The sequence below is a fragment of the Wujia chipingensis genome (genome assembly GCF_014337155.1).
Taxonomy (GTDB): Bacteria; Bacillota; Clostridia; order Lachnospirales; family Lachnospiraceae; genus Coprococcus_C; species Coprococcus_C hominis.
In genome coordinates this window covers 173,015-230,685 of sequence record NZ_CP060632.1, presented here as the reverse complement: position 1 = coordinate 230,685, position 57,671 = coordinate 173,015, and the positions used below count along the sequence as shown (strand labels likewise).

52 protein-coding genes (2 of these 52 running past the window's edge) are annotated in these 57,671 nt (G+C 39.1%); 1 reads left to right on the top strand and 51 read right to left on the bottom strand.

Annotated elements, in window-relative coordinates:
* The 18 genes from H9Q76_RS01095 to rfbD form a co-directional block, all read right to left on the bottom strand.
* Positions 1-831, bottom strand: partial view of a flippase gene (locus H9Q76_RS01095; RefSeq protein ID WP_249321396.1) — the 5' portion only. It extends 636 nt beyond the left edge of the window; only the first 831 of its 1,467 coding nucleotides appear in the window; the start codon lies at positions 829-831; its stop codon lies off the left edge, out of view.
* Between the two features lie 5 nt (positions 832-836).
* Positions 837-2,234, bottom strand: coding sequence for a hypothetical protein (locus H9Q76_RS01090; RefSeq protein ID WP_249321395.1), 1,398 nt, complete (start codon positions 2,232-2,234; stop codon positions 837-839).
* A 45-nt stretch (positions 2,235-2,279) separates the two neighbouring features.
* The gene (locus tag H9Q76_RS01085) at positions 2,280-3,326 is read right to left on the bottom strand and encodes an acyltransferase (RefSeq protein WP_249321394.1); all 1,047 of its coding nucleotides are present in this window, start codon (positions 3,324-3,326) and stop codon (positions 2,280-2,282) included.
* Positions 3,301-4,527, bottom strand: coding sequence for a hypothetical protein (locus H9Q76_RS01080; protein WP_249321393.1), 1,227 nt, complete (start codon positions 4,525-4,527; stop codon positions 3,301-3,303). Before H9Q76_RS01080 ends, H9Q76_RS01085 begins: the two co-directional genes overlap by 26 nt.
* 10 nt (positions 4,528-4,537) lie before the next feature.
* Positions 4,538-5,620, bottom strand: a complete 1,083-nt coding sequence (locus H9Q76_RS01075) for a hypothetical protein (protein WP_249321392.1) — start codon at positions 5,618-5,620, stop codon at positions 4,538-4,540.
* 10 nt (positions 5,621-5,630) lie between these two features.
* The gene (locus H9Q76_RS01070) at positions 5,631-6,647 is read right to left on the bottom strand and encodes a stealth family protein (protein WP_249321391.1); all 1,017 of its coding nucleotides are present in this window, start codon (positions 6,645-6,647) and stop codon (positions 5,631-5,633) included.
* A gap of 3 nt (positions 6,648-6,650) precedes the next feature.
* Entirely contained in the window at positions 6,651-7,763 is a 1,113-nt protein-coding gene (locus tag H9Q76_RS01065) for a glycosyltransferase family 1 protein (protein ID WP_021984819.1), read from the bottom strand.
* The gene (locus tag H9Q76_RS01060) at positions 7,760-8,782 is read right to left on the bottom strand and encodes a glycosyltransferase family 2 protein (protein WP_021984820.1); all 1,023 of its coding nucleotides are present in this window, start codon (positions 8,780-8,782) and stop codon (positions 7,760-7,762) included. Before H9Q76_RS01060 ends, H9Q76_RS01065 begins: the two co-directional genes overlap by 4 nt.
* A gap of 13 nt (positions 8,783-8,795) precedes the next feature.
* Positions 8,796-10,376, bottom strand: coding sequence for an MBL fold metallo-hydrolase (locus H9Q76_RS01055; RefSeq protein WP_021984821.1), 1,581 nt, complete (start codon positions 10,374-10,376; stop codon positions 8,796-8,798).
* A gap of 20 nt (positions 10,377-10,396) precedes the next feature.
* A complete protein-coding gene (locus H9Q76_RS01050) occupies positions 10,397-11,227 on the bottom strand; it encodes a DUF4422 domain-containing protein (protein WP_330594697.1) in 831 nt (276 codons plus the stop codon).
* Between the two features lie 28 nt (positions 11,228-11,255).
* Positions 11,256-12,332 (bottom strand): DUF6077 domain-containing protein, encoded by a 1,077-nt coding sequence (locus H9Q76_RS01045; RefSeq protein ID WP_227573231.1) that lies wholly within the window; start codon positions 12,330-12,332, stop codon positions 11,256-11,258.
* Positions 12,333-12,339: 7 nt separating this feature from the next.
* Positions 12,340-13,743 (bottom strand): sugar transferase, encoded by a 1,404-nt coding sequence (locus tag H9Q76_RS01040; protein ID WP_021984824.1) that lies wholly within the window; start codon positions 13,741-13,743, stop codon positions 12,340-12,342.
* Positions 13,733-14,971, bottom strand: coding sequence for a hypothetical protein (locus H9Q76_RS01035; protein ID WP_249321390.1), 1,239 nt, complete (start codon positions 14,969-14,971; stop codon positions 13,733-13,735). The genes H9Q76_RS01040 and H9Q76_RS01035 overlap by 11 nt, the downstream gene beginning before the upstream one ends.
* A 1-nt stretch (position 14,972) precedes the next feature.
* Positions 14,973-15,890 carry a class I SAM-dependent methyltransferase gene (locus H9Q76_RS01030; protein WP_249321389.1) on the bottom strand — a complete coding sequence of 306 codons (918 nt, stop codon included), beginning with the start codon at positions 15,888-15,890 and terminating at the stop codon, positions 14,973-14,975.
* The gene (locus H9Q76_RS01025) at positions 15,878-17,191 is read right to left on the bottom strand and encodes an ABC transporter ATP-binding protein (protein ID WP_118671231.1); all 1,314 of its coding nucleotides are present in this window, start codon (positions 17,189-17,191) and stop codon (positions 15,878-15,880) included. Before H9Q76_RS01025 ends, H9Q76_RS01030 begins: the two co-directional genes overlap by 13 nt.
* An 18-nt stretch (positions 17,192-17,209) precedes the next feature.
* Positions 17,210-18,043 carry an ABC transporter permease gene (locus H9Q76_RS01020; RefSeq protein ID WP_021984828.1) on the bottom strand — a complete coding sequence of 278 codons (834 nt, stop codon included), beginning with the start codon at positions 18,041-18,043 and terminating at the stop codon, positions 17,210-17,212.
* Between the two features lie 2 nt (positions 18,044-18,045).
* The gene (gene rfbC, locus H9Q76_RS01015; protein WP_021984829.1) at positions 18,046-18,633 is read right to left on the bottom strand and encodes a dTDP-4-dehydrorhamnose 3,5-epimerase; all 588 of its coding nucleotides are present in this window, start codon (positions 18,631-18,633) and stop codon (positions 18,046-18,048) included.
* A gap of 247 nt (positions 18,634-18,880) precedes the next feature.
* The gene (gene rfbD, locus H9Q76_RS01010; RefSeq protein WP_195541535.1) at positions 18,881-19,831 is read right to left on the bottom strand and encodes a dTDP-4-dehydrorhamnose reductase; all 951 of its coding nucleotides are present in this window, start codon (positions 19,829-19,831) and stop codon (positions 18,881-18,883) included.
* A gap of 428 nt (positions 19,832-20,259) precedes the next feature.
* On the opposite strand from rfbD, the gene H9Q76_RS01005 reads away from it, so the two are divergent.
* A complete protein-coding gene (locus tag H9Q76_RS01005; protein ID WP_182428896.1) occupies positions 20,260-21,462 on the top strand; it encodes a CgeB family protein in 1,203 nt (400 codons plus the stop codon).
* Positions 21,463-21,519: 57 nt separating this feature from the next.
* Here H9Q76_RS01005 and H9Q76_RS13755 read toward each other — a convergent pair whose 3' ends face one another.
* The 33 genes from H9Q76_RS13755 to flgK form a co-directional block, all read right to left on the bottom strand.
* Positions 21,520-23,571, bottom strand: a complete 2,052-nt coding sequence (locus H9Q76_RS13755) for a GT-D fold domain-containing glycosyltransferase (RefSeq protein WP_283243524.1) — start codon at positions 23,569-23,571, stop codon at positions 21,520-21,522.
* A 27-nt stretch (positions 23,572-23,598) separates the two neighbouring features.
* The gene (locus tag H9Q76_RS00990; RefSeq protein ID WP_249321388.1) at positions 23,599-26,103 is read right to left on the bottom strand and encodes a LicD family protein; all 2,505 of its coding nucleotides are present in this window, start codon (positions 26,101-26,103) and stop codon (positions 23,599-23,601) included.
* 99 nt (positions 26,104-26,202) lie between these two features.
* Complete coding sequence (locus H9Q76_RS00985) at positions 26,203-27,264, bottom strand: galactitol-1-phosphate 5-dehydrogenase (protein ID WP_249321387.1); 1,062 nt, start codon at positions 27,262-27,264, stop codon at positions 26,203-26,205.
* Between the two features lie 19 nt (positions 27,265-27,283).
* On the bottom strand, positions 27,284-28,447 hold the full coding sequence (locus tag H9Q76_RS00980) for a DUF4422 domain-containing protein (protein WP_249321386.1): 1,164 nt from the start codon (positions 28,445-28,447) through the stop codon (positions 27,284-27,286).
* Positions 28,448-28,463: 16 nt separating this feature from the next.
* Positions 28,464-30,263, bottom strand: coding sequence for an aminotransferase class I/II-fold pyridoxal phosphate-dependent enzyme (locus H9Q76_RS00975; protein WP_249321385.1), 1,800 nt, complete (start codon positions 30,261-30,263; stop codon positions 28,464-28,466).
* A 5-nt stretch (positions 30,264-30,268) separates the two neighbouring features.
* Positions 30,269-31,489, bottom strand: a complete 1,221-nt coding sequence (locus tag H9Q76_RS00970; protein WP_249321384.1) for a LicD family protein — start codon at positions 31,487-31,489, stop codon at positions 30,269-30,271.
* A 13-nt stretch (positions 31,490-31,502) separates the two neighbouring features.
* Positions 31,503-31,940: a hypothetical protein gene (locus tag H9Q76_RS00965; protein WP_249321383.1), complete on the bottom strand. Its 438-nt coding sequence runs from the start codon at positions 31,938-31,940 to the stop codon at positions 31,503-31,505.
* Positions 31,941-32,080: 140 nt separating this feature from the next.
* A complete protein-coding gene (locus H9Q76_RS00960) occupies positions 32,081-32,710 on the bottom strand; it encodes a glycosyltransferase family 2 protein (RefSeq protein WP_249321382.1) in 630 nt (209 codons plus the stop codon).
* Positions 32,711-32,713: 3 nt separating this feature from the next.
* Positions 32,714-33,802 carry a glycosyltransferase WbsX family protein gene (locus H9Q76_RS00955; protein ID WP_249321381.1) on the bottom strand — a complete coding sequence of 363 codons (1,089 nt, stop codon included), beginning with the start codon at positions 33,800-33,802 and terminating at the stop codon, positions 32,714-32,716.
* Between the two features lie 3 nt (positions 33,803-33,805).
* Positions 33,806-34,219, bottom strand: coding sequence for a hypothetical protein (locus H9Q76_RS00950; protein WP_249321380.1), 414 nt, complete (start codon positions 34,217-34,219; stop codon positions 33,806-33,808).
* 24 nt (positions 34,220-34,243) lie between these two features.
* The gene (locus H9Q76_RS00945; protein WP_249321379.1) at positions 34,244-35,437 is read right to left on the bottom strand and encodes a glycosyltransferase; all 1,194 of its coding nucleotides are present in this window, start codon (positions 35,435-35,437) and stop codon (positions 34,244-34,246) included.
* A gap of 302 nt (positions 35,438-35,739) precedes the next feature.
* Complete coding sequence (locus H9Q76_RS00940) at positions 35,740-36,828, bottom strand: glycosyltransferase (protein ID WP_249321378.1); 1,089 nt, start codon at positions 36,826-36,828, stop codon at positions 35,740-35,742.
* Between the two features lie 2 nt (positions 36,829-36,830).
* Positions 36,831-37,934: a non-hydrolyzing UDP-N-acetylglucosamine 2-epimerase gene (gene wecB / locus H9Q76_RS00935; RefSeq protein ID WP_249321377.1), complete on the bottom strand. Its 1,104-nt coding sequence runs from the start codon at positions 37,932-37,934 to the stop codon at positions 36,831-36,833.
* A gap of 1 nt (position 37,935) precedes the next feature.
* On the bottom strand, positions 37,936-39,756 hold the full coding sequence (locus tag H9Q76_RS00930; protein WP_249321376.1) for a methyltransferase domain-containing protein: 1,821 nt from the start codon (positions 39,754-39,756) through the stop codon (positions 37,936-37,938).
* Positions 39,757-39,777: 21 nt separating this feature from the next.
* Positions 39,778-41,175 carry a Coenzyme F420 hydrogenase/dehydrogenase, beta subunit C-terminal domain gene (locus H9Q76_RS00925; protein WP_249321375.1) on the bottom strand — a complete coding sequence of 466 codons (1,398 nt, stop codon included), beginning with the start codon at positions 41,173-41,175 and terminating at the stop codon, positions 39,778-39,780.
* A 47-nt stretch (positions 41,176-41,222) separates the two neighbouring features.
* Entirely contained in the window at positions 41,223-42,221 is a 999-nt protein-coding gene (locus H9Q76_RS00920; RefSeq protein WP_249321374.1) for a polysaccharide pyruvyl transferase family protein, read from the bottom strand.
* 50 nt (positions 42,222-42,271) lie between these two features.
* Positions 42,272-42,820, bottom strand: coding sequence for a hypothetical protein (locus H9Q76_RS00915; RefSeq protein WP_249321373.1), 549 nt, complete (start codon positions 42,818-42,820; stop codon positions 42,272-42,274).
* A 130-nt stretch (positions 42,821-42,950) separates the two neighbouring features.
* Positions 42,951-43,640, bottom strand: a complete 690-nt coding sequence (locus H9Q76_RS00910) for an IS630 family transposase (protein WP_249321123.1) — start codon at positions 43,638-43,640, stop codon at positions 42,951-42,953.
* Positions 43,637-44,101 carry a helix-turn-helix domain-containing protein gene (locus H9Q76_RS00905; protein ID WP_006855331.1) on the bottom strand — a complete coding sequence of 155 codons (465 nt, stop codon included), beginning with the start codon at positions 44,099-44,101 and terminating at the stop codon, positions 43,637-43,639. The genes H9Q76_RS00910 and H9Q76_RS00905 overlap by 4 nt, the downstream gene beginning before the upstream one ends.
* A 62-nt stretch (positions 44,102-44,163) precedes the next feature.
* On the bottom strand, positions 44,164-44,367 hold the full coding sequence (locus H9Q76_RS00900; protein WP_249321372.1) for a hypothetical protein: 204 nt from the start codon (positions 44,365-44,367) through the stop codon (positions 44,164-44,166).
* A gap of 8 nt (positions 44,368-44,375) precedes the next feature.
* Entirely contained in the window at positions 44,376-45,419 is a 1,044-nt protein-coding gene (locus H9Q76_RS00895; RefSeq protein ID WP_249321371.1) for a hypothetical protein, read from the bottom strand.
* Positions 45,420-45,660: 241 nt separating this feature from the next.
* Complete coding sequence (locus H9Q76_RS00890) at positions 45,661-46,377, bottom strand: IspD/TarI family cytidylyltransferase (protein WP_249321370.1); 717 nt, start codon at positions 46,375-46,377, stop codon at positions 45,661-45,663.
* 3 nt (positions 46,378-46,380) lie between these two features.
* On the bottom strand, positions 46,381-47,040 hold the full coding sequence (locus H9Q76_RS00885) for a ribulose-phosphate 3-epimerase (RefSeq protein ID WP_178018333.1): 660 nt from the start codon (positions 47,038-47,040) through the stop codon (positions 46,381-46,383).
* Between the two features lie 158 nt (positions 47,041-47,198).
* Complete coding sequence (locus H9Q76_RS00880) at positions 47,199-49,520, bottom strand: LicD family protein (RefSeq protein ID WP_249321369.1); 2,322 nt, start codon at positions 49,518-49,520, stop codon at positions 47,199-47,201.
* Between the two features lie 69 nt (positions 49,521-49,589).
* Positions 49,590-50,402, bottom strand: coding sequence for a flagellin N-terminal helical domain-containing protein (locus H9Q76_RS00875; protein WP_249321368.1), 813 nt, complete (start codon positions 50,400-50,402; stop codon positions 49,590-49,592).
* A gap of 188 nt (positions 50,403-50,590) precedes the next feature.
* Positions 50,591-51,073 carry a hypothetical protein gene (locus H9Q76_RS00870; protein WP_249321367.1) on the bottom strand — a complete coding sequence of 161 codons (483 nt, stop codon included), beginning with the start codon at positions 51,071-51,073 and terminating at the stop codon, positions 50,591-50,593.
* Between the two features lie 9 nt (positions 51,074-51,082).
* Positions 51,083-51,475, bottom strand: a complete 393-nt coding sequence (fliS, locus tag H9Q76_RS00865) for a flagellar export chaperone FliS (RefSeq protein ID WP_249321366.1) — start codon at positions 51,473-51,475, stop codon at positions 51,083-51,085.
* Positions 51,476-51,515: 40 nt separating this feature from the next.
* A complete protein-coding gene (gene fliD, locus H9Q76_RS00860) occupies positions 51,516-53,417 on the bottom strand; it encodes a flagellar filament capping protein FliD (protein WP_249321365.1) in 1,902 nt (633 codons plus the stop codon).
* A gap of 48 nt (positions 53,418-53,465) precedes the next feature.
* On the bottom strand, positions 53,466-53,927 hold the full coding sequence (locus H9Q76_RS00855) for a flagellar protein FlaG (protein ID WP_243023051.1): 462 nt from the start codon (positions 53,925-53,927) through the stop codon (positions 53,466-53,468).
* 110 nt (positions 53,928-54,037) lie between these two features.
* Positions 54,038-54,253 (bottom strand): carbon storage regulator CsrA, encoded by a 216-nt coding sequence (csrA, locus tag H9Q76_RS00850; protein WP_249321364.1) that lies wholly within the window; start codon positions 54,251-54,253, stop codon positions 54,038-54,040.
* A gap of 1 nt (position 54,254) precedes the next feature.
* Positions 54,255-54,719 (bottom strand): flagellar assembly protein FliW, encoded by a 465-nt coding sequence (fliW, locus tag H9Q76_RS00845; RefSeq protein ID WP_021984863.1) that lies wholly within the window; start codon positions 54,717-54,719, stop codon positions 54,255-54,257.
* A 56-nt stretch (positions 54,720-54,775) separates the two neighbouring features.
* Positions 54,776-56,305, bottom strand: a complete 1,530-nt coding sequence (locus tag H9Q76_RS00840; RefSeq protein WP_249321363.1) for a flagellin N-terminal helical domain-containing protein — start codon at positions 56,303-56,305, stop codon at positions 54,776-54,778.
* Positions 56,306-56,356: 51 nt separating this feature from the next.
* On the bottom strand, positions 56,357-57,671 hold the 3' portion of the coding sequence (flgK, locus tag H9Q76_RS00835; protein ID WP_249321362.1) for a flagellar hook-associated protein FlgK. The gene runs 554 nt beyond the window's last position; only the last 1,315 of its 1,869 coding nucleotides appear in the window; its start codon lies off the right edge, out of view; it ends in the stop codon at positions 56,357-56,359.

Here is a 57,671-nt window from a genome sequence, read left to right as displayed (position 1 = left end):
ATAATAAGACGCTCTTGGTAATAATACCGTGCTAGCAGAAGTCACTACACTAACCATGATTGATTTGATCTTTACTGCGGCTGAATAGTATCCAACCTCCACCTTGTCTTTCATGAACCCAAGCATGACGTTATCCAGATTTGTATATATCGTTGTCGCCACAGACATTGAGAAAAAGACCAGTATCATCTTAATATGACGTTTGATATGATAACCTCCGATTGGTTTTAAATAAATATATTTACGAAGATTTATAAAATTTAAAACATTCGAAGCAGATGTAGCAAGAATTGTCAAAAAACCATACTGCAAACAATCCCCTGGATCACGAACAAGCATAAATGTACTGATCAATGCCACAACCTTAAATATCAAAGAACGTACCGTAATATACGTATATTGCTCTAATGCTTTGTATAACCATTCTACGCCAAGTGCATTCAGCAATATCGTCGCACCAATAATCAAAAGTAATGTATGTTCTTCCCGAAACTTTGGAACGACCGCAAGCGAAATAAAGAACACAGCATATACAATTGCAGACATGAACAGATTGATAAACAACAATTCATGAACCGCACGGGTTAACTCTTCTTTATTGTCTCTCACTTTTGCACATAGCCGGATACCATAGGTCGGAATTCCAAGCTGCGCAAACATTGCAAAATACGTCACAACGGCCGTCGCAAAAGCGACTCTTCCTGTTCCTACCGGAAGCAGGATTCTTGACACATACGGGAATGTAATCAAGGGAAAAATAAAGGATGACATAGAAAGCAATGCATTCATCACCATATTTAATTTTACAGACTTTGTCTTTATCTCAGCCATTACAGTTATTTCCGGGTATCAATCACACCAAGTATTGATACTTCATTCTCCACACATAAATCAACCATATCATACACTCGCTGATAAAGCGATACACCCTTCTTCTCAATCATAACTGCCGCTCCTTCTGCAAAAAGCTTGGACATTGCCTCGCTATTAGTAACAATCTCTGCTAATACATCCAGCTGAATGCCTTGTTTTTCAAGTTTCTTTACGAGATCTTCCTGCATATTTTCACTAATATTCCTCATATCACTGGATATCAGCGCTAACTTTGTAATCTCCTTTTTCTTACATGCTGCCAAAATTTTTGCTACCACAAATCCTAGTTGCTCCTGCATTTCAGATTCTGATATGTTTCCCAGTAATTTCATCCCCATAGTAAGTGTGTAATCCGTGTCTGCAACAATAACTTTGCTATACATAAAACATAATAACAGGATCACAATGGAACCTGCCGCGCCCAATGCACCTCCTACCAGTCCATATTTTATGAGTTTTTTCTTATCCACATGTGGCGCTGGCACCGCATCTGCAGTTGTTCCCGTCTCCTCCAGCTTTTCTTCTTTTAACGCCTGTTCTTTCTCGTCCTCGACAATGCCATTATAATAAGTTAATGTATTCCCAGATAGTGCATCCACCGCATTTTTCAACCGATCCTTTGTATTCACACGTTCTGTATATATCGTCCTTTGCACATTATAAATTGTATCAGAACGAACGACCGCAGTCTGAGTATCTGTCATCGCAAGGGTATGTTTTTGCACATTTTTTAGTTCACCGGCATATTGAATCAAAGTCTCTTTTGCTAGTTCGTCCAATCCCGGAACCAAATTTGTCCCATATACATACAGACATAATCCTCCGTTTGTTTGCATAGCGGAGTCATAAGATACATCCAGCAGCTCTTTAATCTGTGCAGCTGTATAATCCCCTTTCAGGTCCTTCGATTCAGCCACCGAATCAGCCAGTCCACCATTTCGAATATAAGCAATATATGCTGATAAAATCTGATTCTGAGCCTCTGTCCGTTCTTCTACAGTATCCAGTGCCACATCCAGTTTTATTTGGAACTGATATGTCTTTTGCTGCATATGATATGGCTCAATCTGCATATAAAGCGACTCATCCAAATATTGCTCCATCTCAGCCATACGATCATAAGAATACAATGCATATGAGATATCCGCTTTTTCTGTTTCTGAAAATTCCTCGTACATATCTTCCAGCTCCACCGGAGTCTGAGACTGTTCTGCATCAATTTCCCGTTTATTCTTCAAATAGCAAAGTCCTGCCAATCCCACTGCTCCGCATAGCGCTAATACAATAACAAGCGCTATATATTTTCGGATATATGCAAACACATTTTTTACTTTAATTACTCTGTCATTTTGTTGGTTCATTTATTCTGTCCTCCTATGCCACTTTGTTTAGCTTCTCAATCGCTTTTATGGAACTACATGTTTCAATACCGGAATTTTACGAATTACCCATATGATAGCAACACAAACTGCAACAATTCCTATTGGAGAAAGCAATCTCCATATTAACGATACCTCATTAACTCTTGTCAATCGTATAACCGCTTTTAATACCGACCAATGCAAAAGATAGACGCCAAAAGTATATTTATTTAAATATACTACTATTGCCCGTATCCACTTTACATCCATTATCTTTGGAGCAATTTGTTTAATTAACACAAAAACACCTATCGCGTAGAGAATACATGGAACATCATTGTATCCATTAAACGTTTTATTTACAGTCCCATCACGCATGGATAAAAAATAAGTTCCAATCATATTTGTAAACAACCCTAAAATAGCCAAAATATATATGACTATTCTATCTTTTCTTTTTATTTCTTGTGTATGTAAGAGCCAACCAACCACAACATAAAACAGATATGACATATTTACAAATAATCTAAATCCAGGATTATAAGGAACCCAATCTGTAAACTTCGCCGCAAAAGGAATTAATACATTCAACAAAAAACCTACAACACTTATATATACATATACCGATTTTCGTTTTTCCTTCTCCACTGCTGAGAATAAAGGGATTGCTAGATAGGCCGCGTATAACGGCATAAAAAACCAATAAGTCGTTACTATAGAACCGCCATTTACTAATCCCGTAATAACGTATTTAATGGTCACATTATTCCATTGTAAATTATGCATACATATGTTAAATCCTATACCTATAAAACTCCAAAATATATATGGAAAGACTGTTTTTTTCACTCGTTTGATTAAAAACGTTTTTGTATCATATCTTTGTCTGTAATCAAGCAAGTTTGCTCCTGTTATCATAAAAAAACACGGAACAGCAAAATACAATCCCGCCTCAATTATATTCGCCGATTTCCAATATCTATCTGTGCTAAAAGCCCAAAAGCAATCATTTGCATGCAAATACACAACTGCCAGCATAGATATTACATTCATCAGCATTATACTTTCACTTTTCTGCGTACTCTCTTGCATCTCCCTTCCCCCTTTTTACATCTTTATCTACAATTAATTTCTGTCCTGCTAATGTAAGCACAATAAAAGGATTAAATGTAATATCAAAAAGTCTTGGTTCTGTTATACTGAAAACCATAATTATCATCAATATCCATGTATAATAATACTGCTTTTTCTGTATTGATTTTTTTAACATATATGCATATGCAAGCAATACGATACTTAAAAATAATATTCCATGATCCAACAAAATTTTTACATAAGAACAATCAACATAGTTATACGTCCCTTTTAATGTCTCTTCCATGTTAAATCCAATCCACTCAATATCTTTTCCGAATAAAGAAATGCCATATTTTGACATTGCGTTTTGCCCAAGCGCCAATCTGCCTGACAACAACTTATTTAATTGAAAATATATCGTATTCTGCGGATTATAGAATGCATGTAACAAAATCGCAAAAATTGCAACTACCACTGGGGACGCAATAAATACGCCTTTTAATTTCTGTATAAATCTTCCATTGTTTACATTTAACCGATAGATTGCAAAAATTATAATTGTTACTATACTAATCAAAAAAGCGAATCTGGAGTTTGTCATTTTGTATAAATACAAACTAATCCCAAATGCTATAATATCCTCCCAAATTGACAATTTGCCCTTTTTTAAATATATATACTGCAACAATATAAATACAAAAAGAATTGCTCCCGTTGTTGTCCACGAAAAGCCAAGAAAATGGCGTATTCGGCTTCCATCCTGCCTAACATAATCTTTTATTACTCCAATTCGCGATCCGATAACGCATACAAACAATATAACAGATTGTACTGCACACGATATTTTAATAATATAGTTTTCCTCCACATTACATGCAGCGATAAAAATCAGCAAATAAAAAATTATGGTTTTATTAAATGAGCCCAAAAAGCTTATAGCAATCACACACGATACTTCTAAAAATAATTTTATCCATTTGCGATTATATATATTGGAACATATTACTTTGAAAGCCAAAAGAATATATGCCACATATCTTGCCATTTTTGTAAATATATTTATTAACGATAACCGGTCATTACCCTGTCCAAATGCAATAGCAGTCAAATCCAAGGTGTTTGCAGACATATAAACAAAAAACGCAAGAAGAAATACCACTTCTGTTTTTCGGATATTTAATTGATTGTTTCCCTCATTACGAGCTATTTCTTTCATACTTCCACTTTTATTTCATTGCCTTTTCAATAGCTTGTTTTGTATAAAATCCACTGGTTAATCGTTTTGATATAAGCTTCGCGTGTTGTAACATATCCGCATATTCATCTTCTGTGAGTTTTTCAAAAATATCTTTTATCTCATATAATGAAGAAATCGTAATTCCAACCCGCTCTTGTTCGACAAATTCAGCCAAAGCTGCTTCTTTCCATATAAAGACGGGAATTCCACTTGCAAGATATAAGGAGGTCTTATGTGGGTTATTCACCTTTAGGTATTCCCCATAAACGCCTGCACATGTATCAACGGATATTCCATCCCATACAAGCCCAAAGTTTCCTTCTAATTCATAAGGTAACTCTGCTGGCGGAAAAGATCCATGATAGCAAATGTTCCCTCCTGCTTGTCCTGTATAATTAGGGCCATACAAATCAAACGCAATATCTTTAGGAAGCTCATATACATAAGCCGATTTCTGCTTGTCCAGATTTCCTGCAATAATACAGGAATATCCCGGCTTCCGCTTACCACGTTCTTGTATTTTTTCTCCCTCTTTACCAATCAAATAGTCAAAGATATCTAATTCAATCATCTTCTCTAACGGTATTCCCAATGCCTCGTGCATTAGTTTTTTCATTTGATGATTGTGGACAACTATATTCGTCGCATTCTTTAATACAGACACTTCCTCTAATTCCATTCTTTTTTTCTTCTTAAATGGTATTGATTTGTTTTTTATATGGCGCATATACTCTAAATCATGAATAAACAATACCACGCGAATATTTTTCTGCACGAGTTTTTTTAAAACCGATGCAAGAAAAACTGTGTGATTTCTTACCGGGAATTGAATATATATTGTATCACCTTCATGTACGCAGGCTAATTTTTCTTCCCAATATTTTTTTGTTGCTATGTGCCCCTTTATTTTTCGTATAATCCCTGCATCTGTTCGAGTATCTTCACCAACCACAAGATTAATCATTTTCATCCCACATTGCTTGAATATAACATCTAAATCCTCACGAGCTTTAATCCCCGCCGTACGGTTCAAATATTCATCTTCTGTTTTTTCACATATATACCAATCCATTGAGCACCTCTTATTTCTCAAATAATGATTTACATGGCAATATCTTTTCAAATGCATGAACAACCTTTTGTTTTGTTTCCTCATAATTCTCAACTTGTGATTCATTCACGCATATCATCTTATATATCCCATTTTCTATTGCATGACACATCTCTGCGATATTGTTATCTTCCGAAGCCCCATCATTCATATGAAACGCTTTGCCGTTTTTTCTCCAATTGTACGGTGAAAACCTTCCAGTCACTAACTGCTCATTCTTAAATATATACTGATTAACATCCTCCGCACTGCGAAACTTATTTCTACATACCCGATCCAATATCTGCTCATTTTCTCTCCAAACCTGTTCATATGTAGACTTTAAGTATGAAGATGCCAAATGAGAATATTCAAGTCCGAAGAAATCATGTCTACGCCATAGCAAAAAACTCCAATTCATCATTAATGCTTTTTTATCCTTTACTAAATAAAACTTCTTCCTTTGCTTTTTTAATACTTCCTTCCTATCATATTTAGAGTTTAATAAAATCATATTATTTAATAAAATATGCATAAAAACATCTTGTTTATTTGGAGATATCGGATCTTCTACCGCCATATCACACGGAAGACCATTTTTAAAAAAATCTTCCGGTTCTACTTTTGAAGTTATAAACATATCATCATTAAAATACACAAAATGCTCTGAAAGATTTTTTATTCTATGAAAATTTAATTCTATAGGATTGGCACTAAATGTTGGTAAATATTCATGTGGAATATAATCCTCATGATTAACAAGCACTAATTTATCGTGATTTTCATTTAGCCAATCTGGTTTCTGCCCACAAGTAACAAAATATATTTTATGAACCCATGGCGCATATTTCTCCACACCACGAAACCAATATTTTAAAATATCCCAATCCCGATACCTAGCATCCGTTATATCTACTGGTTCATCAATTTTTCCACTATACTTATTTTTACTCTTTCTCCATTCTAGGTCACTACCATCCACCCATGGAATAACAAAATCAATATCCATTTTTTACCTTTTCTCTCCTAATAATGTTTCTAATCGTCCAACCTCTGTATTTATATCATATCCGGCTTTCATAGCTAATTGGAATAGCGTGTCTCTTTTTTCACAGTATTCCGCATTTAAAATTCTATCCGCCCATACTTCTGCCGATTCTTTCAGCGAAACAAATTGCAATTGTGGTGTTACCTTAACTTCTACAGGAATTACATCTTTCGAAGCAATACAAGTAAGTCCCGTAGCCTGTGCTTCCAAAAGCGCTATCCCAAGTCCCTCAAATACAGATGGAAATACAAATACATCCATTGCTTGTAATAAATTCGGCACATCATTTCTGACTCCCAACATTTTTACAGCTGTTCCTAGATTTAACTTTTGTATCTTTTCCCGTATCTTATCTTCATCTTCCCCCTGACCTATCATCCATAGAATTGCTTCAGGTCTTTTCTTCAACACACTAGCAAAAATATCCAATAAAAATAATTGATTCTTTTGGAATTGCAATCTTCCTACGTTACCAATTACAAATTTATCCTCAACACCATATTTCTTTCTGTATGCTATTCTTATATCTTCATCATATTTGTATTGCGATATATCAATTGCATTCTTTATTTCTTTATAATTTGCACCTTGCATAATTTGTTTTGAATAAAACCATTCTCCAGCCTCTTTGGAACAGGCCCAAAAATCTGTTGCATATTTATCAATATGCCTCTTATTGTATGCATGCAACAATCCTCTAAGTTTGCTATCCATATTCATAGAATTATGACTGTGAATAATTCTTCGTTTTATTCCATATTTTTTTGCATACTTTAGATAATCAATATTTGCCAGACTACATACATTAACCCATATAGTATCATACTGAGAGGCATTTTCTTTAAAAAATTGCTGCATCTCTCTTTTATACTTCTTATAATCCTTACTTCTTGCTGTGATATGATAAATCTCACAGCCATAAGAGATCAATTCGTCTTCATAAGCAATTTTATCATGTGAATTGCACAAAAAATCAAATTTAAAATTACCACGATTTATCTTTCGAATGTAGCTCATCAAAAAGCTTTCCACTCCACCGGGATTCTCTGTCATTCCAAATATCAAAATGTTGTTCATATACTGTTTATTCCCCTTTTTTCATGCCCTTCATTCTGTTTGACACGAAGCATATATATTATTCCGGCTAACCAATTTAATTTCATTTTCATAAGTAGCACCGGTAGCATTCTTGCACTTTTACATTCTTTAACCCTAATTGCGTCAATTGCATTTTTGAAAATTGCCGTTTTCGCAACCGACTTCATTTTTTTGCATTTTACTCTGAACGAATACGTTCGCTGTTGAAACACCTCTCGCACCATCATAATATTAAAATGCATCATTACATATTTATCATACGCTTTTTTTATGATCTCATTTTCATCCTGTATCGCCTCTGCCGTTTTCTCCATGGCGCGAATATATTTTTCTGTTTTTTCTCCCGTCTGCACTCGCATAACAGACTGCGGATTTAATGTATAATGGTACACCATCTCTGGCTTCCAGCATATAGACACGATATGCTTCATATACCGAAGGGTAAAATCACTGTCTTCTGCAAAAGGTAGCTCTGCATCAAATCGAATATGATTTTTCTCAATGATGTCCCTTCGAAACAGCTTCGCCCACACCTGCATATACCGCGTAGGATTTTGAATCATCTGTACTCTACCTTCATCAAGTTTTTCCTCATCAAACACTCTCTTTCGATCAGTAATCGAATTCTGCGTTTGCCCAGCTACATGTCCATATGCGAAAATATCATATCCCCCATGTCTCGCATCGCTCATCATCGTTGTAACGCCTGACCTTGCCAGATAATCATCGGCATCAACAAATGCTAACCACTCGCCCGTTGCATTCTGAATTCCCAGATTTCTTGCATTGGACACCCCTTTATCGGATGTGAATATTTTTATGTTACTATATTTCTTTTTCAGTCGCTGCAAAACCTGCTTGGTCTCATCCGTAGATCCATTTTCTACAATCAATACTTCTGTCCGTGGTACATCTGTCAAAGATTGCACAGCTTTTTCAATTGTATCCGCAGCATTGTATGCCGGAATAATAAAAGATATCAAAACATCTGTCTGCATTTTATTTTATTCCTTATTTCAATATAATCCAAGTCGGCGTTGTATCATACATACCAATTGGCACCTGTAAAATACCAGTTACATATCTGTATACACCCCCACACCCTTTTTCTTCCTCATCCGCATTCACAGTTTCTATACTACAATCCATGAATACATATTTCGGAGACACCATGTTATAAAACTCCGCACTCAGTGTCCACCGTCCATTATTATTTGCCTGCACATAATCTGCATTTAGTTTATCATAATTTTTCTCTATAATATGGTCCTCTAATGGATGGGTTATTTTTGATAAATATAACATGGATTCTTGATTCGCCTGGATTCGAAAACAAATAGAACCGTTGTATTCTTGATATTCCCCAATTGCATCCGTTTCATCATCCCACGCATGTAATACCTTGAAACTAAGCCCTAATGCTTCAAATTGATCATCTTCTTTTACATAGTTTACATTCGTTTCTTTTTCTAAAGTTTCCCGGAACATTTGCACAAAATCCGTGTTCTGCCATTCTTTTGCATCCCTCAGATAAGTTGCATACTGCTCGTCGTTTATATGCATCGTGTAGATCTGATCAATCTGAATTCCCTGCTTGTCCTGTAGAATTTCACAAAATGCATGTGCATTGCTATCAATCGGGCTTGTCACAATCCAAGCCGTTACATGATTATCATGTGCCCGGATGATTGCTCGCAGCTTTTGTTCATACCAGCCATATCCACCATCAATGATGATCAGATTATTATTTTTATCCTCGATTGTATAACACATACTTACTTCACTTGTATTCGGCCCATACTGTGTTACAATCCATCCACCCAGATCCCGTTGTTCAACATCCGCGCAGTAATACAGATTATATCCGGCTACATTTTTATAGATCTGGTATCCATATTGATTCAAAAGGTCTTCCGGCACCGTTTTATAATCTTCGAGCACAACAAAATCATAATTTTTCGCCATTGCCTGTGCAAAAATATAGTCATAATTTGGATTCTCAGAACGCATCTCATTCGCGATTCGAAGGCTCAGATCGTCAATGACATTGATATATCCTTCCACATTTCTGCCGTACATTAATTCAATGTCTCCGCAATATTGACGTATCTCATAACTTAAATTAAGTGCGGCAATACATTTTGGCGTTTCATCCACCGCCAGCATCTCATCACATACCTGTTGTACTCTGGCATCCACCTTCTGTTGATTGGATGCCTTAGCCATCCCAGAATGTGTATATACATTTGTGCCTTTCCATACAACCGCTGCCAGCACGAGTACAAATGCAATCACCTTTACGGCAATATGCTTTCGTTTTCTCACAAACAAAACTGTAGCATACGCAATTGCAAGGGTATTTGGCAACAGCCACATCAAACGCCAATAAATGATTTTGGAATATACATATTTGTACAGAATTGGGTTCAATACCAAAAAAGCCAGCAACACACTTGGATACACTATTTTCCGTCTGCTTTCCTTCGTTGCAAAAAACAGGTATATATATGCGACGATTGCAAAAAGCAGATACCCGCGATTTCCATAATATTCATTTACCCAATATATAATCGGCTGCATCCAAGCTCTCATGTTTTCACCTATTGTTATCTCTAAAAACTGCTATCATATTTCTTATGAAATACCTTTGCCTTTAAAAAGGAAATTCCTTTTCGGAACCAGTTTATCTTCTCCATATAGATAAATGGCAGTTCCTTCACATCTTTTTGTGAAATCTGGCCTGATTGAATCTGATAATCCAGCCATACATTAAATATAATTTCACTTACCCGTCCATAAAAACGGCTCTGAAATGCTGACATCTCCGGTTGTTTCTCACCAACCCTTTTTTCCAACTCAAAAAGAATCGCAAACAACCATGCACAATACGAGTCAAACAATGCACGCTCCATCACCATCATATTAAACATATAGCCAGAAGTTTGTTTGATCACTTTATCATAAGAGTTCAGATAATCCGGACATTGTTCTCCAATGATTTCCCGCACACAATCCAAATGTTCTGCATAATGTGTGTGTGCATAATGTGAATACAATGTCTCAATATAATATTTACGCTTCTTTGGCACTACTATACGGTGCGTCTCAAAGATCTTCTCCATCTCTGGTTCAGTAACGATACACGCAAAAGGATCCTTACTTTTATTTTTCCCTTTAAAATAACGCCGATAATGTACAAGTCCCAGATACTCTGCTGGTATATTTTTCCAAGCGTAATAAATACCTGTCAATTCACAATAATTTGGATTTTTCGCTGATATATTGTCACCTTCATTATCCTTCTGATACCCCAGATCAAGCGGCGTTCCATCCGGATTTTTCTTTCCCTCTGCGCCAACATGCAATGGTACATACATAGTATCTTCCGGCATACGATAAGGTTTATGTGCCGCTATTACAATCTTTATGTCTTTCTTACTCAATTTTCCTTCCTCCATACATATCCTGAAATCAATGTAGCAATGTTGAAATTCCAAGATATGCGATATTGACCAGACAAGTGCCCCACACCATTATCGCAGTGCGTAAGCTTTTCTTTGCAATTCCATATACGAATCCAAAACATCCAATCATAACCGTTGAAAGTATATAGCTCATACTTGTAAGAAGCGCAACTGCAAACACCGTAAGCCATACCATACAGATTGCTCCTTTTTGTTCCGCATTATATACTGTCTTTTCTTTCCATCGTCTATCATCCGGAAGTAATCGATACAACCGCAAAAAAGCATACAGAAGTGCCGGTATTCCAACCGCTGCCATAGTTGCTTTCCCCTGCCATAACCGGATTATCGTAAAAGTTTCCGCATTGTAGATCGAAAAATATCCATACATATACATTACTAGTAGAAGAATCACAAACAAAGCTCGATATATATGTTTATCAAATAACTCACCTGCAACCAACCAGAAGATGCACATCATCACCGCCAGCAATACCGGTGGTAAAAATGTATGCATCATGCTTGCCGCCGAAATGCCTGTTATCTTCGACAGATATGCTGCAAATACCGCCCACGGAGATATCACATCCTTGAACAAATCTCCGGTCCAGGATAATATCTCCTTTCCCGTGTTCACATCTGTAAGCAGCATTCGATTCGTACGAACTGTATCAACTGCATTGACAACAAATCGTGTATCATCCGCATTTGTGAGCTGTAATCGGAATGACTGTACAATCATATATATTCCAGTTGCAAGCATAACGATGATTCCAACCCACGCAGATGGCTCTACCTTTGGAATTGTCATACTACAATATGTTTTTTTCACAATCCCATAAACAATAATCCCAATAAGGAACATCGAATACACAACAACATCCACAAGGAAACTTACCTTCAACAGAATAAGCGGAACCGTGATAATCTGAAAAACTGCCCACATACTCAGATATCCCATAACAAAACTTCGAGGGATCGTCCCCCGCATGCTCAATCTGTTACATATTGCATTACCAACAAATACAGGCGCAATCCACAAAAACAAGATATATAAAACTATATTTCCAACGGACGCCGTCATCTCCAACCTATACCGATCCCTTTCTCTTCAACACCGTAAATACGGTCTTTATCAGTATCTTAATATCCAAACTAATACTAAAATTCATAATATATTCGTTATCCAATCGAACTACTTCTTCAAAATCCGTAATTTCGCTACGCCCGGATACCTGCCACATACCTGTAAGTCCTGGTTTCATAGCAAGTCGACTCTTATGGTGCTGATCATACTGATTATATTCATCCACCGTTGGCGGTCTTGTTCCAACCAAACTCATATCGCCCTTGAATATGTTGATAAACTGCGGAAACTCATCAATACTTGTCTTCCGCATAAACCTGCCGATTGGTGTTACACGCGGATCATCATCCATCTTGAACATCAAACCGGACATTTTATTCTGTGCCATAAGTTCTTTCTTCCGTTCTTCTGCATCCATATACATAGATCGGAATTTATAAATCTTAAACCGTCTTCCATTCTTTCCAACACGTTCCTGTTTGAAAAAGATTGGACCCGGTGACTGTATAAAGATAATCGGCGCAAATATGACAAATAATATTGCCGTAATCGCCATCCCTATAATAGATACTCCAATATCCATCAATCGTTTAATAACCTTTTGTTTGAATGACATGATATTAATACTTGTTGTAATTACCGTATAATGACTAATATTCTCTACAGCCGCATTCGGAGTTCCCGGAAGAATATTATTGATACTTACGTGTACTACAACACCCATCGCGAGAAATCGTTTGGTGATTTCTGCAACGCCTTCTCCATCATACTCTAAAAATATCTCATCAATAATATTGGATTTTACATATTCATACATTCCTCCAGCATCTGCAACAACATCAATACCATCGATTTTCTGACCGGTCATATCCTTATCCAGAATAACGATTCCATGGATCAGGTAATTTCGATATCCACTTTCTGCCAACCCTTTTACCAGGCTTTGCGCATGTGCATGATTCGTAACAATAAGCATCTGTCCTTTTCCGCGCTCTTTGTCCTCATTGGAATATAATACTTTCTTTCTCACAAGACGTACAATATACATGGTAATTGTGTCAATGACCACAAACAACGCAAACAATATTCGAGAATACACCGAAGATTGTTTCGCAAAGAACAATATAAACAAAATCACTGCAAACATCTCTGCATTATGAATGACTACTTTTTTCAATTCCTGTATGGCATTCCGCATTAAAATTCCAGAATACCCTTCCGAAATAAACATGATGGATAAATGTATTAAAATAACCATAATATTCATCATTGTATATTCCCCTGGTGTGGAATTCACAAGCCTTCCAAGCCTGATATAATATGCCAACCAGTAAGACACCTCTATACAGATAAGATCCAATATGATGAAATCCAAATGTTTACTTCTGCTCGTAAATTTATTTTGCATGTTGTATCATCCCTTTTAATTTTTCCCATCCTTTGACACTGGCTGCCTTTTCCTGCACAATCGCAGCATCTGCCTGAATGGTATAATCAAACTCTATCAAATAGGTGTGTTCCTTCATGTTTTTAATATAAATCTGTGGATCGCCCTGTTCCATCACATACGCACGTTTGTCAAACCGGTATCCATTTGTCCGATACTCTAATTCATAAGATGCATTTTCCGTATATCCAACTGCCTTCTGAATATATACAACACACGGAATCTCACCCGGATCAATCCTTAAATTCCGCAAAGCATCAGGCAGCTTTCTTTGCAAATGAAACTCACCTTTTTCATCTGGATAAATACGGATGATATCACTTTCTGCTTCCGAATATCCTTTTCCCGTATCATAATACAGTTGAACCTGATTTGTTCCATTTTCATTTCCCTTAATTGCTTCTTCGAGATCCAGATTCATGACATACTGTCCCATTGTTCCATACAATGCATATAAATCGCTCCGATCTCTGTAGCAGTATTGCTGCAAAAAATGCAGTTCCATCTGCCGGTAAGCGGATACATTCTCAGGTGTAACTCCAAGCATCCGATTCATCTCTGTTTCATCAATGCTCGCACGGTTTGCATAATTCTCCAAATATACTTTACCCGCACGCCAAAGTAAAAAATCCACAGGAACCGGGAAGTCAAAGGTCCACTCATAATCAATCACTATCCATGTATTCCCCTGTACCATAATGTTGGAAAATATTAAATCAATATCTACCCCTTTGGAAAAAGGTACAGATACCGGAAGTGTTATTTCCCCGAACGCCTTTTGATATTGTTCTATTTCGTCCTGACTTCTTTCTCCACATACTGACTGTTCACTCAAATATACTTGCCGGATTTCGGAAGCATACTGTTTTACTAACTCCGCAAATCCATCCTTGTCATCATTTGCCAGACATGCATCTAATACAGCCTCTAGTGTATCTCCATCTATATATTCAAATTCGATATATGCATCTGTAAGGTTTGCCCGATTTGCACACAAACGGCTCCCTGCAAACTCTTTTTTCAACAATGCATATACCTCATTCATATGTTCAATATGCGGACGTGCCAATCTTGTATCTGCATATTTCCGCACAACGCGGCTTCCGTCCTCCCGACAAACAATATCGGTACGAATCGCGTAGTCTGGATGACGTTGATTCGAATATTTTGTATAAATTAATCGCTCCATCCTACACTCCTTTGGCTACAATCAAAAATGAGTTTGAGAACTCTGGAAACATTTCTGCTCTAATCAATTCTCCATACACTTTATTTTCGTCAAACAATCGTACACGATTCCGATCGAAATTCCGATGATTTACATTCAGTTCATTCTCATGTGGCAGATATTCATCCGAAAAGATCTTTTCAGGCAGCTTATAATCCGGGTATGGATAATAAAAAGTATGCTCAGAAAAACCAGCCTGTTCCAACATATGGGCTAACTCGTTTTTAGAAAATGTCCGCACATAACTATCTTTTGCATACCCTTCAATTCCGCCAAAAAATGTTGCTATATGATCTTCCCGGCATCCTGCCCAATATTTCAATCCAAATTTATTTTCTATCGCAAGAATAAGTCGCCCATCTTTGGTTAAATGCTTCTTGATAATTTCTAAAAATTCTGCATATGGCTGTTCACTATTGATATAACTACATGCATATTCAAATACACCAATCAACGTGATTACATCATATTTCTTCTCCAGATGTTGTTCCACTTCCTGGAAATTACCAACTTTAATTGTGATATTATCTGCTTCCTGATGCCGATACGCGTTAATCAGCGAACGTTTCATAGAAAGTTCCACCGCATCTACATTTTTTGCCATACGAGCAAGTACACCAGTAATTGCTCCACAACCTGCTCCTATCTCCAACACACTGTCTTCTTTTGTAATCGGCATGGATTGTACAATATTCTCCCTGACATTTGAAAAATGATACAAAATCGCCCAGGATTTTCGCTCTGCTATCACACGATTATACTCAGAAACCGGAACATTTTTTGCTATATCCAGCATTTCATCTTCAATTTCGCCGTCACTGTACAAATCCTTGCCAGGATAGTATGTGTCATCAATTGTTATGGAACCTATTTTCTGCATATATTCGTCCCTTCATAAGTCTGAACTGTAATCTTCGAGTTCATATCGTAATATCCAACTGTATTTTTATCTGACACGACTGTGATATTGCATACATCATATAAACGATGATATACCGTGAAATCCGTGCCATTATAACCAGTACAACCAAGCGAAAGAAGATACTCGCCTCCCTGCAGATTCATATCCTGCTCAAAAGATATCTCCATAATGGGGCCAACCTCAAAATCAGTCTTTTCAAACATCGTATTTGTACCGGTAATTTCTGTTCCCTTTGGATCTTTGATGGATAATGCAAATATCGGATACTCAATTGGCGCATGCATCTGCACCTTCATACGCACTGTGAAAGGTTTTCCTTTTTCAATCGTATTGGTAATATTTCCACAGCTATCTACAATCGCATAATCAATAATCTCTGCTTTCTTATCACCATACTCAATGGCATTTTCATTTTGTGAAAGCAAATCCTTCCAGCATTTTGCTTCTTTTACAGATTTTGCTGCCTCCATACTTGGTGCCTTGGCAATATTTTCTGTTTCCTCGTCCACATGTTCCAAATCCAACTGACCAACCAGCACCTTTTTATACATGTCAACCATTTCTTTTGGACGTCCCTCTGCCAGTTTTACTCCCTTATTCAACAGCACAACACGATCACAATATTTACTGATACTGCTCAGGTCATGGCTTACGAACAATATAGTTTTTCCCTGTTCTTTAAATTCCTCAAACTTTTTATAACATTTTGTTTGAAAGAATACATCACCAACAGACAACGCCTCATCTACAATCAAAATTTCCGGATCTATGTTAATCGCTACTGCAAAAGCCAACCGTACAAACATACCGGAAGAATATGTTTTAACCGGCTGATGAATAAACTCTCCAATATCTGCAAATTCCAATATTGAATCCAGCTTTGCATCAATCTCCTTCTTGGTAAAGCCAATCATAGTTCCATTTAAATACACATTCTCAAGTCCTGTGTATTCCATATTAAATCCAGCTCCCAACTCAAGCAATGCAGAAATACGTCCATCGATCTCCACATTACCACTTGTCGGATTCAGAACTCCGGTAATAATCTTGAGAATCGTTGATTTGCCAGAACCATTTGTCCCAATAATTCCAACACATTCCCCTTTTTTAATATCAAAATTAAGATCATGCAATGCATAATGTTCGCGATGCAATACTTTTTTCGTTAAACCCAGGGACTCCCGGAATCGATCGGATGGTTTATCATATAATTTATATAATTTCGTTACATTCTGTACACGAATCGCCGTCTCGCTCATAATTTATCTCTCTTTTTCTTATAACACATCTGCAAAATGCACCTTCAGTCGATTAAACACATTCACACCTATAACAAAGAATAGCAATGTAATAATCCAAAAGGCAAGTGTCCATAACGGCTTCTCCCAAAACCAAATATGATCCAGCAACGCATTTCGAAATCCATCTACAATATAATACATCGGGTTTAATTTAAATACTTTTGCTAAAGTTGGATGGTTCACCAAAATATCCGATATATTCCACATAATTGGAGTCATCCACATTCCAATCTGTAATACAATATTTACAATCTGTGTCAGATCCCGAAAAAAAACAACCACCGCAGATGTAAAATACGCCAATCCTAACACAAGCAGGAAGTTACAAATCATATAATATATAATCTGCAACAAATAAACACTTGGGATATATCCATTGCACCAGCATAAAACAATCGTAAATGCCGTAAATATCACATGTACAAAGATTGCCGACAATACTTTCACCAGCGGTAATATATCGATGTTAAATACAACTTTCTTTACCAGATAGTTGTACTCGATCAATGCATTTGTTCCACCGTTCAACGCCTCTGAAAAAAAGAACCACGGAACAAGTCCTGCCATCAGCCACAGTACAAACGGGTGCCCGCTCGGTCTACCCTGGCGCAATCCCACGGTAAACACAAACCAATACACAACAACTGTGACAATCGGCTGCACAAATGCCCAGATCACACCCAAATAAGAACCTGCAAACCGTGTCTTAAAATCATTCTTCGCCAGATTTCCGATCAATGTCCGATTTTGAACTAATTCGATCGGAAGATTTATAAATTGTCGAAACCGTGAAGTTGTTTTCTTTTCCATGCCTATTTTTTATACTCCTTAATACCACTCCACTTGGTATCCTTCTCTGAGAATGTCAGATCTTCTACCGTCATTCCTTCTGGCATCGGCCATTCTACGCCAATTTCCGGATCAGACCAGAGCAGTCCGCCCTCATCGTTTGGATGATAGAAATCTGTACATTTATAACAAAACTCTGCATGATCGGATAATACGATGAATCCATGCGCAAAGTTCTTTGGAATGAAAAACTGTTTCTTATTCTCTGCAGACAAACGAACGCCAAACCATTTACCAAATGTCTTTGATCCTTCCCGCAGATCCACCGCCACATCAAATACCTCTCCACTTACAACACGCACAAGCTTATCCTGTGGATAATTGATCTGGAAATGCAATCCTCGAAGCACACCTTTCTTAGAGCTGGACTGGTTATCCTGTACAAATGTACAATCAATGCCTGCCGCTGCAAAATCATTATAATTGTAAGTCTCCATAAAATAGCCTCTATCATCGCCAAACACAGAAGGTGTGATTACTTTCAATCCCTCAATCTCTACACCATCTGCTTCACAAGTCTCTACTGTGATTTTTCCAAATTTCTGTTCCATGTCCTTTTCCTTTCATTCAATTATTCAAAATAAAAATATAAAACATGTATATAAAAAATACGCCTTCAAGCAATAATTTCATATTATTTTCATATTACATAATTATTGAAATTGTAGCATATAGCTAGCGAAACTGCAAGTTTTCCATGTGAATACTATAATATAAATTTGTTTGCAAAAAATACGCCATAACTATAAAAATCCTCCCAACATTGCATTGCAACACTGGGAGGATTTGATTTTTCGATTAAATATCTGCTTCCTTCAAATATCTGCTTACTGCATCTGTCCAGACTGGAAGCGGTGTGAATCCATTTTCTACAAGCTTCTTCTTATCCAAACGGCTGTTGTATGGTCTTGCCGCCTTGCTGAGTCCATACTCTGCTGTGGTGACTGGCGTTACCTTCGTAGAAAGTCCATACTGGCGATAGATTTCCACGCAGAAATCATACCATGAGATATAGCCTGTCTTGGCTCCAATTGCGTCAGCGTCCTCTGGAAGCTCTGCATTTGTGGCATGGTAATAACCATATTTTTCGGTCTCGCACATATCTACGAGCAGACGCGCTAAATCGTAGGTATACGTCGGCGTGCCGATCTGATCACAGACCACGCGTACCTCGTCGTGCGTCTTGCCGACATTGATCATCGTCTTGATGAAATTCTTGCCATTTAAACCAAATACCCACGCGATACGGACGATGAAATATTTCTCTAGTATAGAAGAAACTGCCAATTCTCCGTCCAGCTTTGACTGTCCGTAGACATTGAGCGGCTTGTAATCTTTGCAATCTGGCTCCCAAGGCGTCGTGCCCTGTCCATCAAATACATAATCCGTTGAGAGGTACAACATCTTGCAGTCCAGCGCCTTGCACACTTCTGCAATGTTTCTTGTGCCGTCCACATTTACCTTTTTTACGGTCGCCTGCTTGTCCTCATCTTCGGCTGCATCCACGGCTGTCCATGCTGCACAATGAATCACAGCGTCCGGTTTGATCTCCATGATCTGTTTCTTCACGGCTGCCTGATCAGTGATGTCCAGACTTACATATGGCATTGTCGTAACTGCAGACCCATCCTGCACGCCTGCATAGGTCTCTCCGAGATCGGAACCCACGCCTTCGTGTCCTCGTTTGCTCAGCTCATTCATCACATCATGACCAAGCTGTCCATTTACACCCGTTACAAAAAATTTCATTTTTGATATCCTTTCCATTCAAATCTTTTTATATTTTTTCAAAAAATTTGTCCCAATTTTGATTTTCTTTTTCCATTTTAACAACCATCTATGTGTGCGTCAAGCGATGAAAATCGTCATTTTTGACTTAATTTTATTAAGTAAAATTCAAAGTATGCTCTCCAGCGCGTCAATTATGCCAGACCCCTTGTTTTTTTGCTCACTTATGCTACGATGAGGTTGTCCGAGGCAAACACCCTTGGGCAGGAGGAGAGCTGGGGTTATTGATGTTCGAAAGCAATAACTTCAAATGTGTGTTTACATAGAAACCGGACGGAATGGGGAACCGTCCGGTTTTGTATTTATCTTTTATCTTCGCATTGCATCCCCCCTACATCTCGATTATAATATCCTTATATTACTTCGGAAGAAAGCGGGGAGCTACAATTATGAAGATCATCTTTTGCAAATGGGGAAGCATCTGCGAGAAGGGAATCGCAAATGCGTTGCAGCGGTTAGGCATTACAGTTATCACAATGAACCGCAAATTTGAGAGCGTTGATTACGACAAAGGCTATCTCGAAGCGCTGGCGGATCTGATTCAGAAAAATCCAGATGCGTCCTGTGTGTTCTCCGTGAATTTTCAGCCAATCGTAGCGCGGTGTTGCAAGGTGTTTAAACTACCGTATCTGTCCTGGACGGTCGACTGCCCAAGCTTCCAGCTTTATTCAGAGACGATTGCCTATCCGACGAACCGAATCTTTGTCTTAGACCGTATGCAGTGGGAGAAATTCTCTCCAGCCAACCCGGACTGTATCTTCCATCTGCCGATGGGCGCGGATGTTGCAACATGGGACGAAATAAAGGTAACCGCCGAAGATCATCAAAATTACGACTGTGATGTTTCTTTTGTCGGTTCGTTGTACTCTGAGAAAACACGCTACAATTCCATCGAAAAAGATCTGCCGGATGCGATGCGCGGCTATGTCGACGGACTGATTGCCGCCCAGTTAAACGTCTATGGGTACAATCTGTTGGAGGATTCCATCACTGACGAATGGGCGCAGGAATTCAAGAAATATGCCGATTGGGCACCGCTTGGCGAAGACTACGCGGAAGATGTGAAAGGCATCGTTGCCGACACCTATCTCGGCTACAAATGCACCGAGCAGGAACGCATCCGCACCTGCAATGCAATTGGCGCGCATTTTGAGGAATTATGGGAACAAGGGATAAACTATCAATTTGACCTGTGGACGCTGACTGATACCTCACCACTAAAACATGTCCGGTGTCGTGGCGGCGCTGATTCCAACAATATGATGCCGCAGATCATCAAATGCAGCAAAATCAACCTGAACATGACAAACCGCCCGATCAAAACCGGACTGCCACTCCGTATCTTCGATCTCATGGCATGTGGCGGCTTCGTACTGTCGAATTATCAATCTGAAATCCCGGAGATTTTCGTCCCGGACGAAGATATCGTCCTCTATGACAGCATCCCGGATATGCTCGCCAAAATCGACTATTATCTGGAACATGATGATGAGCGGAAACAGATTGCGAAGAATGGATACGAGAAAGTGAAAGAATATCACAGTTACGATGTAAGAATTGTGACCATGTTAAAAACAGCCGGGATTATTTAATCTCGGCTTGTAACCATTATGGATTCCCTAAAACGACTTAACACCTCCGACATCAAATCAGACATATCTCGCGATGATCTGGCTCTCATATTCTGCATCGTGAATATCTTCCACCTGATCTCCCTCGGCAACCTCATTGTTGTACTTTGTCTTTACCTCAGTTTTTCTGCCTTTTCCAGCCAAGAACCATTCATATTCAATATCCACATGACCGATATCTAACGCCTGATATCCTTCAATTGCCAAATCATATGCCAGAACCGTTGCTGTTGGTCCAAGTGCAACCAGCACCAACTTATCCTTGCCTTGCTTTTTGGTTTCTGCAAGCAATTCCTCATATCGATCAAATGCGTGTTCTGCCGGTCCCAAAATTCTTACAATGCTTTTCGCTCCAGCAAACAAATCATTTCCGATGCCTAGACGACTTTTCTCCCCTTCCACAATCACCAGGTTCCGCCCCTGCCATATCTTCTTCAACGCATCAAATCTCTGTTTCGGTGCGTCTGTATTATTATCAAGATAACTGGCATACGGGCGCGTCACATATGCATCGTAATATGTCCGATCCATATCTAACAAATCATAATTCTGCTTGCGCACCTCTTCCGTCAGATATGCCCGGATGTTATATCGACATTCCGTATTATACTTGGATAAATCCCCATAAATATCCGGAATCCCCAATAAAACTTCCTCATTCTCCATATGCAAAACTTCCATAAGCCGTCTGGCAAGCTCCGCATCCGCATGCTGAAACTTCTGCCGGTTTACACCTGCGATTACCGCAAACTCACCATCCCCGAACCGAGCCATAGACTTCCGCTCAGATATGATTTTATCAATTGCTTCCTGACCTGATCGTATCGTTGGCAGCTGCAACTTATCCTGTGTGGCAAGCACTTCGTATTTCAGATTGTCCACAGACAGATTCATAGCATATTGATTCGTCGACAGCTGTGCAATCTGCTGCTTGTACGCATTCGTAAGATTCGAAAGCATCGTCTGCAATTCGCCGACCTTCCGTTCCAGTTCATCTATCTGCATTTTATCTGTCTGTGTTCTACACATGCGCTCTGTAACCTGTTCAGCAAACATTGGCACATCAACACCCGAGATACAAGAAATTCCATACAAATCTGCCATATCCATATATCTTACATTGTCCGTACTACGATTCGTAATATATCCATCTACCTGCCCAAACAAGCTCCGCTCATCTTCAGGATTGGCAACAAATAGATTCACATAGCAATCCACATCCTCATACTTTGAGAAGATATCATCTAATCTCTCTAGCTTTTCCTGCAGATCAGCATCTTCCCTGATATACAGCAAAAGTTCGTAATTCGTATCTGCATAGCTATTTACAAATGCTTCAATCACATTTGGATATGTCGGATAATCCTGTTCAAAATCCGGTATATACAACAATCTCCGATCTGGTCCGGACTTTGTCTTCTCCATTGGAATAATATCCGCCATCGGAATCTGTTGAAGTTCCCGCTGTGCATCCGGCAGAAATGTCTCTATAAAGGTATCTATATCTCCATACAGCAATCCAGCCGCAGCATGTACCTTCTCTGCAGTCCAATTCCACCACCGGATCAGTTCCAGCGCTTCTATTTGTCTCTCTTCAAAACGATAGCCAATTACTTTTGCAGGATTCCCTGACACAATCGCATATGATGGCACATCCTTCACAACAACTGCTCCCGCTGCCACGACAGCGCCATTGCCAATCGTTACCCCGCTCATTATTGTAACATCATCACCGATCCAGCAGTCATTCATAATAACCACCTGACCTTTACGCCTGATTCTCTCTGGTCTGTGATATGGAGCCCCATTAATCCGCCCCTGACAGACACGTCTATAATCGTGATTCATATCCACAATTATCTTAACATCGCCCGCAATTGACGTATAACGTCCAACCTGCAGATTATATATCATGCCGGAATCAAAAACGACCTCTGCCCAGGCTTCTTCAATATAGCTGTCTCTGCCAATCACCAGCACAGGGAAGTTCTTCTGTTCACCCAGAACATCACTCATATATGCTGTATCCGTCTGTACACTATTTTCAGGTATGTTTAACTTTATGCGCATGATTTTCTCCTCACGTACCAGATTATACTAATATTCTATCTCTGTCGAAGCAAGCATCACAGGTTTCTCGTGTAGCGTAAACGCATGTACATACGGAGATGGAGAACCATAATACGCACCACCGTTCATCGCCAGACGCTCTCGATAAGCCGCGAGATCTTCCTGCTCCTGCGGTTTCTCCAACGTACACCATGTCTTGTTTGTCTCTGCATAAGTACGAAGCATTTCTGTTAGCGTCTTAACCCGCTGCAGATCAACCTCCCAGTCCGATAATCGTGGTGGATAGAAGCATATCTGCACCTGTAAATTCTCATGGTTATCTGCAAATATCTGTAGTCTGGATTCCACATGAGCAAGTGCGCGCTTTCCAAGATTGGCAAGCTCAGTTTCTCCGATGCAGTAAAGGATCGTCTTCTGGGATGTACCCTTTCCTGCTTCACTCTGGAATACAAACTCCGATACAGAGATTTTCCGCTCCCAGATTGCCCTGTATGCTTCTCCCGAGAATTCCACCAGACACTCCAGATATCGCTGCCGCATGTTCTCCGACTGCACATAGATCTGATCTGCATACATAAGTGCCGGTGCCGTCACATAATGCTTCATGTTATATCGATCCGTTGTGTCCTCTGCTCCGAATTCCTTCACCTTATACGCCGGAACATAGATCAGATTCTTCGTATACTTCCGAAGATTTCCCGCATAGTATATCGGCGGAATCGTCAGACATGGATTCTCACCATCATACGGATCCTGAATATATATCGTACCCGGTGCCAGAAGTGCCGGATTTACCTTCTGCCATGGCATGAACTGTATATTATCCGCGAATTCTCCGTACAGATTCTGTATATGATCTTGTATACGCATTGTGTTTGCATCTTCCGTGCTCTGCACATACTCCGCATGTCCATAAATATCTTTGAATACTGTCGGTACACAGGCGATATATACATCCGTATCTGCCTTTTGCCGTTCCTCATCACATAGATGTTCATACGCATGCCATTCCCGCATCCCTGTACATATAAATAGCACAGAGCGGCGTGCAATGCAGAATTGCTGTATCTCCGCTTTCATCTTTGTATAGCTGCGAGCAAACGCCTCATACGAAGCACAAACTGTTGCATCTGCATCCGACACATCAGCCGGCTGCTGTCCTATTTTCAGTGTGTCCGGCTCCTGTAACCGGGTATTCAGCTGCTCATACAACGCATACAGTGCATCACAGTATTCCTGTATCTTCGCAACCACGTTCTGCACGCATGGATTTGTTTCCCCACGTACCTCTTCGAGCAATGTGCCAAAGTCTACGACCAATTGCTGTAATTCCGGCAACACCGATAACACATCCCCATACTGCTGCTCCTGCATCTGTGCCGTACAGTTCTCCATCATCTCGTCAAGTACCGATACATATTGTCTGGCAATGTCTGTAAGTGTCTGCTCCTCTACATCTTTTTCCTGCTTACAGGATGACTTCTTATCCACTTCCTTGCACACACGACCTGCGTTGTCACACAACGAATTCTGTGATATGCCATCGAATGCATTTGCATTCCTGCATACATGACCTGTGCTGTCATATAACATCTCTGGCTGGAACGCAAACTCCGGCAGAGGAAAATCCGCTACCGCCTGCAGGTTCTTCCGCTGCCCCTCAAAATACGGATAGTCGTGTCCACCCCAGACCTTCCGTATCGTCATATAATCCCCATAACGATAGCGAAGTGCCGTGTCATAATCTTCAGGCACCGGTATCGTAATCTCTTCAAACGGCAGCCGCACAAGCGTATCATAGCACTTCTTCGGCAATCCCCGATTTCCTTTGAGCACCCACGGAAAGATCTGTGCAACCGCATCCGATTCATCTGCCGGCACCCGCGCCATCTGTAATTCCGCAAGCCGGTACAGGGAAATTCCGAGTTCACGTGCATTCTTTGGCCTCGGCAGCTTCGTCTGGTATTTATTTTCAAGTTCCTGTAAAAACATTTCTCTTACAGAATCCTGCATGCGTCCCTCTATGATCTGATCTGCCACCGCCAGAATATGCTTGATCTCCTCGCAGCGCGCTTTCTCCTGTTCCTCGTCCCTGTACAGATAATCCATCACGAAGATATCAACCGTTGCGATATATGGGAAATTATGATACTTGCGCAAATGCTCTTCTTCAAAACAAATCTGATTACAATTCACCACACGCGACAAAAAGAGCCAGTGATTCTCTTTCGTTGCATAATCGTGAATCGCAAACTCTCCCGGAAGCTCATCCTTCGCCACTTCCTTGAAACGCTCATAATCTTTCCGAAGCATGCCGATATCCATGTCATCATCCCACGGCACAAATCCACCATGGCGCACGGCACCGATCAGCGTCCCCCACTCCGCGAAGTATCGAATATTGTATTTTTTACAGATGCGGTCAATCTCTGCAAGAATCTGAAGCTCTGCCCCCCACGCCTGCTTGATTGCCGTCGGCACGTAAAATCCGTAACGCACCTCATCCTGATAAAATTCTGTGGTTAATTTCATTGCATCCATTTCCTGTAACTACCAAAAAAATCTCGCATCTGAATATTTTTCTATAGAAAAATATTCGTGAAGCAGTTTTTATCTATAGAAAAAGTCGCTTTACTCGTTCACACCCATGATCTTCACATAGTCTTCCGTCTTATCTCGCATGATTGTAAGCCCCTGCATCAGCTGCTCCATCGGAAGTCGGTGTGTAATCAACTTCTCCGGATGCACACGCCCTTCTGCAAGCGCACGCACCACATAATGCCAGTCATCATCCTCACTGCCGGTAAAGGACGAATTCCACGTACCGGATACGCGAAGCTCATTCCGCAAGATTTTCCAATACACCGCTTTCGGAAGCGTCATGTCTGAATATGGATTCCCCACAAATACAATACTGCCACCCGGTGCAGAAAGTTCTACCGCGTGCTGTACCGTCTCGTTTTTCCCGACACACTCAAAGAACAGATCTACTCCGACACCATCCGTCCGTTTCATAAGCCAGGCAGCGGCATCTTCCTTTCTCGAATCGCAGAAATTCTCCTCCGGAATTCCCAGTTCCCCGACATGGAGCTTCTGTGCATCTTTATTTCCGATCACATATAAATCCTTTACACCTGCATCCTTCAGGAACATCGTAAGAAGCAGTCCAATCGTTCCAAGTCCCCAGATAGCAACCCGGCTCTTCGAAATATCCCCCGCCAGCGCCATGCCTTTCCGCATCGCATGTACAGAAACCGCCATTGGCTCCAACATAGCAGCCTGCTCGTAAGTCACGCCCTCCGGCAACTCAAGCAGGTTCTTCTCCGGCACTGCCACATACTCCGCAAAACCGCCATCACACCGGGAGCCAAGATAATTATAATTCCGGCACATCTGGTACTGTTTCTTCTGACACGGTCCGCACGTCCCACACGGAATTAAAGGAAATATACCAACCGGTTTACCCTGCCATTTCGCATCCACATCCGTTCCACACGCACAGACCTGTCCGGAAAACTCGTGTCCGATAATAATCGGATGCACATGCGCCCCTGTCACAAAGGCACGGGGAATATCCGAACCACAGATACCCGCTGCCTTAACCGCAACCAATACTTCATCTGATTTTGGCTGTGGTTTCTCCGTCTCTTCATATGTCATATTGTTTGGGTTATGTAATATCCATGCTTTCATATGTGGGGTCCTCCTTTGTCTACACCAACATCACACGCCCGGTATGCAGAATCTTATAATCCTCCGCATGATGCATAAAATATAATGTCTCCAAATTCTCTCCTAAATAACCAATATAACGATCTGCTCGTTCCCAGCCCTTCGGATCCGACAGTTCTTCTGTCCGCTCCAAGATTGGGAACAGCCATGCACAATAATCACAGAGTACCGTCTCCTTCGCTAGAAGGATATTATAATTGTACATATAATTTCCCTTGAAAATTCGATGATAGGTCTCCATATATTCCGGATGCAGTTCTTCGAGTGCCTGCACCATCGCATCCCAGTCAGATGATTTCACATACCTCTCGTGATGTTCAAAGATATCCGGTTCACACATCGTCGGATATGGTAGCACCACATCCACATCGTGCTCTGCAATGTAGTTCATCTGGTCATCATCGATATCGAGCAGACGCCGGTATTGATATAAGCCGGTATATCGCAGTTGCTCTTGTCCCGCATCTTGAACAGACTTACCGCCATAATCTGTCACATCATACTGCAGCTGATTCTTCCAGATCCAGTAAAGTGCCGTCAGCTCACAATAATTCACATTCTTTGCTGAGATGTTTTCTCCGATATCATCCGTCAGTGCTGCGACTCTCTCATCCGTCAACGCAGCTCCAACCTGAATCGGCTGTACCCACGCAGGAACCGAGTAATCGGTCTGCACCTGCTTGTCCCGGTAAAACTTCGCCATATAGCAATTTGCTTCCGGCAAAGTCTTAGCAAATGTGCGCTCCTTCTCATCCTGTACGGTCACAGAAAGCATCGGTGCTACACCACCCGGCAATACCGGAAACTCGACCTGCTTCGCATAATACGCACCCATCAGCTCCGCTTCCAGCTGCCATGTCATACAGATATGATTGTGAAATCCCTGTTCGTCCAGAAACTCCACGATCTTCTGTTGAATATCCTGTGGAGTCGCGATCAGAATGCAGATTTCTTTGTCTGTCAGCTCCGCAAGCTCATAAACTTTCAGATTGTTCAATATTGATGGGTTTCCGCTTCGGGAAGTTACCACAAATCCCTCCAGATGAATTTCCGGGTGAACTGTCTGAATCGCATGGGAGGCGCCAAGAGCAAGGCTTTTTGCACCGAAGATTATTAACTTGTGGGGGAATTGTATTTCTAACATTTCTAATATTCTCCAATTAAAACATTTTTCTTAATGATTCTATCAAATGCCTATTTTCCTCTCTCGTACGCACTGCCACGCGGATATATTGTTTTCCATTCTTAATTTTAGGTGCTACATCCTTGATTAAAATATTATCTCGAAGTAACTCCGTTGCAACTCTTTGACTAGTATTTTCATGTATCTCACATAATACATAATTTGCTTCTGATGGAAAAACATCAATTTTTTCAAGTTGTTTCAAAGAATTAATCAATTCTTTCCTGGATATCCTTAATTGTTCTAATGATTTCGCATATTCGTTTTTATACTTTTCAAATATTTGCATAAAAAATTCTGCAAACGAATTTATATTCCAAATAGCAACATCTTTTTTTAATTTAGCAATCATCTTTTTATTACTACTTGCTAAAACGCCTAACCGAAGTCCAGGTATTCCATATGATTTAGATATACTTTTAACTACATATAAATTTTCATAAATCGATAAAATATTTTCCGTAATTAATGTGTTATTTATTTCATTTGCAAAATCCACAAAACTTTCATCTATGATGATATTTATACTTTTTGCTTTCGCCCAATTAATCAACATTAAAATATCAACATGAGGAATATAATTTCCACTTGGATTATCTGGATTTATTATAACCAAATGATTAATTTCCTTTTTATCAAAAAAATTGATTATATCATTAGCTGTATATCTAAAATCCTTAGAATCAATTGCAAATTCAACAATATTTACTTTATATCTATGCCGGTATTCTTCAAATGTAGGTGTTATGATTCCTAATGTTCCATCCAAAGTTTCCATAAAATACTTTATTAGTTCTGCTGCACCATTTCCAATAACAATATGTTCTTGATTAATACCAAAATTTTTTGCTGCAAGTAACGAATTTACTTGCATGCCAGAAGGATACTGTAGTAATAGCAATTCAAAATTTGATTTTAACTCCCTTACCATTTTCTCTGTTGGGAAATATGGATTAACCAAATAACAAAAATCTAAAAGTGTCGGATACCTCCAGTAGCCACCATACCTAGATGTAATCAATTCATACTTTTTCTCCATCGATTCTTCAAATATGCTTGAAGCAATATCCAAATCCTGAATATCATCAATCTCATACCATTTCTGCCCGGTTAATCTTTTCGCTTTCATTTCACAATGTTCAAGCATCGCAATTAACTTGATAACCGATTCATAATATTCATTTACTCCCATTGCTTTAAAATAAGCTTCCAAAAAAGGCACATACACATCAGATGCAAAGGTCTTCCCAAACTTGTATATATTTACAGTCTTATAATAATTTTCTTTTTCTTCAAAGCGCAAATATTTCCCTGGTATAAATTCCACAATAGAATCTTCCGCATCAAGTTCTAAACATGTACCATCCATCCAACTAGCAAATTTATCAACCAAGGCTAGTGTACTGCGTGGATCATCTAAAAGCAAATCTATTGCAGCTTCTTCAAAAATAATATCGGATTCTAATAACAAAGTATCCTCTTTCTGTAAATATTTCTTAGCCAATAAAAGCGAATAAATATTATTGGTTTTATCAAAATCATCATTCTCTACAAATACAACCGGAGTCCTAACATCTAAGTTTTTGACAAATTCAATTAACCCCTGCTTCTTATAGCCCACCACTATCACAATTCTGGAAAGTTTCTTTTTATCTAAAATTTTTAATGTACGTTCAATCAACGGAACGCCATTTACCTTCACCATACATTTTGTATTGTTTTTAGTGAGCTCATGCAGCCTTTTTCCCATACCGGCTGCCAAAATAATTGCCTGCATTTTGTTTACCCCTCTTCAACATCTCCTACATCACTTGGAAACTCTTTCCAATTTGGATATTCATGTTGCATATAACGTTCTTCATCATTTGGAGCTAAGAAATATGCTCCTTCATATTCCACTTTCTTTAATGGAAAAATCGCCTTAGTTGGTATAAAATCTTCTATATTCCACAATCCTCTATAAATAAAACTATCAATACCTGGAAGGATTTTATTTGTTGGTTTCTGACTGACAATTCCCTTGTTTTCTATTGTATCATAGCAATAATCAAACCAATCTTTCATACTTGTTGAATTTTTCTTCACTATAAAAGCATCGCTAACATAAGACGCATATTCTTGAATTGTTAAATCTTCTCTGTAATAATCAAAAGCAAACAACTCCAATTCAGTCACCACATCCTCATTGTCCATAGTGCAAATACGAATAAAATCCGGAAATACCAGAAGAAAATAATTTTTCCCAACCGCAGTTTTTACCTCTTCCCATGTATCAAATGGACTAATATCCGATTTATTGATTCCATCTTTTAATGTTTTTACGCCTGGAATAAATACAGTTGAGTATTTTTTGAAGAAATCCATTAATTTATGTACACCCTCACGCATAATCCCAAAATCAATATCATCATCCCATGGAATAAATCCATTATGCCGCATCCTTCCAATCAGTGTACCGCTTGTAATCCAGCACGAAACAGGACAATGCTCCTCAAGAAAGCTCAAAGCCTTTACCGCTCTGTTTTGAACTAACATTTGCTTTTCTCTCAATTTACCCGTTGCCGGGCTCATATGGTAAATACTTGCATGTCTTTTAAAATAATCCACACGCCTTTTTTCCTTATTTAGTCTTGTATGCAGATATCGGATCATATATGTATTTCTTACTTCTTTACTCTTTAAACTGTCAAGGATTTCAAAATCTATATGTTCCTTTGTCTCAAATCCCGGAAGTTCCTTTGCCACCACATAATCGCAGACACCATCCCCGTCAAGCTGTTCTGCCAATTGCTCAGCATTATGTCCATTTACCCCAAGTACAAGCAGCACTTCCTCTGTTTGTACAAGATTTATAAGTTCCTGATAACTTATAATCTCATGTCCTTCGACCGATTGTCCAATTACATTTGGGTTATTGTCACAAAAATAGTTTACAACATCCGCTCCCAAAAAATGTAACGTCCTTTTACCTACATTTCCACAACCAAATATAACCGTGTACATATATGTCCTCCATTTATGTGCAGATACCAAATGCCTTCATAGTAGCATTACTCATAACAAGCTCTTCATCCATTACCTGAATCTTATCTTCTGATACCTTTTGTTTTAAATAATCATAAATTGCTTTTCGAGTTCGTGCAAATGAACAAGTAATTACAATATGTTCATACTGTAATGTCTCAATCATATCCGGAGCTTCGGCAGGAATACCCTGTCTGCAAAGTTCTTCCCAATTCCGATCAACCAAAGCTACAACTTCACAAAATCCTGTCCTCTGTATCCATGAATATAAACGCTGACCATATAACCCAGCTCCATACAAAATAATCCGACTTCCCTTTTTCACATGTGGATATGGGTACAAGTATGGTAGCTGTTCCATATTCTCATATAAGATATCTGCACGAGGAAGCATAAGAAACAGCACATATTCTTTCCACTGTTCTCTCAAATCATAAATATCTGCATATTTCTTAAATAATCGATTACCCTCATGATATAATAATTGAAACCGTTCTCTTTCTTTTGCCGAATCACCCTGCTGATGCACCATTGAGGTTGGGGTTTGACGATAATGATAAAGACATTCATCTAATATATATATATACTATTCGCCTTAAGTAAATACGGATATATACATAATGCATCATCCCCCATTGTGATTCTGATATCTACATCTGCATGCATTCTTTTTAAAAGTTCTTTCTTAAAAAGCTTATCCCAAAGTCCCGGAAAAATACCCCACTGAAAAAAAGATGTATTCACAATCATATTAGGATATATTTCTTCAATCATTTTATTTTTATCATAATAGCCAACTAAAAATCCATGATTTACGGAAATACTTGTGCTGCCTGTATCTTCTCGTCTTCCACACATTGATACATCTGCATCGTTTATCATCAACGATTTATATAATCGTTCTATCATATTTGATTCCAACCAATCATCTGCATCGGCAAATGCTATATATTCCCCTTCCGCATTTTCAATGCCAATATTTCTCGCATAAACAGCCCCATGATTTTCTTGATGAATAGTCAAAATTCTTGAATCGGCTTCTGCATATGTATCACATATTTTTGAAGATTTGTCCGTTGATCCGTCATCCACCAGTATGATCTGCAAATTTTTATAAGTTTGGGATACAATGCTGTCAAGGCATATAGGCAGATACTTCTCTGCATTATAAACTGGAACAATTATCGAGATTTTGTCCATATCCTATCCTCTTTTTTTCAATTGCTTTTTATAATTATCCATTGTTTCCTGAATCACCTTCAAATATGAGTCCTTATATTTTTTGTCTGGTTCCAAATAATTACCTTCTCCCCATTCATTCCACGCATTAATAAACAAATATTCGTTATCTTCCTCCACCGTCTTCTGTATATTTTTCAAAAGATACTTTTTAAAATTGTTCGGATTTGCCCCTCTTGTTATAATCCCCTTTACCCCTCTTCTCGGAGAGTCGTCAAAGTTAATAAATACAGCTCTATATTGCCCCTTACTATGTTTGCTTTCCAACATCTTTTTATTGATTTTATTGTACGAGATTGTCTTCATAGCAAATCGATTCAAAATACATTTTTTATTATCATGTGGCGTCAGCCATGTTACTTGTCTCAGCATTTCCGCTTTTGTTCTATTTGGCTCAAAATCTACGGATCCATTTACCCATATACTTTTATCCACGTGTTCCCTGTGCATATTCATTGAAATAATATAAACACCATCAAAACCATCTTTCTTTGCACGCATATTCCAATATTGAATCATTTCATTAAATTCTGGTATATTTTTTAATCGATATATTAATAATACTGGTCGGTTTTGATTTTTTATATATCTGTCATCCCTAAAATAATCTAAAAAATATAAATAATGCTTTTCCCATTCCTCTTCTCGTCCATAAGTTTGCGGTATCAGTATTTCTTTCTCTCCACCAGCTCCATGCCACGTTTTCGTCCATGATTCATTTGCCCACGCCATACAGTAATTTATATGTACAGTTTTATCATTTAACAAATTATATATAGGTTTTTCTAATACCATCCTTCCTTCAAACCAATAATGATAAAAACAAAACCCATATATCCCTGCCTTTGTTGCTAATTGTGCCTGCCACCGAATTACTTCTTCATCTAATAAATTATAATAATTATCATTAAATGGTTCTCTTGGCTGATAATGCCCCCAATATAATGGCTTACTTTTTTTTACGTTTGTCCATTCAGTAAACCCCTTTCCCCATGCATCATTATTTTCAGGGATTTCATGAAACTGAGGTAGATAAAAAGATATCAAATTCATAACTTATACACTCCACACAACTTCTTCCAACGACACAATTGGATAATTTACTTTTTTTTCTAGTTGATGCTTGATATTTTCATATGCATAAAAAGGTGTCACAACTATTACATCTGCTTTCGGCAATTCTTCCGATATATCATACACATCTCTAATTCGAGAAATCGTGCAGCTTACATCTCTATCAACACCATAAATCACTCTAATAGGACTATCCTCTAAATCTTCCATCAGTCGATTTGCCAATTCAGCCATGCCATATATGGCGATATTTTTATACCCTTTCCATTCAAAGTACATAGAAACACTTTTTCCAAGGTTTTTTATTTCCAACCAATGATTTAATAAATAATAATTATCCAGCAATTTATCTTTTTCATCCAATAATATTTTATTTCTTTTTAGCTTTCCCGTCATAATTGCTCCCTAAATATCCACAACTCAGCTATTTTTCAAAAAGTCTGCTATATTAATCTTTTTTTTACATCCCGTAATATTGCATTTTTTAATATCAATACCCATAACTGTATTGATTAATAAATCAACTTTTTCCTTATTTTGATCAGGATGTATACATTCATACCCCTTTACATAATAAACATTTCTATCTAAAAAAGTATAAACATTATATCCTTTCTCTCTCAATACTTTAGCCAACACTAACCCTAATTCCCCCGCTCCATATATTCCTATTTTTGCATTACATTCTGTTAAATATCTTTCCAATTTTTTTCTTAAGCTCTGATCATTTAATAATATTCTGTATAGTTTATTATTACAATTTTCTTTATATATTTGTTGATTGAAATTTCTAATCAATCTCTCTTCATATCCTTTTATATATTCTTTAAGATTATACATTAAATAGATTTTTTCATAATCAACATTATTCAATCTACGCATGTTTAAGAAAATGAATTCTAATTTACTTAAACGATCCATTTCTGGATACAATTTCATAATATAAACTATTGTTAAAATTTGCTCACGCCACTTACTATTAACCCCTGTATTTTTTTTATAATCCGCAATCAATAAACATTCATCAACAAATCCAATCTCGAAGTTTTCTGCTACTCGCATCACAAATTCCCAGTCTTCAAGACTATGTAATTCCTCACAGAACATACCTACTTTGTTCAAAACCTGCTTCTTTACCAAAATTGTTGGTGTCCCAATCTTATTAACTTTCCATAATGATTCAAAAATATCCCCTTCTAAATCTTTTGTATCACAATCCAACGAAGGAATATATTTTTCAATCGCTGTTGTCACATAAGCATACCTACAATAAACTAAACCATATTCTCCTTGATCCATTTTTCTTATTTGCTTGTCAAGCTTGTCTTCTTTCCACACATCATCTGCATCATTAAATGCAATCAAATCACATTTGGACTCTAAAACACCTTTATTTCTAGCAGCCGATACACCTCTATGGTTACATTGAATAACCCTTATTCTGGTGTCTTTTTCTTGATAACTCAAACATATTTCCACACTTTTATCCGTTGATCCATCATCAACAATTATTAACTCCCAATTATGATATGTTTGATTCCTAATACTTTCAATACTATCTGCAATTGTGTCTTCATTATTATACACCGGAATAATAACACTAACCTTTTTCATTTTCGTCTCATTCACTCCAATTTTATATCAAAAATGTATCACCATTTACGCACTTTTATATATCTTCTTCCTCTAACTCTAACTAACCTATTTTTCAATTCTCTATATTCATTCCCATACCATATCTCTTTAATCGTTTGTGTATTCTTCCTCGTGACGTTAATATTTCTTGAGATTTTCTTAGAACAACAGTAATCTTTCTTCTAAAAATTTTTATTATTCTCGCAAAGTCCGACAATTCCGAACAATCTGCTATATATTACTCAACGTTGTATACTGGTATAATGCTTATACTTTTCCCCTCAACTATATACTGTACAATATTGATCAACACCTTCAGATTGTAAAAGTTCTACCACTTCATATATTTTATCCGTACCAACGCCAATCATAATTTGATATTTTTCCTTTTTACTTATCATATCCTCAATTGATATAATCGGAATACCATTCTTTGTGTTTCCTATTTTTTTCACATCTTTATCTGCATAAAACATAATTAAGTCCTTATTTTGGGAATAGGCTAAATCTCCAACTTTTCCCGCTCCATAAACTATTATTTTCTTTTCCTTCTTAAATTTAACGTCATTATTTAAAAAAGGAATATACTTCAAAAAGATTTCCCTTAAATCACATTCTCTATATCCAGCCTCAAGGAACTCATAATATAACATACATAATACATCAGGCGAGTCTTTCATCTTTTCAACAATTTTATAAATATATTCCCAACGAAGTCTTAACAATTGTCTTCTAATTTCATGCTTTCTAGTTGAAGTCAAATTACCAGCATGCGCTCTATATATATACAATGTTTTATTAATATGTCCGATTGTACCATAGTAAAATAAAATCCGAAGCCAGTACTCATAATCTTCAACCAAAAACATATTCTCGTCATATATTCCAATTGTATTTAGTACCTGTTTTCGATACATAAAACAAGCCCCTACACAATCATTTACATACATTTTTGTATCGTTGTATTGCTCACATGACGTTATAAACTGATTATTTGCATCTATTATATCCATATCTGCAACAACCATTTGCTCGTCACCATGATTGTCCAAATAATTTACCATTTCTTCAATTGCTTGCGGTAAATAATAATTATCATCTGATGTCCATGTATAATACTCCCCTTTTGCAGAGTCAAATCCTATATTCAAAGAAGCAGGCAATTTTTTATTGGTATCATTATGAATTACTTTTATTCGCGCATCTAAATCTGCAAATTCTTCTACAATTACAGGTGTAGAATCCGTAGAGCAGTCATTTACAATAATTAATTCCCAATCTTGAAATGTCTGATTAATAACACTTTCAATAGATTCTCGAATATATTTTTGACCATTATATGTTGGTAACACAATTGACACCTTCGGCATAATTATTTCTCCTTAAATATTTTCTGAATTATATCTACGATTCGTCTAGATGCATTTCCATCTCCATATGGATTCATAGCATTACTCATACTAGTATAAGCATTAACATCACTAAGTAGTTTTTCTGTTTCTAACACAATAGCATCCTCATCCGTTCCTACTAGTTTTAAAGTTCCCGCTTCAACCCCCTCAGGGCGTTCTGTTGTATCCCGCATAACCAGAACGGGTTTCCCTAATGCCGGTGCTTCTTCCTGAATCCCACCACTATCGGTAAGAATCAAATAACTTCTATCCATAAAATTATGGAAATCATATACATCCAGAGGTTCTATCATCTTTATACGTTCACAACCTTCAAATATCCTATTTGCTATACTTCGTACTTTCGGATTCTTATGTATCGGATAAACGACTTTCACCTCGTCATAATTTGTTACTATTCTTTTAACCGCTTCAAATATATGTTCCATTGGTGTGCCAATGTTCTCACGCCTATGAGCAGTTAATAAAATTATCTTACTTCCTTTACACCAATCAAGAACATCACTCTGATATTCTTCCGATACAGTTGTCTTTAACGCATCAATTACGGTATTCCCCGTTACGAATATCTTACTTTCATTTTTTCCTTCGTTCAATAATTGTTTTTTTGCTAGTTCTGTTGGAGCAAAATATATATCTGTAATCAGATCAACTGCCTGCCGATTAAATTCCTCTGGATACGGAGACTGCATATTATAAGTTCGCAATCCTGCTTCCACATGTCCTATTGGGACTTGATGATAGAAAGCAGCCAACGCTGCCGCAAAAGAACTCGAGGTATCTCCATGTACTAGTACTAAATCCGGTTGTTCTTTCTCAAAAACTATATCCAAGCCATTCAATATCTCCGAAGTAATCATGCTTAAGGTTTGATTCTGTTTCATAATTTGTAGATTATAATCTGCCTGAATATGAAACAAATCCATAACCTGTTGCAACATCTCTTTGTGTTGCCCCGTCAAGCAAACTCTACATTCAATCTCTGGTCTTTTCTTTAATTCTTTTATTACCGGACACATCTTAATTGCTTCTGGTCGTGTGCCGAAAATAGTAATAATTTTCATATTACTTTACCGTTCCAATCCAAGCATAAAATAATCCATTTGCTTCATTATCATCAAAACTAATCTGCTTTTCTACGTGAACCTCTGAACAATATTCTTTCATTATTTGTGTTAATTCATGTTCATCAAACCATTGTTCCCAATCGCCAATATCAAAATAGCCATACATCTCTTTATTCTTATCTACTACAACGATTGTCCCGCCTGTTTTTGTCACTCTCGCCATCTCGCTAATTGCTCGCTCTGTATCAACAGCATGTTCCAAAGCTTCACATGTATATACAATATCGAAGCTATCATTTGCATATGGTATATTTGTTAAGTTTCCCTGTTGCTTTTCTACTCCTGTTAATTCCGAAAAGTACTTCATAACATTCGTTGATAAATCAACAGCATAATAACTGTTCTTCGGAAAATCAACAACCAGACGCTTTAGATATCTACCCTTTCCACACCCTAAATCAAGTATGTTTAATGAACTTTTCTGGTCATTTCCCTCTATTACATTTTTTATTACTTTATATCTTCCATCATCCTCAGAAATCTCATTACAAAATATACTTGCCGTATTCTGGAATTGGCAAAGATTCTTATAATACAAAGCATCTAAAAAATATTTGTTTGCCCAACTTATTTCCTGATTTGGAAAATAAGTGTTTGTTTCCTCCGAATCATCTTCAGAAATATAGCTTCCAAACCATCCACCTGATTCATTTTGTAATTTGCATGCATATTCAAAAGCTTTATTTCCATGTTCTTCATCGCCAAGGCGAAACCATATTAACGACAACTGAAATAACCCTGTAGAACAAACCCAATCCACATTGTTGTACGCAGGAACTGCTCCACTTGTTTTCTGATACTTCTCAATATTTTTCATAGCTTGTCTCGCCATATCAACTTCTCCAAGATCAAGCATAGCTTCAACAACATAAGCATAAAAATGGGAAAGCAAACTAAAATTTAAAATTTTATTTTTATAGCACCTTTTGTAATATTCTAACGAAAGATGTGCTTTTTGAATATACTCATCATTCTCCAATCTTTTGCCCGCTTCAATAATAGGACTTAGACAATATGTATGAATCAACTCTGAACAAGTATCTTCATCATTCCCCCAACAAGTCTCATCTGGTGTTACTAATCGTCCCTCGGGAGTCATACAACTTAATATCCAATCAGCGCCATCCCTGATTGCCTTTTCCACACGTTTCTTATCCGGATGAATATCCCATATTGCAAGTAAACCCTTCAGTATTTGAGCCGAATCAAATATATAGGCTGATTGATCGTCGGTGTCATACCATGAACCATCTGCCTTTTGGATATCCATAAGCCAATTTGCATACTGTTCCGCCAAGTCTCTATAACCCCAACGGATTAATGAAGGAATATAATATCCTGTAACTTCTGGATATGAAATAGTTTTTCCCGTGTTATTGATAATTCCCTTTTCTTGAACAGAATGAATTTTTATCCAACGTATTGTCTTGTCATATCTTATAACATAATCCTCTCGTAATAGGAGCTTTTTCTTGGTAATCTCTATCTGTATTTCTTTATATGACTTAATCCTTCTGATTCCAAGCTTCTCCAATTGTTGTTTTATCTGCTCATAATATGGTTTTGCTACCGTAATAACCACTTGTTCATCTACAATTTCCTTTATCATTTCTTCGCAAGACAAAACTCTAATATTTTCAACATATGTTCCTTGCTTTTTAGGATCATTATCCACAAAACACTTTACCTTATTTTCACCTAAAAGTTCCAGACAACTTTTTCCATACTCTCCTGCACCAAACAACACATATTTTCCCATATTTTTTACAATCCTCTCTTGTTAATTTAAACATACATAATTTGTCGCATTACGCTTAGCCAGCTCTTCTGTAATTTGTTCCCTCAAATGTTCATTTACCGATACAATTACCAAATTTCGTTTATCCGAAAAGTCAATCTCATCTATCGAATACACCTTAACATTTCCTATCATTTCATTATTTGCTTTCCGCGACACAATAAATCCGCCAATATCCCAGTTCAGGTGAAGCATCTTTATCAATTTAAGAACTATATGTCCAACTTTACCTGCACCATACAAATATATTCGTTCATTTGTAATCATTTTGTCTATTTTCATAATAGCGTTATATTCACTTTGATACAGTTCTTTTATTGCCGCCTTAAGAAAGCCTTGCTGTTTATAATTGTCATGAAATCTAAAATAGAATTCACTATTGAATCCCCAATCCCCCTTTTGCAAATCATGTTTTATGTAATATTCATTAACAATACCTCTGTCTTTAATTTCTTTGACAGTTAATTTACATTCAATATTCTCAAATATCTTTTCTCCTTTTTCACTATTTATCACTATGATTGAAGGAGTTTTACAATTAATTTTATTTTTTTCGCAATATTCTTTGTTATCAAAATCCCCCACTGTAATATCGCTTAAATGCACCTTATCTGCATATTCACAAGTAAAGCAGGTCCTCTTTATCCCGGCAGAGTTAATAAATAAATTATACAATAGATTATCAGAACAATACTCTGTTACAACTTCGTTCTTATTAACTAAAGTTAAAGCAAAATTATTAACATCCGACTCCGCTCTAAAATCAATATGCGTTACGTCCTTGCAACAAACATTCAGATATTCTTTCAACACAAAATTTTCCAAAACACCATGGCAAAATAAATCCATACATATAATTTTTTCGTAATTATTATATTTATTATATATACTGCTAACTTGACATGGTGTACCCGTAAATAAAATATATCGGTCTTGTTTTACTAACCTATCGATATCATCAATCGTCAAAAACCACTTACTTTGTACATATTTTGACTTTCGCAATTTATCCAAATCTGTTTTATTTTCTATTCCTATATGTTTTATATTTTTTTCCTTACTGTCAAATATTGCGCCAAAAACAACTCCTTTTTTTTCTAATATTAATTCCGCCAATGCAGTAAATATCCCACCAGATGCACTTTTTTTAACAATTTTCTCGTTATTGTTATACCCAACATATATTCTCTTAATCTTGTTTGAAAAAGATATATTATTACATGCATTGACACAAGCCCCACATTTTATACACTTATCTTCAACGATTTGAGGATAATAGTTTAATTTCCCTTTTTTTAATATAATTGCCTTTTGAGGACATGCCATCATACATTTTGCACAAACGCTACATTGCGCTTCATCTTTCAATCTGATTTCCATCCGTGGTCTTTCCTCCCCTAGCATTTTTCCCTTTTTCTATCTCATATTTAGTCTATCGCCTTTTTTAACCAATCTAAAGAATAATTTTTTGCTTCCTTTAATTTTTTGTCCGTATAGTCGTAGTTTATTTCTGCCTCAAAATCAATATCATTATTAGGAATTCTACACATTTCTAACAATGTTTGCGATCTGTTTTTCACATAATCGATCTGGCAGAATTTTATAGGTTTCCTGTAATTCAATCCCATCATCAACCCATGAAACGTGCTCGTCACTATACATTCTGCGGAAGCAATCATTCCAATCCATTCTAGTGAACGCAGCTCATTTCTTCTAAAACTAATATCGCACCATTCATTAATAAATCCTATGCTTATTAACTTCAATTCCCTTTCTTTTGCATACTTCTTCACATTATCAATAAATCTAAGACTCCAGTTTGCTCCATATACAGCAATATACTTATTTAAATATGTTTTTTTTACATTTTTGTCTGAAGAAAAATCCCAAAGCAATGCCGGATCCAATACAACTGGCGCATCTTCCCCTATTGTTTTTTTTACAAGCATCCTTGTTGTGTTATCTCTGACCGAAATTGCATCATACTTTTTTAACCCTGTTGCAACTTGTTGAGAAATATAGTCATTACCCGAAAAAATCCCGGAACTTGGAGCATAAGAAATCAGTTTTTTAACATTAGGTAAATCATTTCCCACTAGATGCCAATCCGATTTAAAAGCGCCTGTTAATATTTCTTCCCATATTGAATCGGCCCCTGTAATCAAAACGTCCCATGGTTCATTTTCTAATTGTTTTTCATTCATTTGACAAGTATGCGATATTTCATCCCAATTGTAAGAAAAACAATTATATCCTTTCTTGTCTTTCTTATAATAGCTATCCCAATGTGATTGTTCTAGATATGCAATATGCTGCACAGTATCATTTGGATACATTTTCTGAATTACTTTATTCAATGCATAAGCCTGAGTCCAAGCTCCATAATTGGCGACACCCCAATATGTTAAAATTCCAATTTTTTTCATTATTTTAACTTCCTTTATGTTTGATCATAAGTAAGGAAATATAGTTTCTTCTAAGTCCATTCAGCTATATCTCCTTTCGAAATACCCCAATCTGTTTCCTTAATTGCCGGGGTATTACAATATCTACAAAACGGAATTGGTTTTGTTAAAAAATTCATAATATCTTCCAATTTATCTATCTTATAAATATCTATATAATCTTTTTCACATATATGTAATTCTGTATTGTAAGCCTTGTTAAATTTATCTATATGTCTAGCTGTTGGACACGGAAATATTTTTCCATGTTTTAAGACAGGACATAAATTTGCATTAGGGCAATACATAAAACTACAATTTTCGAATCTGCTTCCTGAAATATCTATCACTTTATGAGTCCACATACATCCTGTTGCGTCTCCAAAATAATGATATTTCACCCGTTTTTCTTCCGCTTTCTTTTCTAAGTTCTTATAGTCTACTTTTATCGGATATTTCGTAGGACATACATCTATCTGTTGAGCATGACAAATATCCCAAAATTCTTCATCCATTTTTGGTAATAGTATACCATTTGTGACCAAATTAATTACACCTATCGGGAAGTATCTTCTTGTCATTTTTATGATGTCTTTGATATCTTTATGTAAAAGCGGCTCCCCCCCCAATAAATTTATATGATGCATCACACCGCCAGACAAGTCCGCTAGTGTACTGTATCATTGATATTTAGTATATCTGCCACTTTAATTAAAAAGTGACAGATGATAGTGTCGGATACAGTGATATCAGTTTTTCCCGTGCATCCCCTGTTTGGAAATGCCACTGTATCTTAGCTGTATCCCAATTACGTTCCATTTCCCATGCTGATAACTCACATTTAAGTTTGTCAAGGGTGGATATTCGACGCGAAAGACATTGGCGTGTCATTACATTAAGCTCAATTTCAGCCATGTCAAGCCAACTTCCATGTTTAGGCGTATAGTGGATTTCCAGTCGTTTTATGATCCTTCTTGCTTCTGATGGTGGAAATGCTTTATAAAGTGAAGCAGCTTTATGGGTGTTTAAATTGTCCATTACCAGTATGATTTTCTTTGCATCTGGAAACATTTCATCTGACAGATATTTGATTTCCATTGCCCAGTCAATTGCAGTACGGTGTTCATGGACACTCACATGGTGTCTGCCGCCAAGTGGTTCAACAAAAGCAAATATGCTGCAGGTGCCATTCCTCTTATATTCGGAATCCGTTTTCTGGTTGTCACCCGGACGAACAGGCAGTGGCTGCCTTACATCATCCAAAAGCTGGTATGGCTTTTCATCCATACAGACAACAGGGTACATCGGGTCATATGGGAGTTCATAAACATCAAGGACATCTTCCATGCAGGCTACAAAATCAGCATCTTCTTTTGACGGAATACACCAGTAGTCATTCATGTGAGGTCGAAGTTTATTTTTTTTAAAGCCCTGCCGATGGTATCTTTACTGACTGGAACATCAAGTACAATTTTTGCCTGTTCTTCCAGCAGACGGAGTGTCCAGCGGGAATGTCCTTCCGGTGCAGGACTGCACGCAATTTCAATAATACGAGCCTCAGCACGCCCATCAAATTTTCTGCGTGCATTATCAGAATTGACATTCCGGTTCATTGTACGGATACCCTGGATGCCTTTTTCGGAATAAAGCTTTACAGTATTCATGATAGTAGCCATACATACGCAATTTGTTTTGGCAGACTGTGCATGGGTAAGAACTTTACCGTGTGCCTCATCTAGATCAATGATAATCTGGCATCTGTTTCGAACAGTTTTGGTTGTTTGCTTTTTACGCATAACAGATTTTAGTTCCTTGAGTTCGTCATCCGTTAATGAAATATTATATTTTTTTGGTCTTGCCATCTAAAATCACCGCCGTTTCTTTTTAGTATATCATGAAACGGTTTGTCAGACCATAAAATTAATTAAATATCAATGATACAGTACACTAGTCTTTTATAATCTTTTTCCAAATCTTCTAAATCTATATATTCTTCATCCGCCAAAGGCATAAAACTTCCGCACCCTTTGCAATTCAAATTACAATGTTCTGTCACTATCACATCAAAAAATAATGTCCTTCTTGGAATAAATTTTGCCGCCAAATTAATCACTTCTCTTTTATCCATGATCCACTTCACCTCTTCATGATATATTTTATATAACCATTCAATTTCATCAATGCGTTTTCCGTCAAAACACTATCTCCGTACTCAGTCATTATTTTTTTTGAAATTGCATCCCATTTGTTTTGATCAATATTTATATCCCAATACATCGGTCTATTATTTTGTATACTTACCAATTGGCCACTTCTATTAATTCCATATAATATGTTGTTTCCTTCTGTCCATTCCATACAATAATAATCATTCATTAAAACAAAATTATTATATCCTTCATTTTCTTCTTTAAAATATTCGTTCAAATTTTCATCATATAAATTCCAGCTATCTTTCTCAACCGCACTTAACACCAATTTGTCTTTGTATCGAAACATCCATGCATCTTTATAACCCACTGCTACTGCTTTACATCTCTTTAATTTCACTTTATCATAGCTAATTATTGCTTGGCTGTTCATATCATATATATAATATTTATCTCCCATCGCTACAATTTGCGAGACTCTAAGGTTATCATCAAGTTGTTTTTTTTCAAATTTATATTTTTCTGTACAATATACTAACATATACGGGGTTTCCCAAATCGCGAACAAATACTTTCCTTCATCCCTACATCCACTACCAATTACTGATGTATTCTCACCTTCCGATTTCCACTCTGCTTCGTATCTTATTTGATTAGTTTTATAATTGAATTTGACTATTTTATTATACATATTGGGAATAAAGGTTAAAAAATCCCCTTCTATCATATATCCTCGAAACATATTTGAGCATGTCTGTTCGATAGAATAATATTTAAAATTATCCTCATCTTTCAAATAAATAACCAAATGTTTTGCATTACACGGAATAAGTATTATTTTATTATCATCTACAAAAATTCCTCGAAAAAGGAACAATCTCACTTGTTCTTCGTTCGGGATTACCTTAACAAAATCGACCTTATTTATTTCTAAATTTACATGCATCAGCAATGGCAACTTTGCGTGCACAAGCCATAGCCCATCCTTTTCATAAAATACACACGATGACGATACTGCGATTTTTTTCATTTACTTAGACCTCTATATCTTTCATTATTTATGAACTACATATTTACAACAAAAAAGGCCAACTCCGCGCACAATCTCACAGAATCAGCCTTATTATATCTCATCCGACCTCCATGTCATGAATCACGATACATCTATATGATATATCGACATTTTACATATAATGCTTAACCAACAAACGCCGGAGAATTCGATATCTTCTCCAGCGTTCATACACATATCTATAAACTTATACCTAATATTATCGATCTTCCCGAAACCGTTCCAGATCCCCCTGTGTTGTGACCTTATAATTCTTCTCATCCCCCGGTATCATAGCAATCTTCATTCCTGCCAGAATTGCCGGTTCAGACGAGCCATTGATTGTGTAGATATCATCAGGGAGTAACGCTTTGCACGCCTCATAATATGGTGTGAATCGAAAGACTTCCGGTGCCTGTCCGGCAAATAACTCCTCTCTGCGAAGCGTACTGGTGATTATCTTTCCATCCACACTTTGATAGATCGTATCCTTCATCGGAAGTACCGGCATTACACCATCGTTTTCAGGTAATGCAGCAAAGCAATCGCTTATCATCTGCATCGTCAGATTCGGTCTCGCAGCATCACAGATCATGGCATTGACATCTTCGGACACTATGCGTCCGGTTCTAATATCCTCTTCAATATCTTCTAATGCATGCAAGATGGACAATTGCCGGTTGTCACCCGGCTCGGAATATCCTATGAATATTTCTTTCCAGATCGAAGCTGTCAGATGTTTCCGGACATCCGCTTCGATATCGTCCTCCCACATATCTGCACAGACTATCCGTATTCCATCGATCTCCGGTGCCTGCACACAGGTTGAAAGCACATATGTCAGAATCATCTTATCATTTACTTTTATATACTGCTTCGGAATATCTGCACCAAGCCTGGTTCCGGTTCCTCCTGCTAATATAATTGCAATGTTCATACTCTATCCAATCTCCCGTATCTCGCGCAGGATATCGCCATACGGGCGGTTCTTTCCGAACAGAACCGTCGTACCCAGCACGAACCCATCGACGCCCTTCGGCGCAAATTCCTCGATCTTGTCCTTGCCACAGGCACCATCCCAGTAGACCTTGATGCCCATTTCCTCTTTCATAGATACCAGACGTTCTACTTTCTTACCGACATAAGGCAGGTACATCTGTCCGGCATTCCCCGGATTCACGGTCATGACAAGCACCTTGTCCACAATATGTAACATCTCATATACCGTCTCGATACTTGTTCCCGGATTGATTGCAATCCCCGGCACCATACCCGCATCTATGATCTTCTGTAGTGTCGTAGATGGATGATACTCCGCTTCCGGATGGATATATACCGTATCACCTTTTCGAAGGCGATTCAGGAACATCTGGATATTGTTGTTCGGATGCTCGATCATCAGATGGACATCCAGCGGCGTTGTCGTTGCCGATGCGATATATGCCATATCATAGAGTGACATCGCGAAGTTCCCTACATAACGTCCGTCCATGATGTCAATATGGAAGGAATCGATTCTTGCCGTATCCAGTTCCTTTACTTCTTTCTCCAGATTTCCAAAATTCGCACACATCATGGATGCATTCAATTCAAACATAATACATAACCCCTTTCTCACCTGTTCCCCAACCATACTTCTCTATGTTCCTGCCATATACTGATACTTATATATTCTGCCACAACATATTAATCCTGTATCTGTGCCGGTCATATGCGAATCCCATATATTTCTACATCTGCACCGACCGTATATCTCCTTTATATATCTACATTCTCTATCATAACCGGTTTCTTCAGCACTTCACACTTATGCGCCAGGCTATCGGAATCTCCATAATATGCATCGCATACATATACCGCGCAGTCACTATCCTGTGTATTATCGTAGATCCCCCATGTCTGTTCCTGATAATTTCGGACAATCGACCGATATTCTTCGATTCGCTCCGGACACGCCTTCTCGACCGCCTGCCCGAAGAGCGGATGCGGTCTCCATAATAGTACCACATCTTCCTTGCTTTCTTCAAATATTTTCAAACTTCTGTGAATCTTGTCAATCGCTGCGCCACCATGCTGCATCAACGTTGCGACATTCGTACCATACAGGATAATCTTCTTCCTGCTGCCATCTGCACGACAGATCATGTTCTTCCAGTTCGATGGCATATTCCGCAGATATTCTTCCCGTTCCTGCTCCCGCTCATATCGTTCGGCATCATCAAGCGGGGAGCCATCTCCGCGAATTTTAGTCTCCCAGATTCCCCGTGTATCTTCCCCGGCGAACTCTGTCAGATAATCAATATACGCCTGCCGCATAGCCTCTGACTGTACAATCGTCAGGTCTGCATGCACAACACCCGGCATACGACAGTAATAATCCATTACCTTCCGTGCCTTCTGATTCTCTTCACTTGGCACATCCACCTTGAACCACGGGATATAGATCAGCTTGTCTGTATAATTCTTGATCACAGAAGAATAATACTGCGGAGCCACGGAAGTCGTGTAGTTATAGCTATCATACGGACTCTGTATGAAGATGATATCCGGATGCACCTTCTCGATATCATAGGTCTGATAATCCTGCACATCGAGATAGTCCGGATATTGATTGCCCTCATAATACGATTCCTTTATCGCACCCTGCGCATCCCGCAGATAATACGGAATTGGAAGCACCGTCACTTCCGTCCCTGCTTCCTCTTTTTCTCTCCGCCATACACTGTCAAACGCCTTCCAGTTGGATGCTTTGTATGTCAGGAACAACACACGCTTCTTCGGTACACATCGCTCCACACATTCTTTGAACCCATCTGCGATTTCTGTCAATACACCTGCCAGATCATCCACATCAATTCCAACACCCTGTTCCACGGCCTGACCTGTCAATTCGTCTATCTGATATAGCAATTCACAATACTGCTCCAGAAGCTTTACAGGTTCTGTCCCTTCGCCCAATCGTTCTTCCAACAGATTACCTATCTGGACAGCGCCTTCCTGGCAGACTGACAGAAGCTGTACCGCTTCCGTATATTGTCTCCCCGCAACTACTTTCAGAAGCATGTTATGAGCCTCTTCCATAAGGCCTGCGAGCTGTATCGCTGCCTCATACGGCTTCTCCTTCTTCTGTCTGTGACTTAGATCTAAATCATCCTTGGAGAAATGATACTCAAACGGATATGGCGATACCAGTGCTTTCAAATGCTCTTCCTGCCCTGTAAAGAACGGATAATCGTGTACACCCCCGCTTTTTACAATCTTCATATAATCCCCATATTCAATCTGCAAGACACCATCATAGGATGCCGGTGCCGGAAGCTTCGTAATCTCGAACGGAACCATAACTGTCGAATCGAAATATTCTGCCGGGTATAGGTGATTATCGAAGTATACCCAATATGGCATGAGCGCTACATGGCTGCCACCCTTGCTTGCATACAGGGAAAATACTTTCTCTCCTGCCTGAAACAGTTGCTGCCTGATACACTGTGTATAATCAAATTCTACTAAGCAGAGTTCTTCTATCTGCTTCAAAACATCTTCATACTCTCCTATATTACTGTTGTCTTCCTTTATTTCATCCCCTGCTGCCATGATCAAAGTTGCTAAAGCTTTCCGTTCTTTCTCTTCTTCCTCATCCTCTGCTATATAATCAAGCACAAATATATCAATACCGGTTGCATATGGGCAGTCATGATATTTCTCCAGATAATTCGAGTCGAAATTCAGACGATGTCCATTCGTCACGCGCGTCATATATTCGAGATACAGTTCCTCTTTATGCATATTCAATACAACAAAACTCTTCGGAAGCTCCTGTTCTGCCACCTGATTGAACTTGATATAATCCGGGCGAAGCATGCAGATATCCATATCGTCGTCCCAAGGAATATAACCTCTGTGCCGGACTGCTCCAAGCAGCGTGCCACAGTCTGCAAACCAACGGATATTGTGTTTCTTGCAGACTTTGTCAATCTCTTCGAGCACCTCGAGCTGCGCTGCCCATGCACGCTTCATGGCTCCCGTAATATAGAATCCTTCCCGGATTTCATCTTCAAAATATGTATGTGGAAACTGCATATAATTCCTCCTGAAACAAAACAAGCTGGCCCATATAGAGCCAGCCGAATTTTGTCAATAATATTTCAATTACTGAAGTAATGAGAGTACGCCCTGTGTAGACTGATTTGACTGAGCCAGCATAGACTGAGCTGCCTGCTGAAGAATGTTGTTCTTCGTGTAGTTTGTCATCTCAGTAGCCATATCTGTATCACGAATCTGTGATTCAGCTGCTGTCAGGTTCTCAGAGTAGTTCTCCAGATTGTTGATCGTGTAGTTCAGACGGTTCTGAATAGCACCCAGTTTAGAACGAGCTGTAGATACATCCTTGATAGCCTTTGAAATAGCTGTCATTGCGGATGCTGCAACCTCGTGTGAAGATACTTTAAGAGCATTTACACCGATGCTTGTAGCTGTCATAGAGCTGATTGTGATTGACATGTTCTCACCTGCAACTGCACCTACCTGAAGCTGCTTGTCCTTGAAAGAACCTGTCAGAAGCTTTGTACCGTTGAACGCTGCCTTCTTAGCAATAGAATTAATCTCATCTCTAAGCTGTGTCATCTCATCATCGATAGCCTGACGATCATCAGAAGCATTTACATCATTGGCTGCCTTTGTAGCAAGCTCACCCATACGCTGAAGGATGCTGTGGATCTCGTTCATGTTACCTTCTGCTGTCTGAATCAGGGAAACACCGTCCTCAGAGTTCTTAACAGCCTGATTGATACCACGAATCTGATTTCTCATCTTCTCACTGATGGAAAGACCTGCTGCATCGTCTGCTGCTCTGTTAACCTGGTATCCGGAAGACAACTTCTCAGTTGACTTAGATACTGCCTTAACATTCTGTCCCAACATTCTGTTTGTGTTTGCTGCCTGCAAATTGTGCTGTACTACCATAATAATTCCTCCTTGAATTTATTCCCGCGTCCTTGCGAGAAGTACTGGGGCACCGCCCCGTGAATAGTATATATGTTAGAACCCGCTCGGGTAATAACCTTGTTCATAGGAACTTGTTTGTTCCTTACACCTTATATATCGGACAAGGATTCATATCCTTAACCCTCTTTTTATTATTTTTATAAAAATTATTTTTTCTGATCATAAAGCAGGGAATCATTCACCATGCCATTCGCCATCGATTTATAATACTTGTTCGCAACCGTCTTCGACTGCTTGACCTGACGCACGCCCTGAAACTTCATGGCAAAGACCTGTTCCATCGCCGCACGGTTCCGTTCCTCGACTGCCTCAATCTGCATTCCCAGATCTACGCACTGACGGATCAGATTCTGGATTGCCTGCAATTCTTCCCGGTAACGCATTGGATCCGCCTGTATCTCCTGCCTCACACGGTCATATACAGAAGAAAATCCTTTATCTCCTTCATTGATATTACCAATCAGTATCTCCTTTTGGTCTACCAGCTCAGTGAACGCATCTTCCCGAAACTTCTCTTCCGCGGCAAGCTCTGCTTGTTTGTTTGTAAGCGCGAGTATCTCCTCTAGATACCGCCTCTTGCGTTCTAGAGACTCCCGCAGAATCCTCACATAAGTTCCGATCTGATCCATGTCTGCCTCCTAACTCAAAGAAAATTGCGGTCCCCGCGCACGTTTCATAACTTCCTTCCAGATATCACGCATATCGCGCAGCTCTCCGAGCGCACGATTCAAAAGCTCCATATCCTTGTTCATATTCGCTTCGGTCAGAAGTGCAAAGATATAGTCATACATCCGCTTGAAGTCCTCTGCCACCGGATATTTCATATCCAGCGTTGAGGTAAGCTCTACTATAATATTCCGGCACTTCTGGATATTCGTATTCGTCTTCTCATAATCCTTCTTCTCGAGTGCTACCACTGCGATATTGCAGAATTTTACGGCACCCTCATAGAGCATCAGGGTAAGCTCCGCCGGTGTTGCTGTCTCTACCTTACCCGTTCCATATGCTTTTGCCGCCATGTTATATGCCATGTTCTAACCCTCCAGATACCATTTTGTCTTCCATGTTTCATCAGCCTCCGAATAAAGACGAAAGATATGACTGCTGGCTCTGCATCTTCGCCATCGCAGCTTCCATCTTGGAGAACTGATTGTAATACTTATCCTCTAAGTTCTGCAGCTTCTCTTCCCACTTATCAATCTCATCATCATAATCGTCGATCTCGCTGTCAAGTGTCTTGTCGTTGTAGAAGGTCTGTGTACTCCGGACACCCTCGATACGTGTCATGGATTTTCTGAGATAATCATACATCTGTGTTCCGACGCCTTTGTTATCTGTCGTTCCACCAATGATCTGACTGACTAAGTTGTCATTTCCTTCCAAGGCTGCACGAAGCTTGTTCTCCTGTGACGCATAATTTTCATCATCTTCGTCACCCATAATGTGCAATTTACCGTTCTCCGTATAATCACCTGTCACGATACCGATCGATGCAAGCGACATCGTCTTTGTGCTACCGTCTGCAAGTGTCACCTGTACGCCCTTGTTCAGCATGGTACGCATGTCAGAAAGCAATGTCTGCAATGTAGAATCCCGGCGCAGCAATCCCTGCTTTGCCTTCTCTTCCCACTTCTCGATCTGCGTGTCGGACAGCTTGCTTCTCTCATCCTCTGTTAAGGCATCATATCCGGCATCCTTCTCACTATAGTATTTGTTCATCTCATCGATCAGCTCATTGTAAGCCTTCACGAATTTCTTGACGTTATTATAAGCGGCATCTGTATCTGCGGATACTTCGACATTCACCGCTGTATCTGTCTTTGCCTTTGCAGTGATGGTCATGCCGTTGATGGTCATCGTGTTGCTGTCGCCCGTGTATTTGACGCCATTATAATAGATGATGGCATCTCTTGCATCCACCTTCTTAGAACCACTGCCAAGTCCAAGTGCCTCCAATGCACTCTTATCACTCGATGTGATATTGAAATCATTTGCAGCACCGGTCTTCGATGCATTGACATAGAATCTTCCCTGTGCGGCATCAAAGCTTGCGGAGACACCCATCTTGGAGACAGCTGTCGTGAAATCATTGATCGTTGACTTGTCATCCACGACAAAATCCTTGCCATTGACTGAAAATGTTGTTCCAACCTTGATTCCAAGATCCGCTAATTTCGTAGTCCCCGAGATATCTGCGCTTGTAAAGTTATTTGCCACCTTCGCGGTAAATGCAGCGCTCACGGTATTTCCGGCTGCTGCATCCTTGTCGTAACCGACGGTACCGTCGATGCCAAGTGCATCTGCCTTCACAGTATAAGTTGTTCCACTCTTGCTGCCATCATCTGCTGTTTCCGCGGTTGTGTTCGTGAATGTCAGCTTTCCGTCCTTAATGCTTGCAGACAAGCCTTTGAAGTTCTCTTCCTTCGCAAGCTTCTCGTTCAATTCGGAAAGGGATGCAACACCATCTGTCCCGGTTCCGCCAAGCTCATATTCCACCGTGTTGGTTCCATCGGAGATAGAGATCTTCTGTCCTGCCAGACTCAGATTCTGTCCGGACGCATCTATCATATCCGCAAACTTTGTAGCAAGTCCTGCGTCATTGTATCTGGTATAGGAATTCCCTTTTATCTTGATATTGTCCCCCGTCAGATATGCAGAAGATGCGGTCTGCTCTACGGATACCGAATGTGTACCGTTTGAAGCATTTGCTCCGACGCTGACAGACACCTTTGTCTCATCACTTGCCACCGCTTTCTTCGCATTGTAGCTACTTACAGTCTTGAATGCAGAAAGCTCTGTCTTGTAGAAGTTATAAATCTTCGTATTGAGTCCGCTCCAGATCTCCTTCCTCCACTCAACATCCTGCTTTTTCTGTTTGATTTTATTTACTTTTTCAGAGCTGGCGCTGACCAGTTCTTTCACCATGCTCTCGGTATCCATGCCGGATACGAGACCTGTCATACGCATTGCCATAACTAATACCTCCTATATCACTCTCTTCGTTCGTGATGGGGTTCTCCTTTAACGACGCTCGTCAACCAGAAGTCCTGCCATCTCCCATGCCTTTGCAAGCATATCGAGTGTCTTCTCCGGCGGAATCTCACGGATTACTTCATCGGTATCACTATCTGTAACGGTAATCGAAATCCGGTTTGTATCCTCATGATACTTGAAGCTAAGCTGGGTGTGGTGAAGTGGACTTGCCTGCTTTACAGTCTTGTTCAGATCATCGACCGCTGCCTTGATCTTGTCCGGTGCAACTTCCTTATCGGTCTGTACCGCACCTCGATCCTGCTGACCCGGCTTGCTATTATTATCGCCGCTACTGCCTTTTCCAAAAACCGGTGGCAAAGTCGCAGCCTGCACCTGCTGGTTAGCAGTACTGCCTGTGTTCACATCCACCGTCTCAGACTGCGGACGTGTCACTCTTGTCTGTGAACTTACATTTAAGGCTCCTACGCCTCCGATTCCATCCATTCCCATAATCTATACGCCTCCTTGCGTGAACCTTGTATGCCTTCCATCCATGAACGGCATACGCCTATAGTTTCCTACTAGTTGTATCGTCAACTAATCACTCATACTTTACCACTTTATAAGAGTTTTTTCAAACTTTCTACGTCGAGATTCGCCACAGCTTCGCGGTTTTCTTTCTGAATCTGTGCGTAGATTTCCTTGCGGTAGACAGGCACGCTCTTCGGTGCGGAGATACCGATCTTGACCTGATCGCCCTTCGCCTCGAGCACAGTGATCTCAATGTTATTGCCTATCACGATGGATTCGCCTTGTTTTCTGGATAGTGCTAACATATTACTCACCTGCCTTTTCTTTCATCTTCTGGATTGCCTCGTAGGCATTGAATTTCACCTTGTAATCTTCGTTCTCTACGATCACCTGAATGGCTTTTCTGCCCTCTGTGTTGATGATGATCGGAGCCTTCAGATTCGCTGTCATCTTCGTTAAGTCCGAAGGAATCGACAATGTGACAAACATCAGAATATCCGCATCTGCAGGATCACCGATGTTCTTCATCAGCTCGTCCTCCACGATCGGACCGTAATCATCAATCAGTTCCGATGGATGGATGATCGGAAGTGCCAATGCAGGCTCCTCCATGGACTGTAACCAGCTGATCTTCGAACGCTCCTCGCGGTCGCTGTCATAAATAATCGCAAATTTCTTTAAATTCTCGAAACCAATCAGTCCCATCGGGAACTCCAGGATCTTGTCCTCCGCGATGTCGACTGTGCCAAATAATCTTGTTTCTGCTACCATGCTTTATCCCTCCTCAAAATTTAGGAACCACGTTCTACAAAATAATAACGACTTCTCTATAGGTAATCCAACAACGACGCTCTGACCAGATTGCTTGTAGCTGCAAGCGCTGCCTCATATACGACATTCGCTTCCTTAAAGTTCAATGCTGCCTCTTCCGTGCTCACATCCTCATTTTCAGACTTCAATTCCTTGAATGTGCTGTACTGTTCTGTCACGCGAGTTCTGATCATGTCAAGTTTTGTCATACGGCTTCCGACATCGGACTGGATTGCAGATACCTGATCCATATATCCCTGAAAGTTCGTGATGTTCTTCGCAAATGTCTTCTGCATCGTCTCTTTCTTAATAGCGATTTCGACGTTGATATCTTCCAGCATGGCGTTGATCTGCTTTACTGCATCATCATTCGATGCATACTGGGTATCTGTAAGCATATTCTTGAGCTTTGTCTGCGTCTTTTCTGCCGCATCCAGTTCCTGTAATGTATAGATCAGATCATTGATGTTGTTGCTCATATCATCGTTGATAATATTTTTGCCTTCCGTATTAACCTGAATACTCTGGCTGAAATTCACTTCATAATAAATCGCCTGCGTCCGGTCATATGTATCGTAGTCCACAGTCTTAATACTTCCATCCGACTGCTCCGTGTACTGCGTACAATCGAAATAGTGCTCCGGGCGGAGGTCACCTGCCTCAAACTTATTTTTTGCGTAGTCAACTACGATATCGTCCGCCTGTTTGAGTGTATTGTACACGTTTTCACCAAAGATGATTTCGCCGGTTTCCTCAATGATATTGATATCATCCGGTCCAACCTGATAATAGGTGTCTGCATCCGCAGTAGTCTTAATCGTCTGCTTAAATCCGCTTAAATCGATTGTGTTACCATTTGCATCCAGTGCTTTCAGGGAAAGTGCTACATTGCCCTGACTATCCTTACTTGAAATGCCCTCATATGCCAGATTCAGGCGGTAAACCTGTTCCTTGTCCGGCTTTACATAGGTACTTGTGCCTGCCAGAATCCCATCTACATCTTCATTGTTCACGCCGTTTAATACGACCGTTTTCATATCCAGATTATCCGCGTTTAAATGCTGTGTAATCTTGTATGAATATTTCTTGATATCTTCTGTCTCATTAAATGCAAGGGAGCGATCCGTTTTATAACCTGAGAAGATATAACGTCCAGCGTAGGTTGAATTTCCCTCACTGTTGATCATATCCTGCATCTCTTTTAACACATCAATGATCGCGCTTCGGTCGGAGGTATTGAACGAATCCGTCGAGCCCTGTGTACAATAGCTCTGGATATCTTCGAGTCGTGAAGTGATGTTGTCCAGAGAGGTTGTTGTAATCTTCAACCACGATTCTGCATCGCCGATGTTCTTGTCCTTGTACTGCTCCAGCTGGGTTACCATCGTACGAAGCTTCAGGGCACGCACGGCAACAACCGGATCCTCGGATGCCTTTGTAATTTTCTTTCCTGTCTCCATCTGCGTTGTGCGGTTATCCACATTTGCCATGGTTTTCTGCATATTCCGCAGAGAGTTATTGGAGATCATCTGATTTGTAATTCGCATAATACGCCTCCTCCGCAATTACCAGCTATACTCATTCCTTACTTTTCTATGTTACACGCCAGTCTCATTAATTAACTTATCGTACACCTCATTTAATACAGATATCACCTTGGATGCCAGCCGGTACAGTTCCTGGAACTTCGTCAGATTCGAACCTTCCTCGTTCTTATCGACACCGGAAATAGATGCTCTCTGGTTATCAATCGTGTATCGGATATCATCCTGATTTGCTGCAAATACCTCATTTTTCTTTGTATCGACCGCCATGTTTGTTGTGATTGCCTGCAGGAAATGTGAGACATTACCCTGCTGGAACATCGATGTATCCGTCAGTCCAGCCATCATCTTTTCTAAGATGCCCCTTGCCTCTATGTTGCCCTGATCGATATCTTCCTTGTAAGACACAACAATCTTCTTCGGATCGGTCTTCCACTGCTGGTTCAGCTCCCAGTTCAGTCCGTTCAGACGGTAATAGCTGTCGTCGCCGGAAGAAATCGTTCCAGTTCCCTGCATGCTGCCCTTCAATACGAAATCGTGTCCATCCGGTGCCTGTGCGGTAAATGCATCAAGTCCCGGATTTCCATCGGCATCGGCACCCGCGCCTGTCAGGTCGTTCATGTACTTGGAGAATACACGCACCAGCTCGTTTAACTTTGCCTGATAATACGGAATACCCTTTGTCATATTTTTGACGCCAATCTGTGCCTGACGTCCGTCGATACCTGTCGGGAAGATAGCTGTTACTTCCGCATTCTTCTCATCAATCATCGTCATATTTTTAAATGTAAAGTTATTCAGCTTTCCGGCTGCATCATACTCGGCCGTCCAGCCGTCGTACAGATAATCTTTACCGTTCAGGGTAATTGTTCCCTCGCTTGGAATGTTCAGATCTTTCATGGCAACACTCTCTGCAAGCGATACTGTCACTTCCGGTGGATTGTCCGATACAGCAGTTGTTTTTCCGGAAAATACCTCACCATTGTTGCCGTCACGGATGTTGAACAGACCTGCGATTCTTCCGGTTGTATTCGCCGTATTGAAGAATTCTCCCGCAGTATCATCCGCGTTCTTCCAATAAATATCAACCAGACCATCCTGATCATTCTGGTTCACCTTCTGCTCCCGTGGAACTATGGTCAGTTCATTGTAACCAAGCTCATCGACCAGGATTTCACCATTAATACGGATCGTCAGAGTCTTGGCATTTGCTTCGACCTGATCATTTCCCACACCATACATGATGCTTCGCTCGTCCACATCAACATTGATATATTCGGATAATGTGTCGATACATACGCCCCGCTTATCACGCAGGTCGTTTGCATTTCCACCCTTTAATTCGACTGTGATAATCTCCTGTGTCAAC

Bases quoted from the DNA above. Each gene is read 5' to 3' on its own strand.
- H9Q76_RS01080 (WP_249321393.1), bottom strand. From the start codon at position 4,527: ATGAAAGAAATAGCTCGTAATGAGGGAAACAATCAATTAAATATCCGA.
- H9Q76_RS00940 (WP_249321378.1), bottom strand. From the start codon at position 36,828: ATGCCGAAGGTGTCAATTGTGTTACCAACATATAATGGTCAAAAATAT.
- H9Q76_RS01090 (WP_249321395.1), bottom strand. From the start codon at position 2,234: ATGAACCAACAAAATGACAGAGTAATTAAAGTAAAAAATGTGTTTGCA.
- H9Q76_RS01070 (WP_249321391.1), bottom strand. From the start codon at position 6,647: ATGGATATTGATTTTGTTATTCCATGGGTGGATGGTAGTGACCTAGAA.
- H9Q76_RS01085 (WP_249321394.1), bottom strand. From the start codon at position 3,326: ATGCAAGAGAGTACGCAGAAAAGTGAAAGTATAATGCTGATGAATGTA.
- H9Q76_RS01075 (WP_249321392.1), bottom strand. From the start codon at position 5,620: ATGGATTGGTATATATGTGAAAAAACAGAAGATGAATATTTGAACCGT.
- H9Q76_RS01055 (WP_021984821.1), bottom strand. From the start codon at position 10,376: ATGAGAGCTTGGATGCAGCCGATTATATATTGGGTAAATGAATATTAT.
- H9Q76_RS01005 (WP_182428896.1), top strand. From the start codon at position 20,260: ATGAAGATCATCTTTTGCAAATGGGGAAGCATCTGCGAGAAGGGAATC.
- H9Q76_RS00930 (WP_249321376.1), bottom strand. From the start codon at position 39,756: ATGGGAAAATATGTGTTGTTTGGTGCAGGAGAGTATGGAAAAAGTTGT.
- H9Q76_RS00855 (WP_243023051.1), bottom strand. From the start codon at position 53,927: ATGGGAATGGATGGAATCGGAGGCGTAGGAGCCTTAAATGTAAGTTCA.
- H9Q76_RS00875 (WP_249321368.1), bottom strand. From the start codon at position 50,402: ATGGTAGTACAGCACAATTTGCAGGCAGCAAACACAAACAGAATGTTG.
- rfbD (WP_195541535.1), bottom strand. From the start codon at position 19,831: ATGAAATTTTTTGTAACGGGTGTAAATGGACAGCTTGGTCATGATGTG.
- H9Q76_RS00895 (WP_249321371.1), bottom strand. From the start codon at position 45,419: ATGAAAAAAATCGCAGTATCGTCATCGTGTGTATTTTATGAAAAGGAT.
- H9Q76_RS00960 (WP_249321382.1), bottom strand. From the start codon at position 32,710: ATGGACAAAATCTCGATAATTGTTCCAGTTTATAATGCAGAGAAGTAT.
- H9Q76_RS00945 (WP_249321379.1), bottom strand. From the start codon at position 35,437: ATGAAAAAGGTTAGTGTTATTATTCCGGTGTATAATAATGAAGACACA.
- H9Q76_RS00975 (WP_249321385.1), bottom strand. From the start codon at position 30,263: ATGCAGGCAATTATTTTGGCAGCCGGTATGGGAAAAAGGCTGCATGAG.
- H9Q76_RS01045 (WP_227573231.1), bottom strand. From the start codon at position 12,332: ATGACGGCGTCCGTTGGAAATATAGTTTTATATATCTTGTTTTTGTGG.
- fliS (WP_249321366.1), bottom strand. From the start codon at position 51,475: ATGGCATATAACATGGCGGCAAAAGCATATGGAACGGGTAAGGTAGAG.
- rfbC (WP_021984829.1), bottom strand. From the start codon at position 18,633: ATGGAACAGAAATTTGGAAAAATCACAGTAGAGACTTGTGAAGCAGAT.
- H9Q76_RS00890 (WP_249321370.1), bottom strand. From the start codon at position 46,377: ATGAACATTGCAATTATATTAGCAGGAGGAACCGGAACCAGGCTTGGT.
- H9Q76_RS01035 (WP_249321390.1), bottom strand. From the start codon at position 14,971: ATGGAGCGATTAATTTATACAAAATATTCGAATCAACGTCATCCAGAC.
- H9Q76_RS00970 (WP_249321384.1), bottom strand. From the start codon at position 31,489: ATGTACACGGTTATATTTGGTTGTGGAAATGTAGGTAAAAGGACGTTA.
- H9Q76_RS00920 (WP_249321374.1), bottom strand. From the start codon at position 42,221: ATGAAAAAAATTGGAATTTTAACATATTGGGGTGTCGCCAATTATGGA.
- H9Q76_RS00955 (WP_249321381.1), bottom strand. From the start codon at position 33,802: ATGAATTTGATATCTTTTTATCTACCTCAGTTTCATGAAATCCCTGAA.
- H9Q76_RS00910 (WP_249321123.1), bottom strand. From the start codon at position 43,640: ATGAATGACTACTGGTGTATTCCGTCAAAAGAAGATGCTGATTTTGTA.
- H9Q76_RS00840 (WP_249321363.1), bottom strand. From the start codon at position 56,305: ATGCGAATTACAAATCAGATGATCTCCAATAACTCTCTGCGGAATATG.
- H9Q76_RS00980 (WP_249321386.1), bottom strand. From the start codon at position 28,447: ATGTTAGAAATACAATTCCCCCACAAGTTAATAATCTTCGGTGCAAAA.
- H9Q76_RS00870 (WP_249321367.1), bottom strand. From the start codon at position 51,073: ATGGATCAGATCGGAACTTATGTGAGGATTCTGCGGGAGTCTCTAGAA.
- H9Q76_RS01060 (WP_021984820.1), bottom strand. From the start codon at position 8,782: ATGCAGACAGATGTTTTGATATCTTTTATTATTCCGGCATACAATGCT.
- H9Q76_RS00900 (WP_249321372.1), bottom strand. From the start codon at position 44,367: ATGGATAAAAGAGAAGTGATTAATTTGGCGGCAAAATTTATTCCAAGA.
- H9Q76_RS00880 (WP_249321369.1), bottom strand. From the start codon at position 49,520: ATGCAGTTTCCACATACATATTTTGAAGATGAAATCCGGGAAGGATTC.
- H9Q76_RS01020 (WP_021984828.1), bottom strand. From the start codon at position 18,043: ATGGAAAAGAAAACAACTTCACGGTTTCGACAATTTATAAATCTTCCG.
- H9Q76_RS00990 (WP_249321388.1), bottom strand. From the start codon at position 26,103: ATGAAATTAACCACAGAATTTTATCAGGATGAGGTGCGTTACGGATTT.
- H9Q76_RS00925 (WP_249321375.1), bottom strand. From the start codon at position 41,175: ATGGAAATCAGATTGAAAGATGAAGCGCAATGTAGCGTTTGTGCAAAA.
- H9Q76_RS01025 (WP_118671231.1), bottom strand. From the start codon at position 17,191: ATGAGCGAGACGGCGATTCGTGTACAGAATGTAACGAAATTATATAAA.
- wecB (WP_249321377.1), bottom strand. From the start codon at position 37,934: ATGAAAATTATTACTATTTTCGGCACACGACCAGAAGCAATTAAGATG.
- H9Q76_RS00905 (WP_006855331.1), bottom strand. From the start codon at position 44,101: ATGGCAAGACCAAAAAAATATAATATTTCATTAACGGATGACGAACTC.
- H9Q76_RS01030 (WP_249321389.1), bottom strand. From the start codon at position 15,890: ATGCAGAAAATAGGTTCCATAACAATTGATGACACATACTATCCTGGC.
- H9Q76_RS01040 (WP_021984824.1), bottom strand. From the start codon at position 13,743: ATGCAAAATAAATTTACGAGCAGAAGTAAACATTTGGATTTCATCATA.
- csrA (WP_249321364.1), bottom strand. From the start codon at position 54,253: ATGTTAGCACTATCCAGAAAACAAGGCGAATCCATCGTGATAGGCAAT.
- H9Q76_RS13755 (WP_283243524.1), bottom strand. From the start codon at position 23,571: ATGCGCATAAAGTTAAACATACCTGAAAATAGTGTACAGACGGATACA.
- fliD (WP_249321365.1), bottom strand. From the start codon at position 53,417: ATGGCAATGCGTATGACAGGTCTCGTATCCGGCATGGATACCGAGAGC.
- fliW (WP_021984863.1), bottom strand. From the start codon at position 54,719: ATGGTAGCAGAAACAAGATTATTTGGCACAGTCGACATCGCGGAGGAC.
- H9Q76_RS00985 (WP_249321387.1), bottom strand. From the start codon at position 27,264: ATGAAAGCATGGATATTACATAACCCAAACAATATGACATATGAAGAG.
- H9Q76_RS00915 (WP_249321373.1), bottom strand. From the start codon at position 42,820: ATGACAAGAAGATACTTCCCGATAGGTGTAATTAATTTGGTCACAAAT.
- H9Q76_RS00950 (WP_249321380.1), bottom strand. From the start codon at position 34,219: ATGACGGGAAAGCTAAAAAGAAATAAAATATTATTGGATGAAAAAGAT.
- H9Q76_RS01065 (WP_021984819.1), bottom strand. From the start codon at position 7,763: ATGAACAACATTTTGATATTTGGAATGACAGAGAATCCCGGTGGAGTG.